Genomic DNA, 57,671 nt, shown 5'->3' with positions numbered 1-57,671 from the left:
GCAGAAGAAGGTTTGGCCTTGGCAGAACCATATTTTCCTAACAATAAGTATACAGAACGTCTTGCTAATGCCCAAGAAAAAGCTAGACTGATGGGACGAGGTATCTGGAATCCAGAACGTCCAATGCGTCAAACTCCCGCACAATTTCGTCGTGAAAATCTTAAAAATAGGTTAAACAATTAATAATTAATAATTAATAATTACCTCTCCTTGAAAGCGGATAGGATTAACGCTTAAAGAAAATTTTTTCTTGTTTCTCCTTTAAAGGAAAGGCTTTAAACCTTAATTATTTAATTATTCGGTAAGAGGTTATCTGAGAAGTCCCATTTGCTACATCCAAGCCCCCGCGCATCCCCCAAAGTTGGGGGACTAGAGCAAGCAAATTGACTCTTGTTCCCCCAAAGTTGGGGGCTAGGGGGCAAAATTCAGTATCAAAAGCTTTTCAGATATCCTCTAAGGAAGTCAGAAGTCAGTAGGGTGATTTCCTACGGAATACTTCCCTACGGGATGCTACGCAAACGTAAACGCGTTTGCGTTTGCGCAGCATTCCGCAAGGAAAGCATTCCGTTAGGAAATCACCCGTACAGAAGTCAGAAGTTATTATTGTCATGGAGATTTTGAACAACCCTCCAATTCCTATTAATTATGTAAGTTAATTATTTTTATGAGTGCAGAACAATTACAAGTTTTCTTAGATATTGCCACTGAAGCTGCTCTTGCTGGTGGTGCAGAGTTGATGTCTTATTGGGGTAATCTTCAAGATATTCAAGAAAAGGGCAGTCCTGGAAATTTGGTGACTGAAGCTGACAAAGCTGCTGAAAAGGCGATCGTCAAGGTTTTACAGCGACATCTACCAGACCATGGCATTCTAGCGGAAGAGTCGGGAGAGTTGGGAGATACAACAAGTAGATATCTATGGGCAATAGACCCTTTGGATGGTACTACTAATTTTGCCCACCAATATCCTTTTTCAGCATCCTCGGTAGGATTATTAATTGATGGGGTACCACAGGTGGGGGCGGTATTTAATCCGATTTTGGATGAACTGTTTCGTGCTGCTAAAGGTTTGGGGGCAACTCGTAACCGCAAACCAATTAGTGTTTCTCAGACTACTACTTTAGAAAGAAGTTTGACGATAACGGGTTTTGCTTACGACCGACGGGAGACTACTGACAATAATTACAAAGAATTTTGTCAAATATGTTATCTAGCTCAAGGGGTACGACGTTCTGGTTGTGCTTCTCTGGATTTGTCTTCTATTGCTTGTGGTCGTGCAGATGGTTATTGGGAAAGAGGTTTATCGCCTTGGGATATCGCTGCAGGTGTAGTGGTGTTGGAAGAAGCGGGGGGTAAAGTTACGGCTTATAATGGTAGTCCTTTTGATATGAGTTCGGGTAAGATTTTAGCTACTAATGGCAAAATTCACGATTTAATGAGCAAAGCGTTGATTGAAACTCCGCCTTTGTCTCATTGGTCTACGGTTAGAATTTAGAATTTAGAATTTAGAATTTAGAATTACCTCTTCATTATAAATTAAGAGGATTGGATCAAAGGATTTTTTTTCTTCTATTAGTCGATTAGATATGGTGCAGGTTTCTTCCCCATCCCACCCTACGGGAAGCTACGCTTTTCATGTCGCGTAGCGAAACGACCACTTTTTTCTCCATGAATGGAGAGACTTTATACCTGAATTTTTCGGTAAATAAAGATTAAGTTTAGATTCAATGCAATTTTGTTAAGGAAAAGTTGTTATTATGTCTTTTAAATTTGAACAAGGATTATTCCAATTTGATTTCACAGACCATCATGCAATTTTAGGGGTTTCTCTAGATGCAGAATTTGGTGAGATTCGTAAACGGTATATGCGAGTGGCGCGTCGTTTGCACCCCGATACTTCATCCTTTGAAAGTGAAACTGATAAAGAATTTGCTAATCAGTTGTTATCTAAGTTGGTGAGTCCTGCTTATAATAAATTTTCTAAGGAAGGCGATCGCGCTGAACTGTTTGTCGTTCTCAAAAATCTTAGTAATACTGTTTCTCAAAAGCGCAGTCAAATTAAGTTTAATACTGATGCAGCAAAAAAAATTGCTAAGGCAGGAGATTACCAAAACGTATATAAGGAAGCTCTCAAGGAATTAAGCGATCGCGAATATGAATCTCTTGAAAAAACTTTAGATATAATCGGAGAAATTAGTGAATTGAATTTAGCTTATTTGCTGCGCAAAACTGGTTCTGGAGTTGTTAAACCCCCACCTCCACCTACTCCGAAACCTCCTAGTGATTCTGTCAAACCCACAACTATAAAACCCACAACTAAAAATCCTTTGGTAGAGCAAGCTTGTAGTAGGGCTAAAACATTAATATCTAATAAAAATTATGTTAAGGCAATTTCAGAGTTAAAAGGAGCTTTGAAGTTTGACCAAAATGATAGTCTTTGTCATGCTTTATTAGGTTTTTGTTACTTCCAGCAAAAGCAAGGCAAAATGGCAAATTTTGAAGTTAAAAGAGCTCTTTCATTAAATCCTCAAGAACCCAAAGCATTGGAGGTAAAAAAATTATTAGAACAAGCTGCAACTGGCAAAAAGAAACCAGGTAAATCAAAAGATCAAAAAGAAACTAAACCTGATAAAAGCGGTGGTTTATTTGGGGGGATTTTTGGTGGAAAGAAAAAGTAATTCAAGAATTTAGAATTTAGAATTTAGAATTTAGAATTTAGAATTTAGAATTTAGAATTTAGAATTTAGAATTACCTCTTTTATAAATTAATGAGAATTGGTTAAAAGGATTTTTTTCTTCATCTTGCTCTCATGGATATGGCGAGGAGACCTGCTCTTATCAGAGCCGCTCCGCAGTCCACCATCTCACCCTTCGGGAAGCTGCGCTTTTCATGTCGCGTAGCGAAACGACAGCTTTTTTCTCCATGAATGGAGAGGCTTTATACCTGAATTTTTCGGTAAGAATTTCCTCCGGAATGCTGCGCAAACAGCGGTCAGCTATCAGCTATCAGCTTCCAAATAACCCTTTTAATAATTATTAGCCAGTAGCTTGTTAATTATTTATATTTTTACCGATAAATTGTGGTCTAAAGCCTCCCCTTTTAAAAAGAGAATTCCGTATTTTCTTGCCTCCTTATTGCAGAGGTACTGATAACTGATAACTCAATACGGTCAGTTAAGACGAAAATTCCTATGATATGGAACTATTAGATAGGCTTTGCAAACTACAAAACTGCCAAAAAAATCCTTAACTAAACCGTATTGACTGATAACTGATAACTGATAACTGATAACTCCCCTACTCTGAATATGAGGTAAAAAATGGCAAAAATAGATAAAATTAATTATAGTTGTCCTAGTGGTTTTCCAGAATTTCTCCCTGGTGAAAAACGATTAGAATCTTATTTAATGGATACAATTCGTCAGGTGTTTGAACGCTACGGATTTACACCTATTGAAACTCCAGCAGTTGAACGTTTAGAAGTTTTACAAGCAAAAGGAAATCAAGGAGATAATATTGTTTATGGTTTATTTCCAATTCTACCTCCAAATCGTCAAGCGGAAAAGGAAAAGGCTGGAGATAGTGGCTCAGAAGAAAGGGCGTTAAAGTTCGACCAAACTGTTCCTTTAGCTGCTTATATTGCTCGGCATTTGAATGATTTAAATTTCCCTTTTGCTCGTTATCAAATGGATGTTGTTTTCCGAGGAGAACGGGCAAAAGATGGTCGTTTTCGCCAGTTTAGACAATGTGATATTGATGTTGTGGGGCGAGGTAAATTAAGTCTATTATATGATGCGCAAATTCCGGCGATTATTGCTGAAATATTTGAAGCGATTAATATTGGAGATTTTCTCATCAGAATTAATAACCGCAAAGTTTTAACTGGTTTTTTTGCATCTGTGGGAGTAGCAGCAGAGAATATTGTTTCTTGTATTAGAATTGTTGATACTGCGGAAAAAGTGGGAGAAGCTAAGGTTAAAAAAGCTTTGTCTGAAATTAGTTTGTCTGAATCTCAAGTGGAAAAAGTTTGGGATTTTACTAAAATCAAAGGTACGGTTGATGATGTTTTGGATAAGCTGAAAAGTATGGCAGAAACTTTGGATAATTCTGAGGTTTTAACTCAGGGAATTTCTGAATTAGAAACAGTAATTTCTGGGGTGCGAAATTTGGGTGTTTCAGACCAACGTTTCTGTATCGATCTATCAATAGCTAGGGGATTAGATTATTATACAGGCACAGTTTATGAAACTACTTTAATCGGACATGAAGCTTTAGGAAGTATTTGTTCTGGGGGTAGATATGAAGAATTAGTGGGAATGTTTATTGGGGAAAAAATGCCGGGAGTTGGTATTTCTATTGGTTTAACTAGATTAATGAGTCGTTTGTTAAAGGCGGGTATTTTAGAATCTTTTGCTCCTACTCCAGCAACAGTTATGGTTGTGAATATGCAAGAAGATTTAATGGCAACTTATTTGGATGTTTCTCAACAGTTGCGCCGAAGTGGGATGAATGTAATAACCAGTTTTGATAGTCGTGGAGTTGGAAAACAATTACAACAAGCAGATAAGCAAAAAATTCCTTTTTGTATAATTATTGGTTCTGAGGAAGCAGCAGCTAATATGTGTAGTTTAAAAGATCTACGAACTGGCGAACAAATGAAAGTGCCAATAGCAGGTTTAGCAGGTGTATTAAAACAAAGATTGATTCAAGAATTTAGAATTTAGAATTTAGAATTTAGAATTACCTCTTCTTATAAATTAAGAGGATTAGTTAAAAGGATTTTTTTTCTTCTCTTGGTCGATTGGATATGGCGAGGAGACCTCGCCATCCCTCGACCGCTTTTTTATCCATGAATGGAGAATAAGCATTTCCTCCGGAATGCTGCACAAACAGCCGTCAGCCAGCCTCCTATGGTCGGAACTGCGGACTTCAGCTATCAGCTATTGCTTTTAGTTTAGGATAAAAGCTTTATTAACTGTCTTACTACAAAAGTTGCCTCCCTTGCTCTTAAAGTCAGTTGTTAATTTAAACACTGTCCTTTACAGCGCTTTTCAGATTGATGAACCACATCTTCATAACCAAAACCCTGTAGGGGCGATTTCCTACCGAATGCTCCGCAAACGCGAATCGCCCCTACTGTGGTCTACTGAAATGAAAACCGCTGTAAGGACATAGCCTTGTTGCTGATAGCTGACAGCTAATAGCTGAATGCTTACAATGGAGAGGCTTTATACCTGAAATTTTCGGTAATTTTTAAAGTAATTAGTTAGTAGTCAGGTATCAGCAATTCGCTTTTTTATCTGGATCTTAATAGACATCTGAATAAGATTAATAAACCTTTTCATAAAAGTTTGTAGAGTTATTAGACGGAACAGCAAGCACTTAATTTTTAAGGAGACTATTGATATGACTACAAACAATTTTTTGCTATGGGAAAAAAGTGGTATAATGTCAAAGATTTAGTTCTCAAACCAGAATAGAAATTTATGCTAGTAAGTGAAAAAATCACAAAAATTGGGTCAATTGCTGAAATTAGGGAGAGTCAGACTACTGGTTACAAATCTTTATATGCCACCGTTGAATTTAAGCCTGGACAAGTTATAAGTACTTTTGGTGGTAAAGAAATTCTCGATCGCCCCAACTATTTAACTGTCCAAATTAGCGACCATCAGCATATTATGCTCGACCCAGAATTTTTGCAATATATCAATCATAGTTGCAGTCCTAATGTTTTTTTCGATACTCAAAAAATGGTAGTAATTGCTCTACGAAATATCGAAATGGGAGAAGAGTTTACATTCTTTTATCCATCAACAGAATGGTCTATGGATCGAGGTTTTGATTGTTTTTGTCAAAGCGAAAATTGTCTGGAATATATTCAAGGAGCTGCTCATTTACCCCTAGATGTGTTGAAACAATATAAACTCTCCCAGTACATCGAAAATAGGTTAAAAGTTGAGTAAAAAAATACTACAAGTTTCCTAAAGAAAAAGACCTCGAAGGTTTTTGCAGATACTGTTAAAGTTATTAACAGTATTTTCTTACCAAATTAACACGGGAGCATGAAAGTCATCGTCTTTGAAGCGATAGATGAAATGCAACTCGATGTATTTTAATCAATCCTATCTTTTCTTTTAATTAAGACTATTATAGTCTGAGGGAGCAGTTTTAACCTATTGCGCAGTATCCTTTTAGAATCCCCGTGAATTTATCGCGGGGAAAAGTCAATAAATCTTATTAAATATGGCACCACAAGAATTGGGAGCGGACATTTTTCAATCCTAAAACCCTTTTACAGTTTGCTATTCCTTGTTCTCTATTCCCTATTCCCGATTCAAGTACCGCTATAGCTACAAAATAAAATGGCTACTAAAAATTTACCGAAAATTTGGGGTATGCGCCTCGCCCTTCTAGGGCGACTTTTTAGTTGATTTTATTTCTATAAATATGTTATCATACTGTTAGTTTAAATAGGAATTATGAAAGCTAGATTTAAGTATCGCATATATCCAACACCGGGACAAAAACACCGATTAGCCAAGCTATTTGGTTGTGTTAGAGTTGTGTGGAATGATAGTCTAGCTTGCTGCCAACAAAAGTATAAATCAGGAGAAAAGAAACCCACTAATTCAGAACTACAAAAACAGTTTATAACTCAATCGAAAAATACTGAAGACAGAGAATGGTTATCAGAAGTTTCTGCTATACCATTGCAGCAATCTTTGAATGATTTAAACCGTAGGGGCAAACGGCCGTTTGCCCCTACAAATTTTTTCAGATCGACTAAAGGTGAGAGAAAAGGCAGACCTATTAAACCTCCTAAATTTAAAAGCAGAAAGTCAAAGCAAACTGCTCGGTTTACAAAGGGAGGGTTTAAAGTTGGTCAACATAAAATCTATTTAGCCAAGATTGGAAAGCTGAAAATTGTATGGTCAAGAGATTTACCTGCTGCTCCATCATCAGTAACAGTAATCAAAGACGTAGGGGCGAACGGCCGTTCGCCCCTACATAGATACTTCTTAAGTTTTGTAGTAGAAATACAACCAGAAATCTTACCTAAAACTGATAATTCAGTAGGTATAGATTTAGGTATCAAAACCTTTGCTACATTTAGTGACGGTACAAAGGTTGATGCTCCTAAACCACTTAAGAAACGAATTAAGAAATTAAGAAAGGTAAAGTTTGTCATTATCTCATAAAACTAAAGGCTCTAAAAGGTATGAAAAAGCACGGATTAGATTAGCTAAATTCTATGGCAAACTGAAAGATACAAGAACAGACTTTCTACATAAATTATCCACTGAAATAATTCGTGAAAACCAAACAATTGTTTTAGAGGACTTGAATGTTTCTGGTATGGTAAAAAACCGTAAATTATCCAGAGCAATTTCTGATTTAGGTTGGAGACAATTCCGGACATTCTTAGAAGGGAAAGCAGAAAAATATGGTCGTGATTTTAGAGTAATTAATCGTTGGAAGCCTACTTCTCAAATTTGCTCAAATTGTGGCTTTAAAGGTGGGAAGCTAGACCTGAAGGTGCGAGAATGGGAGTGTCTAAACTGTGGTGCAAAACATGATAGAGACGAGAATGCAGCGATAAATATATTAGTCGCGGGCGGGCAGTCCGAGACAAAAAACGGACGTGGAGGCAAGTGTAAGACTACCGCAAAAGTAGCAGCAGCCTGTGAGGCGTCAACCCGCCGAGGGGATTCCTACTGAGCCATAACTCCTCGGCGGGTTGACGCTTTGCTTCGCATAGCTGTCGCTAACACAGGGTGCTGCTTCCTTGGCGGTAGTCTAACGCTTCCCTCCACGTCCGTTTAGAGTTTCCGAGTGCCCCCCGGCAACTAATAGCACTATAGCATATATTCAATTGACTTAACATAAAAATAAAAAGTCGCCCTACAAGGGCGAGGCTTTAAACCCAATTTTTCGGTAATTTTTTGAATTTTGTTAGGTTGACATTATAAATACTATGTTAGAAATCAGATTAGCTCGGACTCCTGAAGAAAGAGAAGAAATTTTCAAATTGCGCTATCAAATCTATGTAGAAGAACTAGGATGGTTGGAAAATTGTCCAAACTATGAACCAAACCACGAACAAAAGAAATTAGAAGACCCATTGGACTTATCTGCTAATCTATTTATGGCTCTCGATCGCCATCAATTGGTTGGTACTATTAGATGCAATTATACTAAAGACTTAGATTTGGAAAATTTAGATTTAGACTACTATATAAAACTCTATCAAATGGAAAAAGTAGGAGATATAAATACCTTATATACATCAATTACTGGGAGATTTATGGTTCAAAGTAATTTTAGAGGAAAAGGTATAGGGTTGAAAATAATGGAAGCATTATACAAACAGCAGTTACTAGATGGAATCAAATTTGATTTTGTAGATGCTGAAGCATACTTGGTTCCTTTTTTTGAAAAACTAGGTTATCAAACTATTAGTAAAATTGATTATCAAATGTATGAAAGTAGTGTGCTGATGGTGTTAAACCTGCTTAATTTAAAACATTTAGAGAAAGTTAAATAACCTTTTCAATCTTTGTATAGAAACTTGTTAGAATCTCAGAAAGAATATCTCTAATTATGTTAGAAATCAGATTAGCCCGGACTCCTGAAGAAAGAGAAGAAATTTTCAAATTGCGCTATCAAATCTATGTAGAAGAACTAGGATGGTTGGAAAATTGTCCAAACTATGAACCCAACCACAAGCAAAAAAAAGTAGAAGATCCATTAGACTGATCTGCTAATTTATTTGTAGCTTTTAATAATCATGAATTAGTTGGTACTGCTCGATGCAATTATGCTAAAAATTTATATTCAGACTATTATCCAAAGCTTTATAAAATTAGTGAAACAGTAGGAGATGCACATCCCTTATCTACATCAATTGGTGGGAGATTTATGCTTAAAAGTTATCTGAGAGGAACCCTAATAGGTTTGAGAATAATGCAAGCATACTATAAACAATTGTTGTTAGATGGAATCAAATTTTATTTTATAGATGCTGAAATATACTTGGTTCCTTTTTTGAAAAACTAGGTTATCAAACTATTGGTAAAATTGATTATTCAATTTATGAAAGTAGCACGGTAATGTTATTAGACATACTAAATATTGAACATTTAGAGAAAGTTAAATCACCTTTTAAATCTTTGTATATAAATTTGTTAGAATCTAAGAAAGAATATCTCTAATTATGTTAGAAATAAGATTAGCTAGGACTCCTGGATAAAGAGAATAAATTTTCAAATTGCGCTATCAAAAATCTATGTAGAAGAATGAGGTTATTTAACCGGAGTAGTTTTAGAGGAAAAAGTATAGGTTTGAGAATAATGGAAACATTATATAAACAACAGTTGCTAGATGGAATTAAATTTGATTTTGTAGATGCTGAAATATACTTGATTCCTTTTTTTGAAAAGTTAGGTTATAAAACTATTGATACATCTAATATCATGTTCGGATAATCAGTTATAAATAAAATTTCAGAACTGACAATACCGAATAAATACTGAAATTATCTTGATTTTTCTCCTTTCTTCCCTCCTGACTCCTGACTCCTGAGGACTCGCTAAGTTATTTATAAGTATTCAACCGAACATGATATAAAGAATATAGAGACGTTAAATAAAACGCCTCTACAAAGATTACTGAATTAGCATGAATTGTAATTAATTTTGCTCGATTTTCTGTGGTGGAAATGTCAGAAAATTTCCCACTGCTCCAATAGTCTGATATCTATTACCTTGAAACTCAGTTGTATAAAGACTAAATAATATTAAATTCTGACGTTGAGTGGCATTATCCATTAATTCCTTAATAGTGCTTCTTTGACTCTTAATCAACTTTTCACAACTTTGAACTAAATCTCCTGTAAAATCACTCAAAAAGTCTGGAACTTTTGACTCTTTACAAACAGATTCTCTAATCTCAGTTGCCAGTTTATTAGAAGCATAATTAACATACTCACTTCTAGGAGGATTAGTAAATCCCATGACTGTCGCTGTTACTGTCAGAGCGATCGCTCCTGCTTTACTCAGACCCCAAAATAGAGGTGCTTTGCTATAACCGTTCTTACTTTTATCTTGTAACATAATTATAAATACCTGATTATTTTGTATAGTTTTTAGATACAGAAAATAGTAGACTAATATTTCTCACAAATGGAAAAAATATTTGTACATATTTCATACTATTAACTACATCTAGGTACAAGCTAATTTCCGGATAAATTTAAGGAGTAGAGTATATTTTTAATTCCCCTTAATTCGATTAATTTCCTCTTGCAGTTCCTTAATTTGACGGCGCAACTGTTCAGATTCATTTTTTGGGGACTCTACTTCAACCTCAACAGCACCCTCAGCACCAGCTCTTTTGTAGTTACCAGCACGAATTTGACGATATTCCGAAGAATTTGCCCAATTTTGTAAATACTGTAGCCTTTCCACAGGGAAAGGATGACTCAACATTACACCCTGACCACCATTATAAAGTAAGAATTTATACATTTGATTTAGGCCATCTTGGTCTAGGTCTTGATAATGATCGGACTGACGAATAAACTCTTGTAAACTACACTCATTGGCATACTTACTACTTACCCCAGCCAACTTCATCATAGTTTGCATGACTAAATTTAGGTCATCCATCACTAATAGAGCTGCCCGGTCTGCTGATAACTCAGCTTTGCGTCGCCACTCATAGAAAGCATAAATCAATCCACTACTAACTACATTACCTAAACCAAATGTTACTTCCCCAATCATAGAAGCTATACCCATTGCCCAAATTGCCATCTGGTTTAAAGTTGGGTGGCCACACTTAATATGTCCTAATTCGTGAGCTAGTACAGTCTTTAATTCTGCCTCATTTAATAAGTCTAAAAGACCAGTATTTAGGACAATTAAAGGTTGTTCTTTGCCTAGAGAATAGCTATTTACTTGAGGATTTTGAGATACAAATAAAGTAGGTTCGGGGAGTATATCTAAATCTCTAACGCATCCCCGAAATATCTGATAGATACTAGCATATTGACGAGGCCCAACTTGAATACTATTTCCCATTAAATAAACATATTGTGGGCGTTCATAAACAAATTCTACAAATTTGCTGGCAATTAAGTCAAACCCAGGCACACTGCGTAAAGCATTTTCTGCTTCCCGGTCTAAGGGATGGCGAAAAGCTTCACTAGAAATTCCAGTATAGGTAGGCATGATAAAATTTTTGGTGTTGCTGAATTAGTGTATGATATTAATTTTAATACTTTAGGAGTCAGGATTCAGGAGAGGAGTAGGGGAGTAGGGGAGTAGGGGAGTAGGGGAGTAGGGGAGTAAGGGAGTGTGAGAAGTGTGGAGAGTTCAAAATTTTCTACCTTAATACTGTGACAATTTCCCACAAACAAACAGCACAAAGCCTGCTGAAGTTATTGTCAGTTGAGCTACTCTGAGCGAATAAATATTTTTTGGTGATGATCAGACTGCCTTTGAAACCAGACTAGATGAAAATTTGTTTGCTGGATTGCCTTGCAGTGGCTGGATTCGATTTAGTATCTATAAATTGCACACAATCAAAAGTATTAATCCACAGATGAGCGCCACAACTTGCTGGTTTGTAAGGTCGATAGACTATTTGGCAAGGACCTGAAATATATAACTCATAACCATAATAGTTATGACCGCCGTGCTTAACTGACACTACAGCTTCCAATTCTGTTGGAGGCTTAGTTTTATTACTTTGAATTTTGTTTTGATTGACATGAATCATTTTTGGTGTAGTAGTTTCTCTCTTGCGCCACATACCTTTCGGACCCCGCCGAGCCGGGATTATTACAGGCATTCCACTTTCTGATACTGGTATTTCCCAGAATCTGCCTTTTTTCTGTGCTCCTTTAACTCTTCCTTGAGCTAATAAAACTAATAAACGTTGACGAGACATACCTAATAAAAAAGACGCTTCTCTAGTACCCATAATTTTTTCCCTTAACTGTTGGACAATAGTTAGATGTCCAAAAATAGAACAACATTAAATGAAATTATCTAAATATTTTTTTTGCTAATTTTAGCTATGTTAGTGTTAATTATTCTTACTTTTTACTTCTCCCCCACTCCCTACTCCCCTACTTCACCTCCTGGGAGGGGAGGGGCTAGGGGTGGGTCCCCTGCTCAATAAAGCGTAGAAAAGTTTTTGAGAAATAGTCTAATTTATTAGACATCTGTTCAATAATGGATAATTGATAATTGATAATTGATAATTACCTCTCTAAAAGGAAGAGGATTGAATAAAAGGAAAAAATTTATTCTCTTGGTCGATTAGATATGGCGAGGGGACCTCGCCATCTCTCGACCGCTTTTTTCCCCTTGAAAAGGGAGGCTTTAAACCTGAATTATTGAATTATTGAATTATTAATTATTCGGTAAAAATCAAAAATAAAATCAATTATTATCTATAAATTATCAATTGCTCCTCCCTGTTCCCTCTTTTCTGGACTAACATTACAATCAATATACATGAATTTACCTTCTTTTATCTGGCTATGGAAAATAGCAGCTTGGTCTATGGGTCTTTCCCTATTTGCCTATTCATTATTAGCAGTAACTGGCGGTTGGATGTTTTTTGCTCGCCATAACAAACAAAAACGTCCTCAATGGTTACGACCTTTTCATTATATTATTGGTGGTATAATGGTATTTTTAGTAATTTTGTTACTGGCAATTGGTTTGGTGGGGACTATTGGTTATTATGGTGACTTGGGTCATTCCGCTCATTTACCCGCAGGTTTAACTGTTGTGACATTGGTGTTAGTTTCCGCGTGGAGTGCGACTCAAATTAATCCTAAACAACCTTGGGCGCGATCGCTCCATATCACGACTAATATTATTCTGTTGTTTAGTTTCGCAACAGTATCTTTGACAGGTTGGAGTGTTGTGCAAAAGTATTTGCCTTGAAGCAAAGAACAAGATAGAAATTATAACATACGAAACTCGATCTTAAAAAAATTGGTAAATCCACTGATGCAGAACTAATCAAAAAAAGTTTATGTTGAAATCAAACACACATTTTTCTTGACCCAAACATTAGTGGGTTTCTAGCAATGAGCAAAAACGTATCTGAAAGCCTTCCATATATATCCATAGGTGCAACAACTGGCGCAACCTTTTCTACTACAGTCGGCAATATTGGATTAATAGGTAGTTTTGGAGCATTGACTTAATCAGAGAATAACGATATAATACGCTAATAAGTATACTTTTAGACAGGCTGCACTCACTCAGGAATGAAATCCATTAGAACAAAGCTGAAACTTAATAATAAACAGAAAACTCTGATGGCTCAACACGCAGGCTATTCACGCTGGTGTTATAACTGGGGTTTAAGTCTGTGGAATGCTGCTTACAGAGATGGTTATAAGCCAAATTACCGTAAGCTTAGAGAGGTTTTTACCAATCACACAAAACCCCTCTACCCCTGGATGAAAAACTTATCGTCTAAAGTTTATCAATATGCTTTTATTAACTTGGGTGAAGCATTTAAAAGGTTTTTTCAAGGATTGGGTAAATATCCAAGATTTAAAAAGAAAGGTAGGTCTGATTCATTCACAATAGATAATTGTGGAAAACCAATAGAACTAAACGGATGGAGTCACAAATTACCTTTTATTGGTATTGTAAAAACTTCTGAACCAATTGAAGCTACAACTCAAAAAATAACTATTAGCAGACAAGCAGGTGATTGGTATTTGAGCTGTAGCTATGAATTTCATTCTCACACTACACCCAAAAAAACTGATGTAGTAGGTGTAGACTTAGGTATGAAAACCTTAGCTACACTAAGTGATGGAAAAGTATTTGAAAGTGTCAGAGCCTATCAGAAATTTGAAGCCAAGTTGTCTAGGCTGCAATACCTAAATCGTCATAAACAGGTGGGCTCTGCTAATTGGAGAAAAGCACAACTTAAGATAGCTAGGTTGCTAAGAAAAGTAGCAAACATTCGTCAAGACGCACTTCATAAACTGACAACATACTTAGCCAAAGTGCGACTCGTTCCTGTTAGGAGCCTCTAGAAACTAGAGGGGTATGAACAGGGTTCAAAGAGCAATTAAGCTCAATGAATAACTGAGTCACGGATGTGGGTGAAAGTCCCACCTGCCAAGGGAAGGCAGACTCCCGACCTGGCCACACCGAGCTAGACCTTTCCACTAGCAGAGTGAAGCTGGCAACAGGCCCCAACCAGAGCGTATAGTGGTAGGCACACTGGGGGTAATGGGGAGACGGCATGGGTACCGGGGCGGAATGTCCTGAAAAAGCGCCTCAAAGTACGGCAAGAACCACCTCTTATCTCTTGACCGCACACGAGGAAATCCCGCGTAATATTTTGGCATTAGACGCATCCCTGGGAATCGTGTAGGCGAATTGGACAGCCCTAAACCGTCAAAATAATCTGTAACTCGGAACGAGGAAAAACGGCAAGTGAGTCTGACTAAAATAGGTTATTTAGTTAGTAGGAGGGAAGCTCGGAATTCTCACTTGACGGGTAGGATGGGGAACAGAATTGCCCCCGGCAGTCGAGAAACGGTAGTTGGATAGGTGATGATGCTTAGACACCTAGAGTGAAGCTCGCTGAAACTATGCGTACAGGGCAGAAGCTTTTAACCTGTAATTGCCTTGCTCGTTAGTCGAATGCAAAGCGACCCGGAAGCAGAAGCTCCAAGGCGGTAGGATTAGACACTCCTTGAAAACAATAGTGGAAGATTAGGAATCACTGGACTCTGACCAAGTTTAGTCTTAATCAAAGGATTTTGTATCTCACATGATACGTTGCCATAGACTGCTAGGAGCCTTGTGCGGTGAAAGTCGCACGCAGGGTTTTGAAGTAGAGGTGCGGGCGGTAATACGCCACATCGACTATAACAACCACGGCAGTATTGTCATAGAAGATTTAAACGTCAGAGGAATGTTAGCCGGGCCAAAGCTAGCTAAATCAATAGCCGACCAAGGATTTTCTGAATTTCGCAGACAGCTTAAATACAAGTGCCAATGGTACGGAAGTGAATTAGTAGTAGTAGATAGATTCTTTCCATCATCAAAGACTTGTTCTAATTGTGGTCATGTTCAAGACATGCCCTTGCATCTGAGAACTTATGACTGCCCCGACTGTGGCTTGTCAATCTTATTGAGATTTAAATGCAAGTATAAATTTAAGAAATGCGGTCGGCTCGACCGTGAATGCCTGTGCATGAATGCCTGTGGATGAGTAACCGCCGACGGCCTCACTTGTTTGCGCAGCATTCCGCAGGAAAGCAGGAAGTAAACATCGGGTGGTTACGTTATGTAACGCTTTGTATCAGTTTTATGGAGCAGTACAGATTTTACGGTCAAACTTTGGAATCTCGAAACAGACTCCTTAGTTTGTAGTTTGGTCGGTCATTCAGCACCGATTTTTTCTATTGCTATTAGTGGTAATGGAAAAATGCTTGCTAGTGGTAGTCAGGATGGCACAGTGAAAATTTGGGGTTTGCCTAGTGGAGAACTTTTGCAAACTTTGGCTGGTTGTTATCCAGTAGCTTTTTCCGGTGATGGGTGTTTGGTGAGTGGGGGAGATGGCAAGAATATTAAAATTTGGCATCAGATAATGTGGGATGGTGTCGAATTTTTATCTGGGGAGTGGTGGGAAATATTGGGTGTAACACCAAATGCGGATGGGGAAACTGTGAAATTGGCTTATCATCGTTTGGCTAGACAATATCATCCAGATGTGAATAGGAATAAGGAAGCTATTTCAAAAATGCAAATTATTAATCAAGCTTATCAAGAGTTTCTACTACGGCAAACTAATGTTTAAGTAATTAGGGCTTGCTGATTAAATCTCAAAGCATTAACATATAAAGACTTTAGGCTTTTTTTCCTTTAAAAAGTGCGCTTGTTTCAGTCTAAAATGCTCAAAAAGTTAGTATTTCAAGCGCATAGTTGGGCAGAAAAATTAAGGGACAATTCTTACTTCTGCCTCCTCGCTCATTCCCATTTATCCTGTCTCCTGTCTCCTGTCTCCTGTCTCCTGTCTCCTAACCCTACTAAAAGACTTTTTCAGCAAGCCCTAATTAAACTGAAAAACTCTCACGAATTTGTTGCCTAAACTCTAAAACAGCATCAAAAGGTTCATCAGATTCAACATAACTTGCTAACAATTCTATATCTAACAAAGGTAATAAATTACTCCTAACTGCCTGCTCATATTTTCCCTGATTTAAGTAATAGATAGAAAAACTTCCATTCTGCCAAAACCACACTTCAGAAACTCCTAAACCTTGATAAACTTCTAAAGCATTAATACCACCACTGGTAATTACAACCTCAATAGCTAAATCGGGAATATTTTTATTACTAAAAAGACAGTAACATTCATCCGGCTCAATACCCCTAACTGTTGCTTGAGACCGAAAAGTAGTGGAACCTAAGCCATAAAAACGGATGCGACTTTCCTCAAAATAGACTTCTAATAATCGACCAATATTACTTTTAATAATTTCATGGCGACGACTCGGCGACATAATTTCTAAACACCCCTCTAAAAAAGTAATGCGCCAACAAGAATTATCTTGTAAATTCTCCAATAACTGTTCATAAATCTGCCAACTAATACCGCCAATAACAAAAATTTTATCGGCATCAATGGAGCCGAATTTATCTTCATTTATCAATTTTTCTAACTGTTGTAAACCTTCTACGAAATTCAACATTTCAGCCTCTTATATCAAATCCGGTTGAATACTTATATCGAGTATCATTAATTAGTCATAATAAATCAGTTATTTTTAGCAATCTTTAGATGACTTATGCTATTGCTATGAGCCAAGAAACTTATTTCTTGGCTTGGCTAGAGAGGAAAGTAAACTTCTAGGTTTAAATGTTGGCCTCAATTATTTCTATACTATACTATTTCTATATTTGTGAGTAAAGGAGTAAAATTTTTATGCCCTTACCTGGTGGTGCTGCTGACAAATTAGGAAACCGTTACGAAGTTTTTTGGATGGTCTACTGTATGCTTGATGTTATGACTGAGAAAGCTGAATCTATCCGACTAGAAAAACCTGGTGAGGATGCTTTTGAATTTTTTGTGCGTCAAGGAAGTCGAATGAAATGTTATCAAGTAAAGCGACAAATAACAGGCCGTGGACGATGGACTCTCAGTGCTTTGGAAGACAAAGAAACTCATGTATTATCAGATTTTTGGAAAGCCCTAGAAAATCTAGATATTGATTGTGTTTTTACTTCTACTCAAGCCGCAGATGAACTAGAGGAACTAGCTTACCGGGCAAGAAGCTCAATTTCATTTGAAGAATTTGAGGAAAAATGTTTGAAGAAAGAGGAACATTTTAAGAAAGAATCATCTGGTAAAAATAAAAATAATCAAGACTGGTATAGTAAATTTCAAACACTCTGCAAAAAGTGGAATTCCTCTGAAAAAGAAGCTTACGAAGCACTCAAGAGGGTTTATGTTGAAACAGTTGCTGAAAATTTTCTTGTTGATACTATTGAGAACCGTATAGCTTCTTTAGTAGAAGGCGATCCAAAAACAATCAGGTGTGAACTAGCAGAATTAGCTTTGGAAAAAATCCATCAAGAGTTAACTTCATACGATATCTGGCACTATTTAACAGTAGAACGAAAATATCGGAGGCGAGAATGGCATAAAGATCCTCATGTTTTAGAAGTTGTTAAAAAGGTTAATGAGATATACCTTGATAGATTTGAAGATGAGAATATTGCTGGAGAAATTATTCCCAGAGATGAGGTGAGTATTGTTGTCGATAAGTTAACCTCTCAAGATAGGAAAAAGCGAGGTGTGTTATTAACAGGAGAAGCAGGAGTTGGTAAAAGTGGTGTTATAGCTCAAGTTGTGGAAGGACTAAAAAACAGACCTTTGCCAATACTTGCTTTCCGTATAGATCGCCTACAACCTACACAATTTCCTGATTCTCTTGGCCAACAGTTAGGTTTGCCTGAGTCTCCTAGTATTGTATTAGCAGGAGTTGCTCAGGATCGTGATTGTGTACTGATAATAGATCAAGTTGATGCCGTTAGTCAGGCTTCAGGACGTAATTCTAGTTTCTTTGACTGTATCGATCTAATTATTAAACAGGCCCAAAAATTTCCGAAGATGCGCTTACTTCTGGCTTGCCGAAAATTTGATGTAGATAATGATTCCCGAATCAGACGCTTAACAGATAAGGAGGGAATTGTAGAAACTGTCTCTGTAAACAAGTTGACTCATACAAAGGTCAAGGAGATATGTAGCAAATTAGGTTTGGGTGTAGCAAGATTGAATCAAAAACAGCTAGATTTATTATCAATTCCTCTACATTTAAGTTTGTTAGCAGAAATAATAGAGGATAAGACTATCAACGTTCTTAGTTTTAAAACTGCGAAAGATTTATTCGATGAATTTTGTCAGAGTAAAAGGAATAATTTGAGAGAGCGTCTTGGAGATTCAATTCAAAAAGAATGGAAGCAGGTAATTGATGCTCTTTCTGAATATATGAGTGAAAAGCAAACTTTATCTGCACCTAAAACAACTGTTCGTGGTTTTGAAGACACTGTTAACTTTATGATATCCGAACATATTCTGATTAGAGATAATAAACGTATCTCCTTTTTTCACGAAAGTTTTTTTGACTACGCATTTGCTGATAATTTTTCTGCGAGTGGAACTAATTTACTGTCATTTCTCAGAAGTGACGAACAACATCTATTCCGACGCGCTCAAGTTAGGCAAATTCTTTTGCATGAAAGAGATAGTGACTTTGAGCTTTATCTTAATGACCTGAAAGAATTACTGACCAGTTCAGATATTCGGTTTCATATAAAGGAATTAGCATTAGCTCTACTTATCAACCTAGAAGATCCTCAACAAGAGGAATGGGAAATTATTGCTCCTCTGCTAGATGACTCATATCCCCTCAAAAATAAAGTTTGGCAGATTTTTTATTCTGTAAGTTGGTTTAAATTGCTTGATAGTCTCAATGTTATCCATGACTGGTTGAATAGTGGTGATGAGGAGTTGATAGATCGCCTAAATATTCTGTTATCAAGAATCCAAAGACAACTTCCAGATCGAGTCGCAGAAATAGTGGAGCCATATATAGGTGTATCGGATGCTTGGCAAAAACGTCTGATTATCTTAGTGCATAGAGCTGATATTGGTGCAGGGCGAGGATTTTTTGAACTATTTCTACGGCTAATTGATGAAGGTATTCTTGATGAGGTGAAAGATCCTATTACTTTAAAGAGTGATTTCTGGAATCTAATTTATTCTTTGCCAAAAAAGCATCCAGACTGGAGTTGTGAGGTCATTGGTCATTATCTGAATCGACGCTTGATTATTAGTCTTGCCAATAATCAGCCCGATCCCTTTGACTCCAGAAATGGCACGATTCCCAATAGCCAATTTGCTCAACGAATTTTCATGGATAGTGCCAAAAATTCTCCTGAAGCTTTTGTTGAAAATGTTCTTCCTTTTATGATTCAGGTGATGGAATTAACAGCAGACAAGGAAAACGATGTGCCATGGAAAGATGCAGTTTGGCAACATCGTATTTATGGTAGTAGCTATAGTGCTAGTGATGTAATGCTACTTAACGCTATAGAAATTGCACTCGTGAGTTTAGCAGCTAATCAGCCTGAAAGTTTTGTTCCTATTGTCAAAGAGCAGTTATATTATTCAAAATTTGAAACAATTCAATACTTGTTAATTCGTGCTTATACGGCAAATGGGAAAAGATTTGCTGATGAAGCTATTAATTATCTGTGCGAACTACCCACAAGGTTCAAGACAGGTTATTTAACTCTTAGAAGTAATTTTGGAGAAAGTTTTTGGGCAAGTAGGGAATTGCTGGAGGCAACTACTCCTTATTGTTCGGAGGAATGTTTGAAGAAATTAGAAACAACTCTTCTAAATAAGCATCCTGTATGGGAAAAAGATTACAAATTTGGCGTTGCTGATTCTGGGTATGATTTGTATTTGTTGGTAATTGCTAAACTATTGAATAACAAATATTCGAGATTGTTCAATTTTTACTTTTATACCTTAATTCAGCAACGCGAATTTCTCTATTATAGACGTAAATTTTTATTGCATTCTAGAGGATATGGTCAATATGTATTGCTTAGTGGTATCGCTCTTTCTCGACACAGTGAAACAATTACCCGAAAATTACAGGAGCTAGAATGCAAATTTATATCTATAGGTTGGATAGAAACACCTGGAAAAATTGAGCCGCCGGAAAGTCCAGTAGTTTATACAATAGGTTCTCCAATTCCTGAAGAGGAAGCAGAAAAAATGACTAACCAAGAGTGGCTCGAAGCGATCGCTACCTATAATAATGATGATATTTCAGAATTTAAAAATGGCAAAGGAGGAGCAGGTGAGCTATCAAGAGTTTTGGAAAAACAGGTTAAGCAAGAGCCATTACGTTTTGCTTCTCTAATCAAACAATTTCCCAACGATACCAACTATTCATACTTTAATGCTGTTTTACAAGGAATTGCTGAGACAGAAGAAAGTGTTCATATAGAAGTAGTCCGGAGTGTTTGTCAGCATTGTCATCAATTACCACAACACCCCTGTGGTAAATCAATTAGTTGGTTATTTGAGAAACTACCGGGGTTGCCTTGGACAGTTTCAGATTTTGATATTCTGATTTATTATGCTTTGAATGACCCAGACCCATCAACAGAGTTATGGAAAACTCGAAAGTTATGGAAAACTCAGACTAACAGTAGCAATTTTGATAACCGAGAAGATATTTTAGGGGTGGGGATTAATTCTAACAGAGGTCGTGCTGTATATTCTATAGCTAAGTTAATTTTTGCAGATAAGAGTCGCGCTTTACACTTTTCAACTGCTTTAGAACAAATAGTTAAAGACCCTTCTACTGCTGTCAGGTCATGTGCTGCCACTGTATTAACAGCAATGTTGAATTATGACAGAGATATAGCTGTTAGGCTATTTTTAGAACTTTGTAAAACGGACGACAAAGAACTTTTAGAAACAAGAACAGTTGAAGATTTTTTGTACTACGCTCTACAAACACACTTTCAGGAATTAAAACCATTGTTAGAACAAATGATTACTTCTGAATTACTAGAGGTAGTTAGAGTAGGAGCTAGAAAAGCTTGTTTATTATCATTAGTAAATGAAGAAGCAAATGACTTAGCAAAACGTTGTCTTTCAGGGACAGAAAACCATCGACTTTCAGCAGCAGAAATATTTGTTGCATATTTTCGGTCGGCATATTTTCGTGAATTTTGTGAAAAGAGTCTAATTCAACTTTTCAATGACTCTGATGAAAAAGTCCGCGCTCAAGCAGCAACTTGCTTCTTTAAATTTGAAGGAGAAGAATTAGGTGATTACATTCATCTAGTTGAAGCTTTTGTTGATAGTAAAGCATTTAAAGATAAAGTTGGTGATTTAATTCATGCTATGGAAAAAACAACAGCTAAACTTCCAGAATTAATTACTTTATCAGTATTTGAAAAGTTCATAAAAATTTCAGATACTTATAGTTATGGTATGAAGATTGTAAGTAAATTACTAATTCGTATGTACAGCTACACTACAGACAAAGATTTAAAATCACTATGCCTTGATATTTTTGATGATATGATTTTACATGAAAACTATGGATTTTACGAGGCTATAGAGCAATTTGAAAGATAAATGTTGATTGCTACTGAAGAGCAAATATAGACTATTTTTCTAGCCTCAATTACTACTAGCTAGGCAGTTACCATTTTTTCAAAATAATATAAAACCTCAATTCAAATAACTTGACTTACGGTTAATCAAATATAAAAAGATATAAATCCAAAATGTTAGACTAGGCAACAACCAAGGTAATAAAATTGCTGCTGAAATATAAATTTGTAGACTCGCTAATGCATAAATTATAGTCAATAAAAACAATAACAGAATAATTTCCTGTTTTTGAGTTTTCGTACTATTTCCTAACACCAATACTGTTCCTTTTCCTAACAAAGCAGCTAATAAAATTAACCATAAATTAGGAATAGGTATAACTAATCTTTGATTGAGCAAATGATGAACCATATAAGCATGAATTTCACCCCCGGTGAATACCTTACTTGGGTTTGCAGGATGTTGAGAACGCCAGTAACCAACGGCAGCAGGTAAAGGAAAACTGTCTCCACCTGGAGCAACTAATCCTGCATCCTTATATCCAGCAGCAATAATCACTATTGATGGACGTTTATCCAATGTAGTTAGTGGTAATAATGGGGAGTCATTACTTTCCAAAAGTTGCCAAGCAGGTAAACGTTGAAAAACTGCTTCTGGGGGAACAGAAAAATCTAGAATTGGATGCATCCACATTTGCCCTAATTTATAGGAAAATTTAGTTAAAGGTTGTAAGCGAGATGAATGGGAAAATAAATCTAAAAATTTATATTCACCTGTGGTCTGATTAATATGATTTTTGACTTGAGATACCCAGTTATCTGAGGAATTAATCTGGGGTTGAACCAACTCTCCAGATTGTTCAAAGTTTAACCAGTGAGCAACTGCTAGCCAATAAGAAAAAGGCAATGGTCTCTTGCTAGAATATTGCCTTGGTAACAATGTAAAATGGGTAACGTAACTGTCATAACCGATAACAAAAGTATCTCCCTGTAGTTGCCAATTTGGGGATGCTAACTCTGGTAAGGGTTCAAACCAACCACCAGCTTGATTACGAGATGTTGCTAAAACAAACCAAGTATTTTGTTTTTTTATGGATGAGCGCAGAGTCCGAGATAATTTTTTGTCGTTTTTTGGTTGATGGCGATCGAATAGATAGTCAACACCAATAATTTTGGCATTTATAGATGTAAGTCTATCGATGATTTTGGCTATGTAGCTACGATCCATAGGTCTCGGATCGGATATTTTGGCTTTTTTGATGGACTCTTCGTCGATTTCAACTAATAGCACGGGAGACGAATTTTGGCGATCGAGTTGGTTGGTAAATTGCCGATACATAGCTTGCACTAATACTCGCTTTTCAATTAAAAAACTTTGAGTTGATAATTGCCAACTGCATAAAATTAATGCACCGAGCGCCATCGCTTCTTGTTTGCTAGGTAACCACCGTTTGCATTTGTCTTTAATTCTAGATGGTTGCAGACGAAATAGTGGAGCATCCGGGTGGCAAAACAAAGATGGTATTAAATATGTACTAGGATAAGTGAGATTTTTCTCTAGCTTTAAAAATTGACACGCTGATAATAATGATTCGTGAACATCTTTGTATTCGGCTAGACTTTGTAGAAATCTCACTAAGAATTCTTGGGCGACTTGGTTATGAATAGGTTCTCGCATGACGGCAACTTGACTTAAACCTAAGTCTATCAGAGTGTTAGCGATGCTTAAACCACTACAGGAGTTGAAGATGGCAAATTGTAAACCTCTCTGTTTGGCTATAGTTAAAGATTGAGCAATTTCGATCATCGATATAGATGTGCCTGGAGCGATCGCTAGTTCCCCACCTGTATTCAGATTTTCATTACTGTGTCCGGCGAAAAATAAGATATCCCACCCACGTTCATCTTTTATGGCTTTGACAATTTTGTCTTTTAGCTCTGCTTGACTTTCGTGAGGTTGCCAACCCACAAACTCTACTTCTGCTATTGGGGATAGTGATTTTACTGCTTCTCTATCTACCTGGAAATTTAAACCTGTATCATCCCCAAGTATTGCTAATACCCTAGCTTTACCTCGACAGGGTTTAGATTGATAATTGACTGGTGTATAGTGGATATTGATAGGTTGGCGGACTATTCTAATTTTACTGGATGCAGCAAATTCTGTAATTTCCCATACTTCCCAGGGTAAACGACATAAGTCTTGGGAGTTACAAGTTAGAAATATGTCAATAGTAGGTACATGAGTGTTGTGCTGTGATGGTAATAAATTCTCTGTTTTTTGTTTGGCTGCTTGAGCAATAATTGCTCTAATTTCATATAGTTTTTCGTGTCGTAGCCAACGATGAAATTCACACAGAAGTTTTGCTTCTGCTTGCACCAATTTTTGTTCCCAATCAACTTGTCTGATTATTGTTCCTGTACTTACTACCCTTCCTCGTAAGGCTCTATGATAAAAACTCAGATATTTTGTTTGCCAATCTTGATAAAATATGGTAAGCTCTTCAGGATAAGGAAGAGTGACACTTAATTGTTGCCCTCTACCCCAGGCAAGTTCAAATAGGCAGACTTTTTCAACTTGTTGAATCTTCAGGTAGAATCTATCAGCAGTGTGAGTCATTTTTCTTTGATTTTGAGCGCATACCTTTTTATATAGTATCCGGATAATTAATTATCATATCATTCAGGAGTCAGTAGGGGCGATTTCCGTTTGTCATGCTCCTAATTACGCGAATCTCCCGTACAGGAGTAAGGAGTAATACCAAATTGATAAATGTTTGCTACAAATAGTTAGGGTATTTATTCTAATGCGCGAATGCGCGAATGCGCGAATGCACGCGGGGATAGATTTAATACCATTTTTGATATTGCCAATTACTTTTTTCGTGAAACAGACTTTATCTGAAAGTCTTTTTATGGTGCTTATTATTCGTAACATTCTTTTTTCACGCTTGGTATAAGGAGTCAGGAGGTAATAGACATCTGGTAAAAATCAAAAATAAAATCAATTATTATCCATAAATTATCAATTATTCCCCTCTTTGGAGGGGAGGGGCGAGGGGTTGGTTCCCTGTTGTCAGATGAGCTGTTGCCTCTTTTCTGGAGATGTCTAATATCAAATCCGGTTGAATACTTATTATTATAGTTGGGATAGATAGAGAAATGGGGTTGCACATTATGGAATGATACTACAAAAAATTGGTTTAGATTTTGACTAAAAAAACCTAATATTAATCATTCTAGCAATTCTCAAATCTAAAATCCTGTTCATCAAAAATCTCAAATCATTTGTCACTGTGCAACGCCTGGGAGATTAAATATTGAAGTGTGGATAGAATTATAAACATATACTGTATAACTGGATTCTATATTCTATATTAATTTAGCAGTTATAGCAGAAAAACAGCGATCGCCCTATCTTTTGTTCTAGAAAATCAGCGATCGCCAAAGTATTAAATAGAAAAAGGTAGTTTTAAATTGAATATTGATACCAACTCAAGCCAAACGCATCTTTCTTGCTAACTTGAGGTTATGTATCCAAGGCTGATGAGATAATTCTGTAACTGCTTCTGCTGAAAGCCTAGCTGTAAAGGTACACCGCTGATGATTTAACCCTCTTACCCCTAGTTCTTTTAAGAAACTGGCTTCTTTTTGATTTGGTACTTCCGTTGTGCGAACAAACACTTCAACTGGCTGTTTATGTGATGTAGGCATTTTATTCAGGACATTTACTAAACCTGGATCTAACTTCCGATATTCCATTATGTTTTCCATTTTTCCATAACACTCCTTGAGTTTTTTCAATTAATCTTTTGCCTTATCAATACTATCTAGGACCTATTTTTTGCGATCTACTTAAACTCTGGCCTTATTATATTTGTAGTTTAGCATTTTAATTTTGCTTGTTGACATCCTCCCCGCCCTGAAGGCACGGGGATTCCTACCGAGCCTAAGCTCCTCGGTGGGTTGACGTTTCATTGGCTGCTGCTGCCTTGGCGGTAGTCTTACGCTTGCCTCCACGTCCGTTTAATGTCTCGGACTGCCCGCCCGCGACTAATATATTTATCGCTGCATTCTCGTCTCTATCATGTTTTGCACCACAGTTGAGACACTCCCATTCTCGCACGTGAAGGTCTAGCTTCCCACCTTTAAAGCCACAATTTGAGCAAACTTGGGATGTTGGCTCCCAACGACTAATTACTCTAAAATCACGACTGTATTTTTCTGCTTTTCCTTGTAATAGTGTTCGGAATTGTCGCCAACCTAAATCAGAAATTGCTCTTGATAATTTGCGGTTTCTAACCATTCCAGAAACATTCAAATCTTCTAAAACTATTACTTGGTTTTCGTTAATAATTTCAGTAGACAATTTATGTAGAAAATCTGTCCTTGTATCTTTTAACTTGCCATGAAACTTAGCAACTCTCAATCTGGATTTTTCATATCGTTTAGAACCCTTGGTTTTGTTAGATAATGACTTGCTTAACTTACGATATTTCTTAATCCGTTTTTTTAATGGTTTAGGAGCATCCACTTTTTCACCGTTGCTCAAGGTAGCAAAAGTTTTAATTCCTAAATCTATACCTACAGAGTTATCATTTTTAGGCAATACTTCTGGTGAAATTTCTACCACAAAACTCAGAAAATATCTATTAGCTGAATCTTTTATTACTGTTACGGAGCTAGGCTCACTAGGCAACTCTCTTGACCAAATAATTTTCAGCTTTCCAATCTTAGCTAAATAGACTTTGTGTTGACCAACTTTAAAGCCACCCTTTCTAAACCTTGCAGTCTGTCTTGATTTCCTACTTTTGAATTTAGGAGGTTTTACAGGTTTACCTTTCCTCTTGCCTTTGGTGGAAGTAAAGAAATTTTGATACGCTTGGTTTAAATCATTCAAAGATTGCTGTAGTGGTATATTAGAAACTTCCGATAACCACTCTCTATCTTCAGTCTTTTTTGCTTGGGTAATAAACTGTTTTTGTAGCTTTTCGTTAGTGGGTTTCTTCTCTCCTAATTTATACTTTTCACAGGCAGCAAGCTAGACTATCATTCCAAACAACACGGACACAACCAAATAGCTTTGCTAATCGGTGTTTTTGTCCTTGTGTTGGATATATACGGTATCTAAATCTCGCTTTCATAAAATGGCCTCTTGACTCACAACATGATAACATAATTTGTTGCACAAAATCAACTAAAAAGTCGCCCTAGAAGGGCGAGGCTTGAAACCCAATTTTCTGGTCAATAATTTTAGGCTACTCTTAAAAATAGTTAATCAATGTCAAGTTAGCCTTGACTAAGGTATATAGTACTATCCCAATTCTTACAACAAGGTACTTGAGTTGAAAAGGAACATACACAAAGAGAGAGAATACTAAAATATCCTAACCTGTATTCATAGTGTTATACTTGATTTTTATACTAAATTTACCAAATAATTCCATAATATTAATTTGCTAAATGTAGCAATTCATAGAGGACTTATTTTTGCTTACAATTCCAGATAACAAACAACTATTGCTCTGAAGATTCAAGATATTGATAAGTTTTCTTGGATACATCGCGAATCAAGTTTATGGCAGTTTGCTCCTCATCTGGGCGCTTCACCAGTACAGCTAATAGATAGCGCTTGCCATTGAGTAAGTCAATCATACCCACATCTGCTAATACGGACTTCAGGTTGCCTGTTTTGTGAGCAATAATAGTACCTCTACCTATACCCCGAGGTAACAATGAATCATTTTTAGTCCTCTCCATAATTCTAAACAGGCGATCGCGAGACTTTAGAGATACCAACCCACCTTGATTTACCTGTGAAATTAAATTAATCAAATCCTTGGGAGATGTTGTATTAGTCCCAGAGAGGTCTGGTAAGGAGTCATTAATAATAGTATTCTTCAAACCCCAACTCTGAAACAACTGATTCAAAACTTCAGCTCCACCAAGTGCTTCAATTAACATATTGGTTGCGGTATTATCGCTAATCACGATCATTTTTGTCGCTGTTTGCAAAGCCGTATATTTAGTACCAGGTCTGCGAAACTGCATATCTCCCGAACCCTCAGCTACATGAGATTCCTCCATTGTCAACATATCATCTAGTTTGATGCGACCTTGATCCACAGCTTGAAAGAAAGCCACTAATACTGGCACCTTAATTGTACTAGCCGCTGCAATAGCAACATTTCCATTAATATCTATATAAGCACCAGTATCAACATCAATCAGAAATATTCCTGGAGTGAGACTTGGGTATTCTGCAATGACTGTATCTAGTTCTGTTTTCAAAGCTGTAATTTCTCTAGTTTGTTGTACTGCTAAAGGTACAATGGAGGGAGACTTCCATTCTTGATTTGATTCTACATCTGCTGCTTGAGAAAGGAGACTAGAACTACTTCCAGGTTTCAACATTGATAGCAATGTCCCACTAATTACCGCTACTCCCATACCCAAAATTAACATCCGAGTTGCGTACAACACTACTGAAGAAGATACAGAGCGTTTACGACTTGTGAGTGGGGATTTTTTTGGCAGTGGTGGCTGAGAAAGAAAAGATTCGGCTTTTTCTGGCCGTTTTTGGGGTCGAGTAGATGTTTTGGGTTGTTGTTCTGCTATGGACCTTAATCTAGCCAGTTCGTCTCTTCGGCTACGTTTAGCTCTGTGAGATTGAAATTTAGGAATTTCTGTTTTTAAGGTTCTAGGGGGAACAACTTTCTTTCTTGGGGGGACAGACCTAAGATAAGGTTCCTCAGAAGGTGGTAGAGGAAATTTAGCTACGTTACGCTTTCTTTTGAGGGGTAGCTGCGGTTGCACGGGATGACTTTTTTGTCTACTACTAGATTGCTTCGATTGAGAATCTGGCCTAGTAGGGGATGATACTACTGAAAGAATTGATGGACTAGGAAATCTTTGAACCACTCCAAACACCTTAATTTATAACTATAATTTTGTTTATCAAACAGAAGTAAATCAAAATCAACAAAAATTGACTATTTCTGCATGAAAATTTATTGGACTTTCAGTTTTGAAAGAGGTATATTAGTTTATTCCATTTCACAAAAGTCAAAAGTCACATAAATAATATATCAAGCGAAAAACTTAATACCAAGAGAAAATACAGATAATTATTTGATTTATCACGGGTTGTGACATTATTAATATTTAAGCATTCAGCCGTCAGCTATTAGCTATCAGCTATTAATTTTGGAAAAGGTCATTTCAGTTATCAGTTATCAGTTAGCCTCCTCCGGAGGAACTGCGCCCTTCAGTTATCAGTACCTCCGGCTTTAGTCGGAGGCTACGAAAATACTGAACTGAATATTCTCTTGGTCGATTGGATATGGTTAGGAAACCCATCCATCCCATCCTACGGACTGCTCCGCAAACGACCGCTGTCTTGGTTGATTGGATATGGCGAGGGGACCTCGCCATCCCTCAACCGCTTTTTCATCCCCTTAAAAGGGGAGGCTTTGGACCTCATTTTTTGGTAAAAGTAATCTTTGAAATTGAGGGAAAAATAGATTAATTAGGGTTTGCTGATTAATTATCAAAGCATTGCCAAATCAAGGCTAAAGCATTTTTTTTGTCGAAAAAAGTTCAAGCTTTTAGGTGGCTCAAGTTCAAAAAGGAGGGCATTTTCAGGAAACAAGGGCGAAAAAATTAAGGGGCAATTCTTTCTCCTACCTTCTCTATAGTTCCCCGTTCCTCCTGTCTCCTGTCTCCTGTCTCCTGTCTCCTGCCTCCTGTCTCCTGTCTCCCACCCTCACCCATAAGACTTTTTCAGTAAACCCTAATTATCATTTTCGCAATGCTGAGAAAGTGCCCAATTCGTTTGCCTAATCATTCCGCGTAACATTGCTACTTCTTCAGTAGAGGGATGGGCGCGGTTGAATAGACGACGAATTTTTTCCATCCTGCTAGATGCTGTATGGGGATAAAGATAACCTATTTTTAGTAGCAGGGTTTCTAGATCCTGATAATATGCCTCTATTAAATCTATTGGAGCTTCTAAGTTAGGGGTAGGGGTGGGTGGACTATCCTGACTTTGTTGGTTACTCAGTGCCATAGTTTGCAACTGATATAGTTCATAACAACAGATAGCTACTGCTTGAGCTAGATTTAGTGAAGGATAGATATCATCTGATGGAATACGGACAAATCTTTGGGCATAGTTTAATTCTACATTGGTTAAGCCTCGGTCTTCTCTGCCAAATATTAAGGCTGCTGGATATCCTAATAGCCAAGGTAGGGTATGTCGGGGGTTTTCTAGCTGGGTGGGTAATGAACGGTCTAGGGATGTTGTGGCGATCGCTCTTTGACATCCTTGTAGTGCTTCAGGTAATGTTTTAACTATGGTGGCTGTTTCTAAGATTTCTGGGGCATGAACTGCCATTTTGCGGGCTTCTAGTCCATGGGGGTCGCATTGAGGATTAACTAGGACTAGGTGATGGAAGCCCATGTTTTTCATAATCCGGGCTACAGAACCAACGTTCAGTGGTCCGGCAGGCTCTACTAATACGATTCTTATTTGTTTTGATTGTTGTTTCAGCATTAAGGGAAGAGGGAAGAGGGAAACTCTGGCGTTATCTGAGTTTTACAGTGCAATTCATTGATATTTGGTTTTTGCTCTGATTTCTTGGTTGAATAAAAAGTCATGTACAGGGGCGAACAACACCCAATATATAATTCTATTCTCAGATTATCACGATTTTTTATGAGATACAACCCCTAATTTTTTTGAGCTTCAGAAAATGAATAGCGAAGGAAGAAGATTCCCTTATCTGAGTTTTACAGTGCAATTCACTATATTTGGTTTTTGCTCTGATTTCTTGGTTGAATAAAAAGTCATGTGTATGGGCGAACACACCCCAATATATAATTCTATTCTCAGATTATCACGATTTTTTGTGACATACAACCCCTAATTTTTTTTGAGCTTCAGAAAATGAAATTAATGATTAAATCAAATCAATTCCATTTCTTCTGCACTTCTGAAGGCGAGAGAACTCAAAGGCATATTTTCTCAACTGCTTCATAAAACTGATACAAAGCATCACATAACGTGACAAATTGATAGCGTAGCTCCGACCTAGGAGGCTGTTTACTTCCTGCTGTACGGACGCCCTTATGCAACGTCCCTACCGTCGGCGGTTACTAATCCACAGGCATTGACGGGTCTTGCCCAACCGCATCCCTATAGTCATATACTTACATTTAAGTCTTTGTCAATTAACATAACTAAAAAAGTCCTCAAACCTTTACTGCGCCGTTCCTAGTAGGGAGCGGGATTTCTTCTGAGGTCTATATCTATATAGATAGACTGCCAGAAATGTTTAAGCAGCGATTAGTTGCAGAAGATACAAATTTCATCCTCGTTACTACTTGCGTGTGAGAACTAGCGTATTATGTCGCTAAATTGCGCAAATTGTTAACTAAGTCGAAACTCCAGCTTTTTGAAACCTACAAAATCTGTGACAAAAATTGGCGCGTGCGCTCTTCCTTGGGGTTTTGAAAAAATTCTTCTGGGGTCGCCTCCTCTATCAATAACCCATCAGCCATTAACACGATCCGGTCTGCCACCTCCCTAGCAAACCCTACTTCGTGAGTCACAACCACCATCGTCATTCCCGAATCTGCCAAATTTCGCATAACATCCAAAACTTCTCGCACCATTTCTGGGTCTAATGCAGAAGTCGGTTCGTCAAATAACATAATTCTTGGCTGCATAGCTAAAGCACGGGCGATCGCCACCCTTTGCTGCTGACCGCCAGAAAGTTGACCGGGAAATTTTTTTGCCTGTTCCAAAATACCGACTCTTTCCAAAAGTTGCATTGCCACTTCTTCTGCTTTGACTTTTGGCCATCGACGCACCCATATTGGCGCTAAAGTCACATTTTGCAAAACTGTGAGATGGGGAAATAAATTAAACTGCTGAAATACCATTCCCACATCTCGCCTAATAGCCTCAATATTTTTCAAGTCATGGGATAAACTGATGCCATCAATAATAATGCTACCTTTTTGATATTCTTCTAAAGCATTAAAAGTACGGATAAAGGTGGATTTACCTGAGCCACTTGGCCCCATAATTACTACAACTTCTCCACGTTTTACTGTGAGACTTACTCCACGGAGGACATGAAAATTATTGCTGTACCACTTTTGAACATCTCTAGCAACTATTGCTAAATCAGAATTTATTTGTGCTTCAGTTTGTTTGGTTTTTGTTTCTGTCATTTTCAGCTATAGCAGGGAATAGGGAATAGGGAATAGTAGGAAAAATATTTCCCTGTTTAAAGATCAATTATCAGCATAAGTCCTAATCTATCCGTCTATTGCTGTAATATAGCAGAAGAAAGAAGGAAGAAGGAAGAAGGAAGAAGGAAAAGTATTACGTTGTCTGAGTTTTAAGCTTTTGACCTGTCCTAACCTTTACTTCGACTGCTATATCTTTAAATATCTTTAATTTTATATTAGACGTCTCCAAATAATAAAAAATCAAATTAATTATCGTACTAGATACATTAATTTTTTCTCCCTAGGACCTACGGAGGTTGTATGCAAGGTCCCTACTCCCTACACTCTCTTTTCTGGAGATGTATATTTAACTATTTAGTACTTGCCGATTAACTCTCAAAACATTGACAGATAAAGACAAGTACCTTTTTAGGTTGAAAAAAGTGCTAGCTTTTCGGTCTAAAAAGCTCAAAAATTTAGTATTTTGGGCAGATAAAGGCAGAAAAATCAAGGGACAAATATACCCGACTACCTCCTAATTAATTCCCATTTATCCTGACTCCTGACTACTACCTTTAGCAAAAGATTTTTTCAGCAAACCCTATTTAAATTCTCTATCTAAGTAAGTAGGCACTAAAAAATAAGGTATTTAACAAGAAAAACTAAAGTCGCTCAGAAGTTTCTTTCCTTGTGTCCTCTACCTGCTCTATTTATCTAACGATAAATTTTAACCCCCACCTACTCATATCATGTCCGGTTGAATACTTATAAATAACAACGGAGGAGTCATGAGTCAGGAGGAAAAAAGAAGAAAGATAAGAAGAAAGTTTTTCATCACTAATTCAGCGGACATAATATTACTTATACCAAGGTTCTTAACTAATAGACCAGGGAACAGGGAATAGGGATAGATAATTGATCATTTATGGAGAATAATTGATTTTATTTTTGATTTTTACCAGATGTCTAATATACTTTTTGTTGCAAAGAAATAAAAAAGATTATAATTAGGGCTTACCGATCAAATCTAAAAGTATTGACTGATATTGGTTTTAGCGTTTTAGAGTTGAAAAAAGTACCAGCTTTTCGGTGGAAAGAGCTGCATAAAGCTTAGGAGCCATGTAAGAATAAGTTGTACAAATTTTATCTGGGATAAATTGTGAAATATAGTTTCCATTAAAAAACTGTTCAAGTTATTTTTACACGACTACTTAGTATTTTGGGATGATTATGGCAGAAAAATTGAGAGACAATTCTTACTCCTACCTCCTCGCTCATTGCCCCTTCTTCCTGTCTCCTGTCTCCTACCCTAGCAAAAAGACTTTTTCAGCAAACCCTAATTAGTTTTTCCTCTTAACTTTTGACCAAAAAATAAGGTCTCAAGTGTTCCCTGTTATACGAAGCGTGAAAAAATAATTTCACGAATAGTAAGAGGAATAAAAAGACTTTTCAGAATATTCCCTTTGACAAAAAAGATGACTTCTGACCTGAAAAATGGTATTGAAGCCATTCCCATAGGACTCGTTCCTCCTGACTTCCCCTCCTCCTGGGAGGGGTTAGGGTGGGTTGGGAGGGGTTAGGGGTGGGTTGACTCCTAAGAAATATCCTAGCTATTTGTAGTAAACATTTATCAATTTGGTATTAAGGGGATAAAAAAAGATAATTCCGTATTTTCGTAGCTTCCCTATTACCGAAAAATTGTGGTTTAAACCCACATTCGGAACTTCAAGAGCGTATCATTAAAAGTAGTATATGAATCTGTAGCTTGGTAGGTATTTATCATAAGCAAATCATCTCAATACTTTTTTCGTTCATCAATCTTCCTAGTAAAAAATTTACGCATAAATAATTGCTATATTTGATGACTCAATCACGGCAGCTATAATTTTCTTCTAAAATTCTGTCTCCTGTCTCCTGTCTCCTGTCTCCTGTCTCCTGTCTCCTTCTTCGGTTGCTACATTTTGTGGTGCGGAATGTGGGTTTAAAGCCTCCCCTTGATCGCCGGGGATAATAAATAAAAATTTTCATGATTAGTCAATCCTCTCCTTGAAAAGAAGAGGTAATTATTAATTATTAATTATTAATTGTTGAAAGGAGGTACTGATAACTGATAACTGATAACTGATAACTGAAATTACCCAGTTTTTGGCGTAGCTTTTCAGTAGGAAAAGGAGAGCGACTAATTACGCACTCGAACCATAAATTTTGACTACTGTTAATGATCGGTATTTAATGTTTTTTCTAACTGCCGACTACCAATTGACATGGCATAACAAATAATCCAAAAAAGTATGCCGTTAAATAAATAAACTTCTGCATAATCTCCTAAAAATTGTGGTTGAGCTAAGATTGAGCGACTCATGCGTAATAATTCTGATAATCCGACAATTGATAATAAAGTTGTATCCTGAAATAGACTAATAAACTGACCGACAATTGAGGGAATAGCAACTTTTAATGCTTGGGGTAAAACAATTAATCCTAATGCTAATGGAGTATTAAAACCTAATGCTTTTGCTGCTTCTGTTTGACCTCTTGGTATGGACTGTAAACCTCCTCTAATATTTTCTGCTAGGTAAGCTGAACTAAATAAAGTTAATCCTAATATTGCTCGTAAAATTCTGTCTGGTCGCATTCCATCTGGTAGAAATAGGGGAATCATAATTTGCCCCATAAATAAGATTGAGATTAAAGGTAATCCTCGGATAATTTCAATATAACCAATAGAAAATATTTTGATTACTGGTAATTTACTTTGTCTGCCTAGAGCTAATAATATTCCTAGAGGAAAAGATAGAAAAATGCTAACTATAGCCATTAGTATAGTTAACATTAAACCTCCCCAGTCGTTTGTAGGTACAGATTTTAAACCTAATCCTCCTCCGATTAACCAGATAGTTAAGATAAAAGCTATAAACCAAATAAAAGATATAGATTTACCTAGATTTGGAATTTTTTTGCCTAAATTTTTTCCTGCCCAAGCAGTACTAATAACTAAAATAACTGTTCCTACCAGCAATAGTTTGAATGGGGTTGTTACTGGAATTAATAATAAAATGGCAGGTATAACAGCTAGAAAAATTAATACTGGTTGGGAAAATAATGTGGCTGAGTTTCTGGCAATAATTCCCCAAGAAAAACCAGATAAGCTAGAAATTATGCCAACTATTAACCAGATGCGCCAATATTGGTCTTTAGGATATCTACCTACCATTAATAATGGCAAGTTAACTTTGATGACTTCCCATTCTGCTTGAGTTATTGCCCAAGAGATAAAACCTGTTATTCCCTTGGTAATAATGCTGAGTAAGATGATGGTTAATAAGGTGTTATACCAGGTACTAAAAAAATTTTGTCTGAGCCATTGTATAGGATTATTTTCCTGAAATGGAGGTTCTGATGATTTATAAGTATTAATTGTTTTCATATAAGTAGGGTTTACCGAATAATGAATAATGAATAATGAATAATGAATAATTAAGAGTTGATAGTTAATAATTAGGGTCTGCTGAAAAAGTCTTATGGGTAAGGGTAGGAGACAGGAGACAGAATAAATGGGAATTATAGAAGAGGTAGGAGGAAGAATAATCCCTTGATTATTCTCCGCAACTATGAGCCTAAAATGCTAATTTTTTGAACCATTACGACCATTAAGCTTGGACTATTTTCAACTAAAAAATGTTAAAACCTTTATCTGTCAATGCTTTTAGATTTATTCAGCAAACCCTAATTATTAATTCAACAATTCACGCCTTGAAGCCTCCCCTTGGATAGGGGATAAAATAAAAAAATCATTTTAGTCAATCCTATCCGTTTTAAGAAGAGGTAATTATTAATTGTTAATTGTTAATTGTTAATTGCTGAACTATCGAATCTCAAAGCATTGACTGATATTAGCTAAAACCTTTTTAGGGTTTAAAAAACTGCCTGGTTTTCAGTCCAAAACCCTCAAGGGGGGGTGGAATAGTTAGGGAGATGGGAGGATTTTTCGGTAGTGGTGCATTGCCATTATTTTTGTGACGTAAGGAGAGTTCATTGAATTGATAATAGATAATGGATAATTGATAATTACCTCTGGTTAAAACCGTTACGGAATTGAAAATAAGGAAATATTATTTCTTCTCTTGGTCGATTGGATATGGTTAGGAAACCCATCCATCCCACCCTACGAGAAGTTCCGAAGATCGACTGCTTTTTTCCCCTTGAAAGGGGAGGCTTTAAACCAAAATTATTTAATTAATAATTCTTAATTATTTGGTAATTATTAATTAGGGCTTGCTGATTTCAAGAATTTAGAATTAAGAATTTAGAATTTAGAATTACCTCTACTTGAAAAGAAGAGGATTGACTAAAAGGAAAATTTTTATTTATTATCCCCTTAAAAGGGGAGGCTTTAAACTAAAATATTTCGGTAATATCAAAGCATTGACTGATATTGGTTGTAGCATTTTTTTGTCTAAAAAAGTATGAGTTTTTCGGTGGAAAAAGCTGCATAAAGCTATTGTTTCGGGACGATTATGGCAGAAAAATTAAGGGAAAACTTTTCCGACTACCTCCTTTATAATTCCTATTTTTCCTGATTTCTGACTCCTGATTTCTACCTCTAGCAAAAGACTTTCCATACGCAAACCCTAATTATTCATTATTCATTGTTTTGTTATCTTTCTTTGAGTTGAACACTTTTATTTAAGAAATTCATAGACAATGAAATTATCAAATTTATCAAAAGATAAACTGCCATAATGAGGATAAATACTTCTACTGGACGACCTGTTTGATTATAAGTAGTATTAGCAACGGAATATAAATCTGGATAACCAATAGCTATTGCTAAACTAGAGTTTTTTGCTAAGTTCATATATTGGCTATTTAATGGTGGAATCATTACCCTTAATGCCTGGGGAAAAATTACCAATCTCATTACTAAACTTGATTTTAATCCTAAAGACCTGGCTGCTTCCCATTGTCCTTTTGGCACTGCTTGAATACCGGAACGAACAATCTCAGCAATAAATGCACCTGTATAAAATACTAATCCTGCCAATAAAGCTGACAGTTCTAATGTTAAATTTAATCCTCCTTCTGTTGCTCCTGTTTCTGTTGCTATAGGTGCTTGCCAACCTAGGGCAAATATAATAATTAATAATTCGATAATTCCAATACTAATTACAGCGATAAGTTGAGGTTTACCAGAAGTAGCTTTTTCCGTCATTAACTTATTTCGCCACTGCCAAATAAATATAGTAGCGATCGCTCCTACAATTAAGACTATTAACCATAACCAAACATTGAGAGTATTTTCCGGCCAAGGAATAGATATTCCTCGTTTACTCATAAATATTGGTCCTGGTAATTCTAATTTTTCTTCTGGTTTAGGGAGAGTGAAAAAAACTGCAAAATACCAGAAAAATAACTGTAATAGTAGAGGGGTATTTCTCACCACTTCTACATAAACCCGATTCAAATTTCGTAGTAACCAGTTTTGAGAAAAACTAGAAATTCCAGCTAATATTCCTACTATTGTTGTGAGGAAAATTCCCAAAATCATTACTCGCAGAGAATTAATAAAACCTGCTAATAATACTTGGGTATAGGGGTCTTTTGCTTTGTAGGGAATGAGACTTTCACTAATACTAAATCCAGCTTCGTTTCCTAGAAAACTAAATCCAAATTTTGTACCTTGTTGTACTAAATTACGGTTAAGATTGCTAATCATTATAACTACAACCGCAACAAAAATTACTATAGCAATAACTTGTAAGGCAATGCGCCAAAATCTTTCATCTCGCCATAGCGGAATTTTTTGATTTTCCTGGTCAATCATTTTTATACCAAATTCAAGAAAGATTATTACAGTAAAATATACATGCTTAACCCAATTGAAAAATCTTCACTGTTTATTTCTTATACCTACCACCTACCACCTACCACCTACCACCTAACACCTAATACCTTGAATAGCCAATGTAGCAATATTTTTTGAAAATGGTATTATTGTTTAAAATTTAAAATTTTCAGCGAAAGGGTGGTGAATAAAGTAGACCGCCATTAGTCCACAAATTATTTTGACCGCGAGGTAGTTTAAATGGAGAATTTTTACCTAAGTTTCGGTCATAAACTTCACCATAGTTTCCTACTTGTTTAATTACACGATAGGCAAAATCATTACTTAAACCTAGACCTTCACCAAGATTTCCTTCTACTCCTAAAAAACGTCTGATTGTTGGGTCATCAGAATTTTTTTTCTCTTCTACATTTGCTTGAGTAATACCTAATTCTTCAGCCTCTATCAAAGCATAAATTACCCATTTAATTACATCAAACCAAGCTGAATCATTATTTACTGTTGCTGGACTTAAAGGTTCTTTTGAAAGGGTAGTATTTAAAATAATATGTTGTTCGGGATTAGGTAAAGTTTGACGACGATGTAGCAATTGAGATTTATCGGAAGTCATCCCATCACAACGTCCTTCTGCATAAGCAGCATAAGCAGGGTCTGCTTGTTGAAATGTTAATGTCTCAGCTTCAATGTTTCGTTGACGGAGATTGTCTGCTAAGTTTAGTTCTATTGTTGTACCTGCTTCAACACAAATTGATTTGCCTTGGAGATCCTCTAAAGATGTAATCCCACTATCATCACGGACCATTATGCTCTGACCATCATAAAATGTTGTGGGGGCAAACTCTAGACCTACAATGGTATCTCGGCGAATAGTCCAAGTTGTGTTTCGAGAAAGCATATCTACTTCTCCACCATTGAGAGCTGTGAAACGCTCAGTTGAATCTAGGTTGCGATATTTTACAGCATTTGGGTCATTAAATAAAGCTGCTGCTACTGCCTTGCAGATATCCACATCTATTCCGGAATAGTTGCCATTTTGGTCTACAAAGCTAAATCCTCCCATGTTCCCTTCTACACCACAATGTAGTTTGCCACGATTTTTTACAACATCTAAACGACTTTTTCCTGGTGGGGTTGGTTCAGGTGGGGAATTTTCACAAGATGTCAAGTATGTAGAAAATAGTAAAGTTGTCAATAGCAAATATACCCATTTTTGCATAATTTCTTTTCACTCTCCTGCTAAGAACTTTTCATTTACCGAATAATTAAGGTTTAAAGCCTCTCCTTTAACTTTTGAGGGGGTTTGGGGGAGCTATAAGTCCCGCGCTATATTCGCGGATAATTAGCGCCGGGATACATGGACTCCCCCAAGCTAATTTTATCTGGTCAAACCCGGTAAAATTAGCAGTTACTACAATCTGTTTTTTGTGGTAAGATTCTTTTCATGCTGAATCTAAACTACACCTATCGCATTTACCCCGATCAAAAACAAGTCGAGTTGCTCAACGAATGGCTCGAAACTTGTCGAGTAGCTTACAACTACGCGCTCAGGGAACTGAAAGACTGGATTGCTTCTAGAAAGTGTCCAGTAGATAGGTGTAGCTTGGAGTCAGAGTACATAATGAGCGCCGATTATCCATTCCCTGGGTATCAGCAACAGCAAAACAAACTCCCCAAAGCTAAAAAAGAGTTTCCTCGTTTAGCAGCAGTGCCCTCTCAGGTTCTGCAAACAACCATCAGGAGATTGCACGATGCTTGGGACTTTTTCCAGAATAGAGGTTACGGATTTCCTAGGTACAAAAAGTATGGACAAATGAAGTCGATACTTTTCCCTCAGTTTTCCACCAACCCAATTACAGGGTGGCAAATCAAGTTACCCAAGTTAGGGAGAGTCCAAATCAACTTGCATCGACCAATCCCTGACGGGTTTGTTGTCAAACAAGTCAGAATTCTCAAAAAAGCGATGGGGTGGTTTGCTGTTATTGCCATTCAATCTGATATTTCTATACCAGAACCAGAGCCTCATGGTCATTTCGTGGGAATAGATATCGGACTGAACAGTTATCTGGCAACCAGTGACGGCTTTACAGAACCAGGACGCAAATTCTTTGCAACAGAGCATCGTCGGCTGTAGGCGAAAGCCTTGCCGAAGGCTAAGTGCTACAACGCAGATTGTCGAAGAAGAAAAAACGTTCTGCTAACTATGAAAAAGCCAGGATTAAAGTAGAAAAGCAGCACAATCATATCGGTTTCAAGCGCAAAGACTATCAGTTCAAGTTAGCTCACAAATTGTGTGACATGGCCGGAACAATCTTCGCCCTCGGATATTGATTTCCGAGTTATGGCAAAAGGATTTCTTGGCAAACACACGATTGATGCGGCTTTTGGGCAGTTTCGGAGTATTCTTTCTTATGTGGGAAAAAAGCGAGGGGTATATGTCGCCGAAGTAGACCACAAGGGGACATCTCAAACCTGCCCAAACTGCCGAATTGAAGTGAGGAAAGAACTGTCTGATAGATGGCATAGCTGCCCAGAATGTAAGTATGAGGTCGATCGCGACATAGCCTCAGCTCAGGAAATCTGTAACCGAGGCTACGAAGCACTTAGTACCCAGGGACTCTGGGGGAAAGAAATTGGCTGTCAAGTCGGGCTGTCGGGGGCTTTTTACCTAGACAAGTGGCGTAGGGCAGCAATATCTAACAGTGATGTTGGAAGCCCGCGCTTTATCTATTGATTCAGCGCCGGGAGGATGTCACCGGAATGGAGGAGAATAAAGTAACCCACCATTTGTCCATAAGTTATTTTGACCGCGAGGTAACTTAAATTGAGATTGTGCTCCTAAGTTACGGCCATAAATTTCACCATAGTTACCTACTTGCTTAATTACACGATAAGCAAAATCATTGCTCAAACCCAAACCTTCACCCAGGTCTCCTTCTACTCCTAAAAAGCGTTTGATTGTAGGGTCCTCAGAATTTTCTTTCAGGTCATCTACATTTGCTTGGGTAATACCTAACTCTTCAGCTTCTATCAAAGCGTAAGTTACCCACTTAACTACGTCAAACCAGGCTGAATCATTATTTTTCGTCACAGGACCCAAAGGTTCCTTGGACATAGTAACAGCTAGGATGGTATGAGTATCTGGATTAGGTAGAGTACTACGACGACCCAATAACTGAGATTTATCAGAAGTCATCCCATCACAACGTCCTTCTGCATAAGCGGCATAAGCTGGGTCTGCTTGTTGAAATGTTAAAGTCTCAGCTTCGATGTTTCGTTGACGGAGATTGTCTGTTAGGTTCAGTTCTGTTGTTGTACCTGCTTCCACACAAATTGATTTGCCTTCCAAACCCTCTAAAGATGTAATCCCACTATCAGCACGGACCATCATCCCTTGACCATCATAAAATGTTGTGGGGGCAAATTCTAGACCTACGGTGGTATCTCGGCTAATGGTCCAAGTAGTGTTTCGAGAAAGCATATCTACTTCTCCACCATTAAGAGCGGTGAAACGCTCAGTTGAATCTAAGTTACGATATTCTACAGCATTTGGATCATTAAATAAAGCTGCTGCTACTGCCTTGCAAATATCCACATCTATTCCTGAGTAGTTGCCATTTTGGTCTACAAAGCTAAATCCTGGTATGGCTCCTTCTACCCCACAGTTTAATGTACCACGCTCTTTTACTATATCTAGACGACTGGTGGTTTGTTGACTTTCTTCTTCACAAGCTGTTAATGGTAGTACCACCAACACAGTTGCTACTAGCAGAGATAACCATTTTTGCATAGTTGATTACGATTTTTTTAATCTGGGAAAAATAACCTCTTCAAAACTACCATAACGTTTAACTTAGCGATCGCTTCTAGGATATTTCCAGCAAATACTTTCCACATTTAGCAGGGAACAGGCAACAGCTCCGGAAGGCAACAGGCAAAAGTTGGAAAACATTTTCTAGTCTAAGATTTGTCATTAGCATAAGTCAAACACCAATTCTTTCTTAGCTATATTTATTTGAATAGTTTCTATTTATATTTGACTATATACGACTCTATTTCTATAGAACTTTTACTATACTGATGGTGAAGGTTCTCTGCCCAAACGTTCTTCAGCTAAATCTCTAATTAAAGACAACCGAGACTGAATATATTCGTTAATCAAATCTGCTTCCTTGCCATTGAGGGAATTTCTAGTTTTCAACTGTTTGATTAACCATTGAACTAGGGTAGCATCATCTAGAGATATTAGGGTTGTAGCTTGGGAGTTTTCGATTAAAGACCAAAGCTGACGCAACATTGTGGGAGTCATAGAATCTCCATATAAGTATAGATAATCATCTTTTGGCAGATTGGTAAAGGCTGGTTAGTCACCAGAATGTAGCTTACAGCACATATATTTCCAATCTTATGTTTTTTAACTATTCTTTTATATTTAGTTAATAGTAACCGAAATTTACTCATATCAGAAGTGGTTAAACACAATAAGTTACAATTGTTACCAATATCTTTACAAACCGATGTTGTTCTTTACTTATTTTTGATGGGATTCAAAAAGTTTCATGGTTATTTGCTCAGACCGAAGATTAAAGTTAAGTGAATGTACATATTTTTTAGCGACACACATTATACTTTTTTTTATCTAAAAACAGTATTCTTATATACAAATATCTAAGAATTAATTTCTTGATAAACTTTTTGTATTCTGTCTAATTCAAGGTCGGATAGATAATCTACACACCAGTTGGCCAAACGCTGGAGCATATGAAAAGGATAAGTATGGGCGACGCCAACCACAGACATTCCTGCTAATTTAGCTGCTTCAATTCCGGCAAAAGTATCTTCTATAACTAGACATTCTGAAGGTTGTAGATTTATGTCTGTATATTGTTGATTGAGAATATTCACTGCCAATAAATAAGCATCTGGTTTTGGCTTACTAACTTCGACATCATCTCCAGAAATAATTGTCTTAAAAAATCATCTAAATTAGCTTTGTTTAAGACTAATTCTATTTCGGATCGAAGAGCACCACTAACCACAGCCATTTTCAGATTTGCTTTAGCGACCTGAGAAATAAAATCTATCGTATCTGAATAAATTGGTAACTCTTCAAGACTTTCTAATTGTTGTTGATAAGCTAGAGCTTTACGTTTAATTAACTGGTCTAAATATCCTTCATTAATATATCTACTTCTTTCAGTAAGTATGTTTTCTAAACAAGCACGGTCGCTTCTTCCTAAACAGAATTGGTTGTATTCTCCTGGTCTAAGGAGTAAATTTTCATCAATTAACACTTGCTCTATTAATTTTTCATGGAGAAATTCATCATTAATAATTACACCATTAAAATCGAACAAAACAGCTTTGAGAGTCATTTCAGTTAGCCTCCTCCGGAGGAACTTCGTTAACAGTTAACAGTTATCAGTTATCAGTTATCAGTTAGCCTCCTATGGTCAGAACTTTCCTAGGCCATGCTACGCAAACGTTATCAGTACCGACTGCTGTTTGGGCCGCATTCTGTAGGAAAGCATGAGGGACCGAAATACTGAAGTTTACTTTCTCTTGGTCCATTAGATATGGCAAGGTTTCCTCGCCATTTCTCGACCGCTTTTCATTCCCTTGTAAGCGACACTAGGGACGCAGCCAAAGGAAGGCTATTGACCCTATTTTTTTGTCATAAATTCTAGGGATTTATAATTCAATTAATTACAATAACAAAAGTGGTCAGGACTTATAATTTTAGTGGTCTAGGTTGACAATTATAAAGAATACCAAATCTTAAAAAGTTTGCTATACATCTTTTTAATAATGACCTCTTCTTAAAAAAGAAGAGGATTTACTAAAAAATAATATTAATGAAATTTATCCTTAATTAAAGAGAAACTTCAAACCTGAAATTATCAATTATTCAGTGAGGCGATCGCTTTGCGCCTCCAGACATAATACTATTTCGGAATAGTTCTATAGCTTCTTGGTCAATTAAAAAGTTGCTGACCAATGGCACAAGAAATTTTTCGTATATTGGATTTTTCTTAACGGCCATCAAATTTTTCCTTGCACTATGGAACCAAAAAATTAGGAAATTTTCTTGTGTAAAGCTTTTCTAGCAATTTTTGTCACATAAACGGTTACAGCAATTGTGGCTATTAAACCTACTCCATAAAGAATCCATTCTGCTGTGGTCCGCGTCCCTCCTTCTGTGCCCAAAGTTGCCAAACTACCAGCCAGAGAACCAAGATATACATACATTATTGTTCCTGGCATCATCCCAATCCAAGAAGCGAAAAAATAGTCTGGTAAAGATACTTGGGTTAAGCCAAAAGCATAGTTGAGTAGGTTAAAAGGAAAAAATAGGAGATAAACGAGTTAGTCCAACAATTTTCCATCCTTCGTCGGCTACTGCTTCATCAATGGCCTTAAAGTTTTCATTTCCTTCTATCTGTTTGGACACCCAACCTCGCGCCAGATAGCGACCGACGAGGAAGGCACAAGTTGCACCTATAGTGGAACTGATGGAAACATAGATGGAACCGAAAATCGGGCCGAATAACAGACCTGCACCTAGAGTTAGTAGTGAGCCTGGAAGGAATAAAACTGTGGCCAAGATATAAATAATTATAAAAGCTATAGGACCCCAAGGGCCAAGGGTTTTTATCCAATCTAGGGCATTTATCAAGAGTTGTTGAGCGTTAAATTTATGAGCAATAACTAGGAGAGTTGCAACTACAAAAACGATTAATAGTGGTTTGAGTAGCTTGTTTAATTTTTGCTTTTTTTTGTTTCTTGTTCTAGGTTATTCATCTATATACAGAATTTACAATAATGGTTGGTATTAATGTATATGATACTGTATATAGAGGTACAAACCTTGATTTTAATTGTAGTCTTATCAGATTTTTATCTAATTTTCATTTAACATCGATTATGACTATGGAGTGTTTGGGGATAATTTTTTGAGTTTTTTTTAGACATCTCTGATACTCATGTTTAACTTATTAACTTAGCTGTTTTATTCATAGAGGTGTTTGGTAAATATTTAAAATTGAATGACTGTTAGAAACAGGTTTTAGTTAAAGTTAGAGATTTTAGACCTAGTTTTCTAACAGATATTTTTCTAGTAATTCCAAAATAGTTATCCTTATACATACCTTATTTGTTAGGCATTCGGGTTATATGACTAATTCGAGTCTTCAAATTAACTTGCTAATTAGCTGAATTTAATGGCTCTTTAGCTACATCATTTAAACCTACTGAATTAAGCAGATTTTGCCATTCTGATTTAAGTTTGTTATCGTTCGGATTCAAACTAATTTTTTCTGCTAAGGCATCCAGTTTTTCATGCCATATACCTGCGTTTGAATAAATTAACCAGCGATCGCTTTCTGATGTTTGCTGTAGTTCTCTTGTCAAATTTGGGTTGGGATTAACTCTTTTAATTGAGCTTTGGACAACAGTTCCATAACCACTTCCTTCGCAGCTCAAAGAGAATGTCCAGCTATAATCTTCACCTACTTTTAATTCTGGTTGATTGCTGGGAATTTTAATGCGTATAATGCCCTGACTATTTGATACTGGTAGTAGCTTTTCATAAACTATTTTTTGACTAGAGTCTTTCAAGATAAATTCTCCAGCTATAGCTGTGTTTTCTGGCACATACATATAAATTGTTGGATGTGAGGCTAGGGTTACTAGGGTTAATTCTTGTCTTTGATTTATCTTGGGAATTAGAGGAGTTAGAGGTTTTTGATTCTCATCTACACAATTATCTTGTCCTCGCGATCCTCCACCATAAGTACCTGTTGAACCGCCTTGTACTCTAGGAGTAACAGAGTTTGCTAAGGTATTTTGAGAAATACCTAGAGTAGTATTTGCTTTCCTATTAGTTGAACTAGCAGAATGAGTAGATTTTGCTGATGTACTGTTGGGAAAAGAAGTAGTAAATAATCCTAAAACTAATGTGAAAATCATAGTTTTGAGAGTAATAGAAAAACGGAAATTTTGTAGATACATATTCTTAGTTCCTTTTTTGGCTAAATGTTTTAATTACTTATTACTATTATAGTTTATTCATTTACGAATTGTGTCAGTAGCTAGTGCAAGAAGGCATAAGACAGGAAGCAGAAGGGAAAAAAGCTTGCAGAAGTAACTTTTTAACCTGATTTTAACTAATTAGTCAAGTAGGTGCTGAAATTAAGTCTAAAATGTCCGAAGCGAGGTACGTTTGCACAGTGACCTAGGAAAACAATCCCATAGTTAAGATTGTTTTTCTGACAATTTATACCATTTTGATAAATGTTTGTTACAAATGCTAGGGATGTTATATATAACTTCTCTAGGTCATTTCAGTTATCAGTTAGCCTCCTCCGGAAGAACTGCGCCCTTCAGTTATCAATTAGCCTCCTCCGGAGGAACTGCGCCCTTCAGTACCTCTGTAATAAGGAGGCTTGACATAAGGAATATTCTCTTCTCTTGGTAGATTAGATATGGCGAGGAGACCCGCTCTTATCAGAGCCGCTCCGAATTGCGCCATCTCTCGACCGCTTTTTTATCCCCTTAAAAGGCTATGCTTTATAAACATCTTTCTTAACATAAAACGCGGACATTAGTGAGAAGTTATGTGTAAGTCATTTGAGAGGCTTTTTCCTCAGAAAAGTGTATTGAATTAGACGTTTTTTTGAATATTCTTACTCCTCACGCTCCCCACACCTCCCCATCCTCCCATCAAGGTTTCAGGAGTTCCTTATCAGGGATAGCTTAAAAGGGGAGGCTTGAGACTAAAAATTTTCGGTTAGAAGAAAGAAGCAAGAAGGAAGAAGGCTAGGACTTACGCAGATACGCTATATAGTACTTGTAACTATTGTCCAATAGTTACTGTACTCTATACATAGTGTCTTTGCGTAAGTCCTGAAGGGGTTAATATTGAAAAAAAGGGAAAAACAAACTATAGAGATAACTATCTAAAATGAACTGGAGCAGCTATTTTTAAGCCTATCCGATCGAGAAATAACTTTTTGTAGCATTCTTTTTTCAAAGTGGTATTACTCCCAAATTTTCCTAGTTCTGATGCAGTACATTACATTTATTTCTAACCATATACTTACTTATGCAATCCTGCACTAGAGTGTTGATAAATAGTTGAATATATTTTTGTGCTTGTAGAAAAATAGCCAAATTGATCGGGAGTCAAAATTTCAAATTATTTGTTGTTTATGGTTAATTTAAAAATAGTTTTTCCCAGTAACTAAGTATACATTTACTGGTATTTTTTCCTTTTAAATTTAAATTACCCCAGGGTTCTACTGAAAATCTTTTATCTAAATATTCCAAAGTTTCTTGAGCAATCAAAACTCGACAAATTCCTGGATGACGGTCTTTATCAAAACTTTCTAAGCGAGAAGCAATATTGACTCCGTCGCCAATTACTCCATATTCTAAGCGATTTTTTCCACCTAAACTACCAACTGTAACAGTTCCGGTATAAATTCCTACACGCATTTTTAATTCTGGAGAATTTTGTTGTTGCCATTTTTGATTTAATTGTGATAGATGTTTACCCATTGCTAAAGCACAATTAACTGCATTTTGTGCATCTATAGCAATCTCTTTAACACTGGTACGAGGTACTGGTATTCCAAATACTGCTATAACTCCATCTCCAGTAAATTTGTTGACTATTCCGTGATGATTTATGACAATATCTGTCATGGCACTCAGATATTCATTCAACCAATTCATCAAAGCTTCTGAAGTTTTTTTTTCGGAGATACTGCTAAAGTTTTTTAGGTCAGTAAATAAAATTGTTGCTGTAACTGTTTTTGGAGGTAAAATCCCACTATTAATCAGATATGAACGTTCCTGCCAAAGAGCTTGAGCAATCTCTGGAGAAGTTTGTTGACCTAATAATTTCATCACCATATTTTGTTGTTGCCATGATTCCTGAATTTTGTAGACTATTACTACCCCACTTGTCATAACTATTCCTAATGTTGGTGCTGCTACAGGTATCCATCCCATCTTGATAAAAATTCCATAACTAATAACTATTAAAACTCCTAAAGCTAGAACATTAATTAACAGTAAAGTTAAAGGTCGTCTGGTATACCAAGCAATACTACCACCGACTATTGACCAACTGAAAATCCATAGTATTTCCGTTGATTCATCCCAGTACCAAAATAGCTTTTGACCGTCAAGAACTGCACTAAGAATTTGACTGGTAGCTTGGGCATGAATCTCTAGTCCTGACATCTTTGAATTTAAGAAATTTAACTGAGCAAAACTGTAAGGAGTAAGAAAAAAGTCGTTGCTACTAGAAGCTGTATTACCAATCAAAACAACTTTATTTTTAACTAATTCGGGGTCAAAATTACCTAACAAAACATCTTTGATTGTAATTTTTGGAGCTATAGATTGAGAATTACGATAATTAATTAAAATTGGATATCCCTGAGCATCAATTTGTTGATATCCTCCAGAGTTTGGTTGTAATTTTTTAAATAATGCGTCACCTAATTGATATTCGTTATTTTCAGTTATCTGAGGAAATATTTCATATTCTTGGAGATAAGCGAGGGCTAAATGTAAGGCAAATGCCACCATTGTTTCCTCATCATTATTAATAAAAAATGAATAGCGACGAACTACACCATCTGGGTCAAGAGGAATATTATTAAAGCCAATTCTTTCCTTTGGGATACTAGGAGGTGGCAATATTGTACTCATAGATTGATTGGCAATAAAAGTAATCCCAAAAACATTCGGTTTCTGTAGTTGTTCTACTAATTCTGTATAACCGGAATCTTTAGGGACATTTCGGTATATATCTACACCTATTACTGAAGGTTCATGCTCTTGTAGAGAAGCTAAAACATCTGCTAAATTTCTGTCGGATATTGGCCACTGTCCCAAATACTGTATATCTTCTTCAGTAAGTTCCACTATTAATAATCTAGAGTCAGAGATTCGCTCGGGCCTCAGACGTACCATTCCATCAAATATAACTAGCTCTAGTCGCTGCAATGCTCCTAAGTACCTGAAAAATAATAAACTCAGAATTGCTGCACCAGAAGCTAAAATTGCTGATGTTGGGATTCCGTAAGAATGGACTTTTTTATATATCCACTTAACAAAACGTATAGGATGCATAATTTTGATGGCCATTCATCCTGATTAGATTTAGCTAGAGCGTCGAGAAGCCTCACACCATAATTGAAAATTTGGTGTGAGATGAATCGACGGTAAATTAATGGGACTCGATGTCCCATTAATTTACAAATTTTATGTTATGATAGACTCAAGCTGGTTTGAGTTAACAACCGCCAGTGATGAACCATGAAAATAAAATAAGATATGGGGTTATATCCCAGAAATCCTAGTAATCCGTTGGGAATGTAAAATCTGATTGCGGCGCTAGGTGAGCAGCTTTTTTATTGGCAAAAAGGGCGGCGGGGCATCCCGTCCTTAAAGCTCGTAGCGTCCCACGCAATGGCAGGACTATGAAGCGAGAAGCCCACGCTATACCTTCGTGGTTAGTGTGGGAGTATGTCACGATGAAGCAAGTATTCTCCACACCCTTGCTCAACTTAAACAGAAAAAAGCGTGGGAATTACTAAACTTCACCTAATTTCACTTACTTATGTCTTGTGCCATCTGGCATAATTGCACCGCTAAGGAGCGCCCCTTCTATACTAGCTCCTTCAAGGCTGGCTCCTCCTAAATTTGCACCTTCTAAATTTGCTCCTGCTAAATTTGCTCCTTCCAAGTAAGCTCCTCCTAAGTTAGCTCCTGCTAGATAAGCACCTTCTAAATTTGCACCTTCCAAGTAAGCTCCTCCTAAGTTAGCTCCTCCCAGATAAGCTCCTCCTAAGTAAGCTCCTGCTAGGTTAGCTCCTCCCAGATTAGCTCCTCCTAACTTTGCCCCTGCTAGATTAGCTACTGGTAATTTTGCTTCTACCAGGTTAACTCCACCTAAATTTACGCCTCCGAGTCTGGCTCCTTCTAAGTAACAATTTGGACATTCGCGAGTTTCGAGCAACAGTCTAATGTTTCGTTCTATTTGTTGGTTAGTCATTATTTGGAATAATAAAATATAGTCTAGATATCTATTTTAGGTGTTGGTGAAGTGCATGTATGATATTAATCTTAATTATTTAGAGTCAACCCACCCGCGCACCCTTCCCAGGAGGCAGGGTCAATTTATTGTCACGCTTAGAAAAATTGACGGGGAGATGGGGAGATGGGGAGATGGGGAGATGGGGAGATGGGGAGATGGGGAGATGGGGAAATGGGGAGATGGGGAGATGGGGAGATGGGGAAATGGGGGACCAACCCCTAACCCTTCCCAGGAGGGGAATGTGGGGAGATGGAGAGATTTGTATATTTGCACAATTAAATGTATTTCTGATGAATATTCTCTGAGGACAAAGAATTAGCCTTGCCTCCCAGGAGGGGGAGGACCTCCTCAGGAGGAAAGGAAACAAAGAAGAAGAAATAGTAGTAGAAGGGGAAAGTTTTTTGTTCGCGCTCTTATACGGACAAGATATCATACCTCTTTTCACCAACGCCCTATTTTATAAACTATAGTGCTATAGAGTGAATTATTCGGTAATACTAAATTTGATTTACTTAAGATTATTGTTTATGAAAGGAGGAAGTAGAGCAAAATCATCAATTTTTTTTAATGTATGATACTTAGTATAGATATTGGGAAACAAGGAAAACAGAGAAGGTAAAATGAGGAGAGGATAGAGTTTTTTGGATTGTTAATTAAGGGGAGATGATATTAGTATTACCCTGATTTTTAGATTGGCTGCTAGATATCTTTACCGAGAAATTGGGGGTTGCACATTATGGAATGATAATGCAAAAATTGCTTTATATTTTGACTAAAAACCATTAATTAATCATTCTACCAATTCTCAAATCCAAAATCCTGTTCATCAAAAATCTCAAATCATTTGTCACTGTGCAACGCCAGAAATTGTGGTATATGAGCCTCCTGTTTTAAGAGGATAAAAAAAGAGAATATTCCTTATGTCAAGCCTCCTTATTGCAGAGGTACTGTTAGCGTAGCTCCTCCGGAGGAGGCTAACTGATAACTGAAATGCCTGATCATTTCAGTTAATCATTATCGACACAAAGGTTAGCTGGTAAGGGGCTAATTTTTTGATATTCTGATAGGTACTTTTCTAAACTTTCAAATTGAGATAAATTAAGACTGTAATATATCCAACGACCATCCTGGCGACTTTTAACTAAAGAAGCTTCTTTAAGATTTTTGAGATGAAAAGACAGTTTGGACTGAGAAACTTGAAGGCGATCGCATATATCACATACACATAGTTCTTGTGTACGCAACAGTTCTAATATTTTAATTCGTAATGGGTCAGAAAGTGCCTGAAAGCTTGCTGCCATAGAAGTAGGGGATAAGTTTAGTGATGTTTCTAGCATTTGTTTTAGTAATAATTTACGAGCTTTGTATGTCAGTTAGTAATGTATAGTGTTGCTAACTATATATTATCATAGATTTGGGATATCTGGAAATTAAACACCTTTAAATTAATCCTTTAGTAGTAGCTTGGGGATGAATTTCAACTATATTAGACATCTGGCGGTCATAAGAAATAAAATAAATTATCGCACAGAAATTATCAATTTTTTCCCCTAGTCCCTAGTCACTACTCGCTCTTTTCCGGAGATATATATTTTTTACGAAAGATGGACGATAGTTTGAAAACCACGTCTTTTTAAAGCGTGGATGAAAAACGAATGGGGGATTTTAATCGCCTTAAAAATTTGTCATTTTCTATTCTTTAATTTTATCCTATTAAAGGAGGTGATAAAGATGTATGGATGTCAGCAATAGTTAATTAAAATTTCGGGAATTATACCGTTTTTAGAATACTTATGTAATACAGCAAATAAACTCATTAATTGTGGGATTTATTTGGCTAGGCAATGGTATTTTAAGTTGGGTAATATTCCGGGAAAATATAACTTAGAAAAGAAGTGAAAGTCCAATAGTAATTATCAGTTTTTGTATTCTCAAGCAGCACAACAAACTCTTAGAGGTGTAGCAGAATAATTTAAGTCTTATCAAGCACTTTCTCAGAAGTATTTCAAAGGAGAATTAATATCATGTCCGCTGGGGCGCGTTTGTGTAAACCCAAAGGTGAATATCTACAAGAAATTTAAGTTTTTTTCTTGCTCTTAGGTATTCCTGACTGTTCCCTGTTCCCAGCTCCGGTGTTCCCTACTCTTGCTATACAATACCGATGCTACCGGACATGATATAACTGATAAACCTCAACTACGAAAATATCGCAAAAAGGGAGGAATGGGGGTAATAACTTATCCGTGCGCAAGCTTTAAAGCTGGAAAATGGTCAAGTTAAAGTACCTCTGGGAAGAAAGGTTAAAGCAGCATTTAAAGTTGATAGTTTTCTCTTAGATTTCCTAAGTAATTTTGAGTTTAAAGAAATTAGAGAAATTAGAATTTTACCTCGTAACTTCTGTTTTTATGTTGAATGGGTTTATAAGTTAAAAGCCGATCGACCTCAGCTAGATCGAGCCAAAGTTATAGGGATAGACCACGGAGTTGATAATTGCAGGACTTACGCAAATTGACTGTCAAACCACCATCTGTAGGGGCGAATGGCATTCGCCCTCTCTATATATAGAGTCTCTGCGTAAGTCCTGAATTGGTTAAGTTGTGTCTCTAATGTAGGTACAAGTTTGATCATTGATGGTAAACACCCACCCCTTTAGTTCCCCTCCCACCCACCCCTTTAGTTCCCCTCCCACCCACCCCTTTAGTTCCCCTCCCAGGAGGGATAGGGGAGGGTTGGTACAACAAACAAATAGCTACAATTAAAGATAATAAACCCCAAGGATTTTGGTCAAATAAATTAGCGCACATAACTGAAAAACGTAATAGACAAGTGCGTGATGCTATTAACAAAGCAGCAAGATTGGTGATTAATCATTGCCTTAAATATGGAATTGGTCGAATAGTTTTTGGTTGGAATAAACGACAAAAAGATAGTATTAATATCGGTGCAAAAAACAACCAAAAGTTTGTACAAATCCCCACGACTAAACTCAAAGAACGAATTATTCAGTTATGCGAATTATACGGCATAGAGTTTATTGAAACTGAAGAATCGTATACCTCACAAGCTAGCTTTTTAGATGATGACTTCTTGCCAAACAAGGCGTGAAAAACCCGGAAGCAGGAAGCCATCAGGCAAGCGAATTAAGCGATGCAGCGCCGCAAAAGGGGGTTTCCCCATGAGCGACTGCATCAAGACAACGAGGACTCTATCAAACTCAAAAGGGTTTGTTAGTTAATGCCGATTGTAATGGCGCAGCTAATATCCTCAAAAAAGTAGTGGCAACTTTAGGGTTTTCCCTTAAAGAAGTCAGTAGAGGCAGTTTGATCGTGCCTTTGAGAATCCTGTTTTGGATTGCTTAAGAATCCCCTGTGCTTGAGCCAGGAGAATATCAATAGCTCTAAGTTATCAGGACTTACGCAAAAAAGGAAATTATACACCATCTGTAGGAACGCCATTCGTCAGCTATGCGTCAGCAAACGGCCGAAAGCTTGCGCATAACTATCGTTAACGCCCCTACTATATGTGGTGGTTTTGCGTAAGTCCTGTTATATTAATGACCCACTGCAACTAGAGCCACAACCTGCGGTACAACCGTAACAATAATTTGCTGTTTGCACTTGTTCAATTATGTCTAAACTATTAGCTTCTAATAACTTAGCTACTGTGATTTTTTCAATTTTGTTAGTTTGAGCTGGGATATTTTCCATCTGATTAAAGTCACAGTCATAGACATTACCTAAATAATCAATTGATAACTCATTTCGACACATTAAATTTTCTACAGTCTCAGAGTTAAAATTTGACTCTAAAAATCTAGATAAGGCTGATATATTTTTCTATTTTGAAGATATAGTTTAGTTCTACCTATGGGTAAGTTGGTAATTGTAAACAGTTGGTTGAAGTTGATATTAAAATGTTCTTTAAATATTTTTTATAATCTTCTTCTAGATTTTTTGATTAGGAGGAAGGGTAAATTGATTTTGATTTGGAACGGGAGGATTATAAACTAAATCTAAGACCAGGTTTTGATCTTTTCCATATCCTAATTTGTTTAACCATTGCAATGCTTTAATTGATTCACTATACACGCCATAACCTCGAATTTTATCGACATTATCTTCTAAATAACAAGGCAATGATGCAACAATTCTCAGTTGATTTTCAGCGCAATATTCTGGAATATCTGTAAATCCTTTAACAAAATAAATCGTTAAATTAGAACGAACAATCACTTCTTTTTTCTTTGCTCTAGCAGCTTCAACTAATTGTTTAAATCCATAGTTCATTTCCGGGCACCGCCGGTCAAGTCAACTGTTTGAATTTGAGGAAATTTATTAATTAGTTCAATTAATTGTTCGCATATTTCTGGGGAAAGTTCTTCTGTTCGTTTCGGACTTGCTTCGACATGGCAATGGGTACAGGCAAGATTACAACGTTTGCCAAGATTAATTTGTAAAACAGTAATTTTTTTCTTGGTTAGGGTTTTATTAAGTTTGACTTTGAAAGGTTCAAAAGCTGTATTAACCATTTTTATAACTTGATAATAATAATTTTACTTTTACTGAAAAATTGTGGGTATGCGCCTCCCTTTTAAGGGGATAAAAGCGGTCGTTTTGCTGGCGCATAACTATGTTAACGCTACGCGACATGTTTGCGGAGCATGACAAACGGAAAAAGCGGAGCGCACCCGTTGGGTGGGATGGATGGGTTTCCTAACCATATCCAATCGACTAAAAGAAAGAGAATAGTCTTTATGTCAAGCCTCCTTATTGCAAGAGGTACTGAAGTCCGCAGTTCCTCCGGAGGAGGCTAACTGTTAGCGTAGCTCCGACCACAGGAGGCTAACTGAAATGACCAGTACAGAAATTTTTACTAGGGTAAGAATTTTGGGCGATCGCTCCACTTGTATTAGTATTTTATTTAATAGTTGAATTAGAGTTGAGGAAACAACCAGTAGTTATTTCTACACTTAGATATAGCAGTAATGGCAAATTTATGAAAATAGTGATGTTTGGTAAGCATTCAGCTAGCTCGCATTTCCGTTTGTCATGCTCCGCAAACAGCAATCAGATGCATGAAAATATTCAAACAATAACTGAGGTTAGGTTATGGGCAATTTAATTAATGAACTTTAATTCTCCTTGGTGGATAATTCCCTTCTAGTATGATAATGAGTTTATACCACATAGCTTATGGCTGACTGCTGGATGCTTAGGATGTTTGACAAAAATCAATACATTTAGACATTTATAATTAAATCTAAGTAAACTGAATCTAACCTGAGAAATAATTAAGAAATAGGGGAGGAGCTATAAGTACCTGTATTTTAAGTTAGGAAGTCAGGAGTTGACAAAAAAGCAAATTATGAGACGAATATTATACAACTGATAACTGAGTCAAAATATCAAAAATTATTTTATAGAAAGGATAGTATTTTTCATTAATTGATAATTGATAATGGATAATTGATAATTACCTCTGGTTAAAACCGCTACGGAATTGAATATAAGGAAATATTATTTCTTCTCTTGGTCGATTGGATATGGTTAGGAAACCCATCCATCCCTCGACCGCTTTTTCCCGATCAAGGGGAGGCTTCAAGGCGCGAATTATTTAATTATTAGTTATTAATAATTAATAATTCGGTAATTAACAGGATTTCGTTTTGGTTGAGTATAAAATTCAATTTAATTCTAGTATTGATAGCAGTCTAAGAAAAAGGCGGGGACAGATAGAAAGCTTAAAGCTCAGAGAAAGTAAAAATATTACTTCTTCCTTCTTCCTTCTTCCTTCTTCCTTCTTCCTTCTTCCTTCTTCCTTATGCAACATGAAGATTATTATATATAGCTGTCCTAAATAGATTTTGAACAAATTTTAGTTATCTAAATACTGAGGATTACTTCTCTTGATATGTAGCTAATGTTCATATTCTATCTAGGATAACTATAGTAGTGCTGAAAATCCCAAAAAAGATTTTCTATTCCTTCTTTATTCCTCCTTGCCTAAAAAATTAGGCACTAAAAAACCTAGTTATGTTAAAGAGCAGAAAAAATATTAATTTCCTAAGCTTCGTTCCACATAACCTTAACTTTATCTGGCATAAAACTAGCTATTTCTTGAATTCTTTCTGGAGATAGTTCTTCCTTTGTTGCAGAAAAAACAGCTTTAATTACAGTTTCCGGTGCTACTCCTTTAGGAACACCTGATTCTTGATTAATTCGGAAAATAAAAGTATCACCATCAAATGTAAGTGGTGGTCGAATTTTACTCAGAAAAGCAACAAGTGGATTATTATCTTTCCAAAGTTCTGCTATTTCATCTGGGTCTGGTTTTTCACTACCGGAACTTAAATCTGAAGCTACCTGATTAGATGCTTCTGTTGTCATTAAATCGCGCATTGTACGAAAGACAATAACACTAATATCTCTAGCATCATAAATATCTGGTAATCCTGCTTGAGTTTGAACTTTCTGAAGAAAAGGCACAAATTTTTCATCTACAGGGAATTGTTGAGAATCTGTCATAATTAAATCCTTAAATATTATTAGGTAATTAGATATTATCACATAGTTCAACAATTAATAATTAGGGTTTGCGTATGGAAAGTATTTTGATAGGGGTAGGAGTCAGGAGTCAGGAGTCAGGAGTCAGGATAAATGGGAATTATAGAGAAGGTAGTCGAAAAAATTTTCCCTTAATTTTTCTGCCATAATTTTCCCAAAATACTAGCTTTATGTAGCTATTTTCACCTAAAAGCTGACACTTTTTTAGATCAAAAAATTATACAACCAATATCAGTCAATGCTTTGATATTTAATCAGCAAGCCCTAATTATTAATTATTAATTATTAATTATTAATTATTAATTATTAATTACCTCAGAGCAGTCCCTTTTTAGTTTCCTAAATCTATTTGTTGTTGACTGGGGGGAGTTGTAAATCCAGTTTTATCAAGAATATAAACAACTCCAACCGATAAAATTGCTCCTGCGATTAATCCAATTGCTACTAATACTAAAATAAACCGCTCCAGCATTACCTTAGTTTCAGGATTATAAGATTCTATGACTTCCATTTCATCATTTTGGTCGTTTTTATTTTCTTCTGACTCAACTGAATAATTATCTAAAGGTTGAAAATTTGATTTAGGCATTTTATTAATTGATGGGTAATTGGTAATTGGTAATAGCTCACAGCCTCAAAATTTATGGAATTGTAGGTTTGTAGAACTGGATATAGCTATGACATCTTATCATAACTGATTAGAAGAAGGAAGAGGGAAGAGAGAAGAAGGAAGAGAGAAGAAGGAAGAGGGAAGAAGGAAGAAGGAAGAGAGAAGAAGGAAGAGAGAAGAAGGAAGAAGGAAGAGAGAAGAGAGAAGAAGTAATACCATTTCTCAAAAATTTTTCTACATTTTATTGAGTGGGAGACCCACCCCTACTGCTCCTGGGAGGGGAAGTGGGTAGGGACGTTCCATGGAACGTCCCTACAGATAAATAAACATAAGAATAATTAATACTAAATAGCTAAACAATTATCAAAAAAGTGAGTCGAATGTAGGTTTAATAGTAATCCTAAATGATTATTTATAGCAGTCGAAAAAAAGGTGAAGGTATATCAAAAGCTGAAAACTCATACCATTTTCAAAAAATACTGTTACAGTGCTTTATTCTGTTGGTAGGAGTTTTGAGATTAATACTGTAGCGACCTTTTTTGAATTTGGTATCAGACAATGCCAGATTTTTCCTTCTTCCTTCTTCCTTCTTCTTTCCTCC

Annotated in this window: 43 protein-coding genes and 4 pseudogenes (1 of these 47 only partly in view); 20 read left to right on the top strand and 27 right to left on the bottom strand. The window is 36.6% G+C overall.

Translation table 11 applies throughout. From position 1 onward, the window contains the following. The 10 genes from SAGCYANO_RS12530 to SAGCYANO_RS12490 form a co-directional block, all read left to right on the top strand. A protein-coding gene (locus SAGCYANO_RS12530; RefSeq protein WP_237396107.1) for a thermonuclease family protein crosses the window boundary here: on the top strand, window positions 1-183 show its final stretch. 249 nt of this gene lie to the left of the window's left edge; 183 of the gene's 432 nt are visible here — the last part of the coding sequence; the start codon falls outside the window, past its left edge; it ends in the stop codon at window positions 181-183. Window positions 184-664: 481 nt separating this feature from the next. Then, a complete protein-coding gene (locus SAGCYANO_RS12525) occupies window positions 665-1,492 on the top strand; it encodes an inositol monophosphatase family protein (RefSeq protein ID WP_202220383.1) in 828 nt (275 codons plus the stop codon). Between the two features lie 262 nt (window positions 1,493-1,754). After that, window positions 1,755-2,675 (top strand): J domain-containing protein, encoded by a 921-nt coding sequence (locus SAGCYANO_RS12520; protein ID WP_202220382.1) that lies wholly within the window; start codon window positions 1,755-1,757, stop codon window positions 2,673-2,675. Window positions 2,676-3,317: 642 nt separating this feature from the next. Further along, window positions 3,318-4,721 carry a histidine--tRNA ligase gene (gene hisS / locus SAGCYANO_RS12515; protein WP_202220381.1) on the top strand — a complete coding sequence of 468 codons (1,404 nt, stop codon included), beginning with the start codon at window positions 3,318-3,320 and terminating at the stop codon, window positions 4,719-4,721. Window positions 4,722-5,483: 762 nt separating this feature from the next. Further along, on the top strand, window positions 5,484-5,960 hold the full coding sequence (locus SAGCYANO_RS12510) for an SET domain-containing methyltransferase (RefSeq protein ID WP_202220380.1): 477 nt from the start codon (window positions 5,484-5,486) through the stop codon (window positions 5,958-5,960). A 516-nt stretch (window positions 5,961-6,476) separates the two neighbouring features. Then, entirely contained in the window at window positions 6,477-7,196 is a 720-nt protein-coding gene (locus tag SAGCYANO_RS49200; protein ID WP_307785875.1) for an RNA-guided endonuclease TnpB family protein, read from the top strand. Further along, the gene (locus SAGCYANO_RS49195; protein WP_307785874.1) at window positions 7,180-7,716 is read left to right on the top strand and encodes an RNA-guided endonuclease TnpB family protein; all 537 of its coding nucleotides are present in this window, start codon (window positions 7,180-7,182) and stop codon (window positions 7,714-7,716) included. Before SAGCYANO_RS49200 ends, SAGCYANO_RS49195 begins: the two co-directional genes overlap by 17 nt. 256 nt (window positions 7,717-7,972) lie before the next feature. After that, complete coding sequence (locus SAGCYANO_RS12500) at window positions 7,973-8,542, top strand: GNAT family N-acetyltransferase (protein ID WP_202220379.1); 570 nt, start codon at window positions 7,973-7,975, stop codon at window positions 8,540-8,542. 56 nt (window positions 8,543-8,598) lie between these two features. Continuing rightward, entirely contained in the window at window positions 8,599-8,754 is a 156-nt protein-coding gene (locus tag SAGCYANO_RS12495) for a hypothetical protein (RefSeq protein WP_202220378.1), read from the top strand. Window positions 8,755-9,293: 539 nt separating this feature from the next. After that, a complete protein-coding gene (locus SAGCYANO_RS12490) occupies window positions 9,294-9,482 on the top strand; it encodes a GNAT family N-acetyltransferase (protein WP_202220377.1) in 189 nt (62 codons plus the stop codon). Between the two features lie 204 nt (window positions 9,483-9,686). Here the strand turns inward: SAGCYANO_RS12490 and SAGCYANO_RS12485 are convergent, their stop codons facing one another. The 3 genes from SAGCYANO_RS12485 to SAGCYANO_RS12475 all read right to left on the bottom strand — a co-directional run bounded on the left by SAGCYANO_RS12485 (window position 9,687) and on the right by SAGCYANO_RS12475 (window position 11,982). Beyond that, the gene (locus tag SAGCYANO_RS12485; protein WP_202220376.1) at window positions 9,687-10,109 is read right to left on the bottom strand and encodes a DUF4359 domain-containing protein; all 423 of its coding nucleotides are present in this window, start codon (window positions 10,107-10,109) and stop codon (window positions 9,687-9,689) included. Between the two features lie 159 nt (window positions 10,110-10,268). Then, the gene (locus tag SAGCYANO_RS12480; protein WP_202220375.1) at window positions 10,269-11,228 is read right to left on the bottom strand and encodes a M48 family metalloprotease; all 960 of its coding nucleotides are present in this window, start codon (window positions 11,226-11,228) and stop codon (window positions 10,269-10,271) included. 280 nt (window positions 11,229-11,508) lie between these two features. Next, window positions 11,509-11,982 carry a hypothetical protein gene (locus SAGCYANO_RS12475; protein ID WP_202220374.1) on the bottom strand — a complete coding sequence of 158 codons (474 nt, stop codon included), beginning with the start codon at window positions 11,980-11,982 and terminating at the stop codon, window positions 11,509-11,511. Window positions 11,983-12,521: 539 nt separating this feature from the next. Here SAGCYANO_RS12475 and SAGCYANO_RS12470 point away from each other — a divergent pair. The 4 genes and pseudogenes from SAGCYANO_RS12470 (at window position 12,522) to SAGCYANO_RS12455 (ending at window position 15,852) form a co-directional block, all read left to right on the top strand. Next, on the top strand, window positions 12,522-12,959 hold the full coding sequence (locus tag SAGCYANO_RS12470) for a DUF4079 domain-containing protein (RefSeq protein WP_202220373.1): 438 nt from the start codon (window positions 12,522-12,524) through the stop codon (window positions 12,957-12,959). Window positions 12,960-13,288: 329 nt separating this feature from the next. Next, window positions 13,289-14,074 carry an RNA-guided endonuclease TnpB family protein gene (locus tag SAGCYANO_RS12465; protein WP_202220372.1) on the top strand — a complete coding sequence of 262 codons (786 nt, stop codon included), beginning with the start codon at window positions 13,289-13,291 and terminating at the stop codon, window positions 14,072-14,074. A gap of 848 nt (window positions 14,075-14,922) precedes the next feature. After that, a pseudogene (locus tag SAGCYANO_RS12460) lies at window positions 14,923-15,250 on the top strand (RNA-guided endonuclease InsQ/TnpB family protein); the annotation flags it as partial. Window positions 15,251-15,426: 176 nt separating this feature from the next. After that, the gene (locus SAGCYANO_RS12455) at window positions 15,427-15,852 is read left to right on the top strand and encodes a J domain-containing protein (RefSeq protein ID WP_202220370.1); all 426 of its coding nucleotides are present in this window, start codon (window positions 15,427-15,429) and stop codon (window positions 15,850-15,852) included. Between the two features lie 256 nt (window positions 15,853-16,108). Here SAGCYANO_RS12455 and SAGCYANO_RS12450 read toward each other — a convergent pair whose 3' ends face one another. After that, window positions 16,109-16,747: a Uma2 family endonuclease gene (locus SAGCYANO_RS12450; RefSeq protein WP_202220369.1), complete on the bottom strand. Its 639-nt coding sequence runs from the start codon at window positions 16,745-16,747 to the stop codon at window positions 16,109-16,111. A gap of 233 nt (window positions 16,748-16,980) precedes the next feature. On the opposite strand from SAGCYANO_RS12450, the gene SAGCYANO_RS12445 reads away from it, so the two are divergent. Beyond that, window positions 16,981-21,726 (top strand): NACHT domain-containing NTPase, encoded by a 4,746-nt coding sequence (locus SAGCYANO_RS12445; RefSeq protein ID WP_202220368.1) that lies wholly within the window; start codon window positions 16,981-16,983, stop codon window positions 21,724-21,726. A 96-nt stretch (window positions 21,727-21,822) separates the two neighbouring features. Here SAGCYANO_RS12445 and SAGCYANO_RS12440 read toward each other — a convergent pair whose 3' ends face one another. The 10 genes from SAGCYANO_RS12440 to SAGCYANO_RS12400 all read right to left on the bottom strand — a co-directional run bounded on the left by SAGCYANO_RS12440 (window position 21,823) and on the right by SAGCYANO_RS12400 (window position 39,004). Continuing rightward, on the bottom strand, window positions 21,823-24,324 hold the full coding sequence (locus tag SAGCYANO_RS12440; protein WP_202220367.1) for a CHASE2 domain-containing protein: 2,502 nt from the start codon (window positions 24,322-24,324) through the stop codon (window positions 21,823-21,825). Between the two features lie 875 nt (window positions 24,325-25,199). Then, window positions 25,200-25,478 carry a hypothetical protein gene (locus SAGCYANO_RS12435; protein ID WP_202220366.1) on the bottom strand — a complete coding sequence of 93 codons (279 nt, stop codon included), beginning with the start codon at window positions 25,476-25,478 and terminating at the stop codon, window positions 25,200-25,202. Between the two features lie 175 nt (window positions 25,479-25,653). Then, window positions 25,654-26,676 (bottom strand): RNA-guided endonuclease TnpB family protein, encoded by a 1,023-nt coding sequence (locus SAGCYANO_RS12430; protein WP_307785876.1) that lies wholly within the window; start codon window positions 26,674-26,676, stop codon window positions 25,654-25,656. Window positions 26,677-26,731: 55 nt separating this feature from the next. After that, window positions 26,732-26,848 carry a helix-turn-helix domain-containing protein gene (locus SAGCYANO_RS49190; protein ID WP_307785873.1) on the bottom strand — a complete coding sequence of 39 codons (117 nt, stop codon included), beginning with the start codon at window positions 26,846-26,848 and terminating at the stop codon, window positions 26,732-26,734. A gap of 373 nt (window positions 26,849-27,221) precedes the next feature. Then, window positions 27,222-28,625: a serine hydrolase gene (locus SAGCYANO_RS12425; RefSeq protein WP_202220365.1), complete on the bottom strand. Its 1,404-nt coding sequence runs from the start codon at window positions 28,623-28,625 to the stop codon at window positions 27,222-27,224. 871 nt (window positions 28,626-29,496) lie between these two features. Beyond that, a complete protein-coding gene (locus SAGCYANO_RS12420) occupies window positions 29,497-30,258 on the bottom strand; it encodes an RNA methyltransferase (RefSeq protein ID WP_202220364.1) in 762 nt (253 codons plus the stop codon). A gap of 908 nt (window positions 30,259-31,166) precedes the next feature. After that, a complete protein-coding gene (locus SAGCYANO_RS12415; protein ID WP_202220363.1) occupies window positions 31,167-31,943 on the bottom strand; it encodes an amino acid ABC transporter ATP-binding protein in 777 nt (258 codons plus the stop codon). Window positions 31,944-34,158: 2,215 nt separating this feature from the next. After that, a complete protein-coding gene (locus SAGCYANO_RS12410; RefSeq protein ID WP_202220362.1) occupies window positions 34,159-35,370 on the bottom strand; it encodes an amino acid ABC transporter permease in 1,212 nt (403 codons plus the stop codon). A gap of 1,230 nt (window positions 35,371-36,600) precedes the next feature. Continuing rightward, window positions 36,601-37,767 (bottom strand): amino acid ABC transporter permease, encoded by a 1,167-nt coding sequence (locus tag SAGCYANO_RS12405; protein WP_202220361.1) that lies wholly within the window; start codon window positions 37,765-37,767, stop codon window positions 36,601-36,603. A 190-nt stretch (window positions 37,768-37,957) separates the two neighbouring features. Next, window positions 37,958-39,004: an amino acid ABC transporter substrate-binding protein gene (locus SAGCYANO_RS12400; protein ID WP_202220360.1), complete on the bottom strand. Its 1,047-nt coding sequence runs from the start codon at window positions 39,002-39,004 to the stop codon at window positions 37,958-37,960. Window positions 39,005-39,229: 225 nt separating this feature from the next. Here SAGCYANO_RS12400 and SAGCYANO_RS44625 point away from each other — a divergent pair, with 225 nt between their 5' ends. From SAGCYANO_RS44625 to SAGCYANO_RS44615, 3 genes are read left to right on the top strand one after another with little or no spacing between them, the layout of a single operon-like run. Next, window positions 39,230-39,919 carry a transposase gene (locus SAGCYANO_RS44625; RefSeq protein WP_237396106.1) on the top strand — a complete coding sequence of 230 codons (690 nt, stop codon included), beginning with the start codon at window positions 39,230-39,232 and terminating at the stop codon, window positions 39,917-39,919. A gap of 23 nt (window positions 39,920-39,942) precedes the next feature. Continuing rightward, entirely contained in the window at window positions 39,943-40,116 is a 174-nt protein-coding gene (locus tag SAGCYANO_RS44620) for a transposase (protein ID WP_237396104.1), read from the top strand. Continuing rightward, window positions 40,079-40,519, top strand: coding sequence for a transposase (locus SAGCYANO_RS44615; protein ID WP_237396102.1), 441 nt, complete (start codon window positions 40,079-40,081; stop codon window positions 40,517-40,519). The genes SAGCYANO_RS44620 and SAGCYANO_RS44615 overlap by 38 nt, the downstream gene beginning before the upstream one ends. Before the next feature lie 18 nt (window positions 40,520-40,537). Here SAGCYANO_RS44615 and SAGCYANO_RS12390 read toward each other — a convergent pair whose 3' ends face one another. From SAGCYANO_RS12390 to SAGCYANO_RS12360, 8 genes and pseudogenes are all read right to left on the bottom strand, one after another. Then, window positions 40,538-41,575 carry an amino acid ABC transporter substrate-binding protein gene (locus SAGCYANO_RS12390; RefSeq protein WP_202220359.1) on the bottom strand — a complete coding sequence of 346 codons (1,038 nt, stop codon included), beginning with the start codon at window positions 41,573-41,575 and terminating at the stop codon, window positions 40,538-40,540. A 282-nt stretch (window positions 41,576-41,857) separates the two neighbouring features. Continuing rightward, window positions 41,858-42,094 (bottom strand): hypothetical protein, encoded by a 237-nt coding sequence (locus tag SAGCYANO_RS12385; protein ID WP_202220358.1) that lies wholly within the window; start codon window positions 42,092-42,094, stop codon window positions 41,858-41,860. 359 nt (window positions 42,095-42,453) lie between these two features. Then, window positions 42,454-43,160, bottom strand: a pseudogene (locus tag SAGCYANO_RS12380) (HAD family hydrolase). 533 nt (window positions 43,161-43,693) lie between these two features. Then, window positions 43,694-43,828, bottom strand: a complete 135-nt coding sequence (locus tag SAGCYANO_RS47520) for a hypothetical protein (RefSeq protein ID WP_255502550.1) — start codon at window positions 43,826-43,828, stop codon at window positions 43,694-43,696. 32 nt (window positions 43,829-43,860) lie between these two features. After that, window positions 43,861-44,521: pseudogene (locus tag SAGCYANO_RS12375) on the bottom strand (TVP38/TMEM64 family protein). Window positions 44,522-44,988: 467 nt separating this feature from the next. Then, window positions 44,989-45,795, bottom strand: coding sequence for a DUF928 domain-containing protein (locus SAGCYANO_RS12370; RefSeq protein WP_202220357.1), 807 nt, complete (start codon window positions 45,793-45,795; stop codon window positions 44,989-44,991). A gap of 1,203 nt (window positions 45,796-46,998) precedes the next feature. Continuing rightward, window positions 46,999-48,945: a CHASE2 domain-containing protein gene (locus SAGCYANO_RS12365; protein ID WP_237396100.1), complete on the bottom strand. Its 1,947-nt coding sequence runs from the start codon at window positions 48,943-48,945 to the stop codon at window positions 46,999-47,001. A 469-nt stretch (window positions 48,946-49,414) separates the two neighbouring features. Further along, entirely contained in the window at window positions 49,415-49,855 is a 441-nt protein-coding gene (locus SAGCYANO_RS12360) for a pentapeptide repeat-containing protein (protein WP_202220356.1), read from the bottom strand. Between the two features lie 128 nt (window positions 49,856-49,983). On the opposite strand from SAGCYANO_RS12360, the gene SAGCYANO_RS12355 reads away from it, so the two are divergent. Continuing rightward, complete coding sequence (locus SAGCYANO_RS12355; RefSeq protein ID WP_202220399.1) at window positions 49,984-50,202, top strand: hypothetical protein; 219 nt, start codon at window positions 49,984-49,986, stop codon at window positions 50,200-50,202. Window positions 50,203-50,904: 702 nt separating this feature from the next. Here SAGCYANO_RS12355 and SAGCYANO_RS12350 read toward each other — a convergent pair. Beyond that, the gene (locus SAGCYANO_RS12350; protein WP_202220355.1) at window positions 50,905-51,234 is read right to left on the bottom strand and encodes a helix-turn-helix transcriptional regulator; all 330 of its coding nucleotides are present in this window, start codon (window positions 51,232-51,234) and stop codon (window positions 50,905-50,907) included. Window positions 51,235-52,723: 1,489 nt separating this feature from the next. Here SAGCYANO_RS12350 and SAGCYANO_RS12345 point away from each other — a divergent pair. Then, entirely contained in the window at window positions 52,724-53,002 is a 279-nt protein-coding gene (locus SAGCYANO_RS12345; protein ID WP_202220354.1) for an IS200/IS605 family accessory protein TnpB-related protein, read from the top strand. Between the two features lie 440 nt (window positions 53,003-53,442). Here SAGCYANO_RS12345 and arsS read toward each other — a convergent pair. The 4 genes and pseudogenes from arsS to SAGCYANO_RS12325 all read right to left on the bottom strand — a co-directional run bounded on the left by arsS (window position 53,443) and on the right by SAGCYANO_RS12325 (window position 57,049). Next, window positions 53,443-54,425: pseudogene (gene arsS / locus SAGCYANO_RS12340) on the bottom strand (arsenosugar biosynthesis radical SAM (seleno)protein ArsS). 1,154 nt (window positions 54,426-55,579) lie between these two features. Beyond that, entirely contained in the window at window positions 55,580-55,726 is a 147-nt protein-coding gene (locus SAGCYANO_RS12335; protein ID WP_237396098.1) for a hypothetical protein, read from the bottom strand. 233 nt (window positions 55,727-55,959) lie between these two features. After that, window positions 55,960-56,421 carry a DUF2267 domain-containing protein gene (locus SAGCYANO_RS12330; protein ID WP_202220352.1) on the bottom strand — a complete coding sequence of 154 codons (462 nt, stop codon included), beginning with the start codon at window positions 56,419-56,421 and terminating at the stop codon, window positions 55,960-55,962. 370 nt (window positions 56,422-56,791) lie between these two features. Continuing rightward, entirely contained in the window at window positions 56,792-57,049 is a 258-nt protein-coding gene (locus SAGCYANO_RS12325; protein ID WP_202220351.1) for a hypothetical protein, read from the bottom strand. Between the last annotated feature and the right edge of the window lie 622 nt (window positions 57,050-57,671).

This window comes from Okeania sp. KiyG1, from assembly GCF_014132355.1.
GTDB lineage: Bacteria > Cyanobacteriota > Cyanobacteriia > Cyanobacteriales > Microcoleaceae > Okeania.
Note: the sequence above shows the minus strand (reverse complement) of the source record. Positions and strands in the feature narration are given on the sequence as shown.

Bases quoted from the DNA above. Each gene is read 5' to 3' on its own strand.
- SAGCYANO_RS12465 (WP_202220372.1), top strand. From the start codon at position 13,289: ATGAAATCCATTAGAACAAAGCTGAAACTTAATAATAAACAGAAAACT.
- SAGCYANO_RS12525 (WP_202220383.1), top strand. From the start codon at position 665: ATGAGTGCAGAACAATTACAAGTTTTCTTAGATATTGCCACTGAAGCT.
- SAGCYANO_RS12360 (WP_202220356.1), bottom strand. From the start codon at position 49,855: ATGACTAACCAACAAATAGAACGAAACATTAGACTGTTGCTCGAAACT.
- SAGCYANO_RS12500 (WP_202220379.1), top strand. From the start codon at position 7,973: ATGTTAGAAATCAGATTAGCTCGGACTCCTGAAGAAAGAGAAGAAATT.
- SAGCYANO_RS44625 (WP_237396106.1), top strand. From the start codon at position 39,230: ATGCTGAATCTAAACTACACCTATCGCATTTACCCCGATCAAAAACAA.
- SAGCYANO_RS12495 (WP_202220378.1), top strand. From the start codon at position 8,599: ATGTTAGAAATCAGATTAGCCCGGACTCCTGAAGAAAGAGAAGAAATT.
- SAGCYANO_RS12325 (WP_202220351.1), bottom strand. From the start codon at position 57,049: ATGCCTAAATCAAATTTTCAACCTTTAGATAATTATTCAGTTGAGTCA.
- SAGCYANO_RS12520 (WP_202220382.1), top strand. From the start codon at position 1,755: ATGTCTTTTAAATTTGAACAAGGATTATTCCAATTTGATTTCACAGAC.
- SAGCYANO_RS12485 (WP_202220376.1), bottom strand. From the start codon at position 10,109: ATGTTACAAGATAAAAGTAAGAACGGTTATAGCAAAGCACCTCTATTT.
- SAGCYANO_RS12420 (WP_202220364.1), bottom strand. From the start codon at position 30,258: ATGCTGAAACAACAATCAAAACAAATAAGAATCGTATTAGTAGAGCCT.
- SAGCYANO_RS12510 (WP_202220380.1), top strand. From the start codon at position 5,484: ATGCTAGTAAGTGAAAAAATCACAAAAATTGGGTCAATTGCTGAAATT.
- SAGCYANO_RS12470 (WP_202220373.1), top strand. From the start codon at position 12,522: ATGAATTTACCTTCTTTTATCTGGCTATGGAAAATAGCAGCTTGGTCT.
- SAGCYANO_RS12490 (WP_202220377.1), top strand. From the start codon at position 9,294: ATGAGGTTATTTAACCGGAGTAGTTTTAGAGGAAAAAGTATAGGTTTG.
- SAGCYANO_RS49200 (WP_307785875.1), top strand. From the start codon at position 6,477: ATGAAAGCTAGATTTAAGTATCGCATATATCCAACACCGGGACAAAAA.
- SAGCYANO_RS12350 (WP_202220355.1), bottom strand. From the start codon at position 51,234: ATGCTAGAAACATCACTAAACTTATCCCCTACTTCTATGGCAGCAAGC.
- SAGCYANO_RS49190 (WP_307785873.1), bottom strand. From the start codon at position 26,848: ATGAAAGCGAGATTTAGATACCGTATATATCCAACACAAGGACAAAAA.
- hisS (WP_202220381.1), top strand. From the start codon at position 3,318: ATGGCAAAAATAGATAAAATTAATTATAGTTGTCCTAGTGGTTTTCCA.
- SAGCYANO_RS12405 (WP_202220361.1), bottom strand. From the start codon at position 37,767: ATGATTGACCAGGAAAATCAAAAAATTCCGCTATGGCGAGATGAAAGA.
- SAGCYANO_RS12435 (WP_202220366.1), bottom strand. From the start codon at position 25,478: ATGGAAAACATAATGGAATATCGGAAGTTAGATCCAGGTTTAGTAAAT.
- SAGCYANO_RS12390 (WP_202220359.1), bottom strand. From the start codon at position 41,575: ATGCAAAAATGGTTATCTCTGCTAGTAGCAACTGTGTTGGTGGTACTA.
- SAGCYANO_RS12365 (WP_237396100.1), bottom strand. From the start codon at position 48,945: ATGGCCATCAAAATTATGCATCCTATACGTTTTGTTAAGTGGATATAT.
- SAGCYANO_RS12450 (WP_202220369.1), bottom strand. From the start codon at position 16,747: ATGTTGAATTTCGTAGAAGGTTTACAACAGTTAGAAAAATTGATAAAT.
- SAGCYANO_RS12400 (WP_202220360.1), bottom strand. From the start codon at position 39,004: ATGCAAAAATGGGTATATTTGCTATTGACAACTTTACTATTTTCTACA.
- SAGCYANO_RS12440 (WP_202220367.1), bottom strand. From the start codon at position 24,324: ATGACTCACACTGCTGATAGATTCTACCTGAAGATTCAACAAGTTGAA.
- SAGCYANO_RS12370 (WP_202220357.1), bottom strand. From the start codon at position 45,795: ATGTATCTACAAAATTTCCGTTTTTCTATTACTCTCAAAACTATGATT.
- SAGCYANO_RS12410 (WP_202220362.1), bottom strand. From the start codon at position 35,370: ATGAAAACAATTAATACTTATAAATCATCAGAACCTCCATTTCAGGAA.
- SAGCYANO_RS12415 (WP_202220363.1), bottom strand. From the start codon at position 31,943: ATGACAGAAACAAAAACCAAACAAACTGAAGCACAAATAAATTCTGAT.
- SAGCYANO_RS12475 (WP_202220374.1), bottom strand. From the start codon at position 11,982: ATGGGTACTAGAGAAGCGTCTTTTTTATTAGGTATGTCTCGTCAACGT.
- SAGCYANO_RS47520 (WP_255502550.1), bottom strand. From the start codon at position 43,828: ATGGCCGTTAAGAAAAATCCAATATACGAAAAATTTCTTGTGCCATTG.
- SAGCYANO_RS12445 (WP_202220368.1), top strand. From the start codon at position 16,981: ATGCCCTTACCTGGTGGTGCTGCTGACAAATTAGGAAACCGTTACGAA.
- SAGCYANO_RS12335 (WP_237396098.1), bottom strand. From the start codon at position 55,726: ATGTTGCATAAGGAAGAAGGAAGAAGGAAGAAGGAAGAAGGAAGAAGG.
- SAGCYANO_RS12330 (WP_202220352.1), bottom strand. From the start codon at position 56,421: ATGACAGATTCTCAACAATTCCCTGTAGATGAAAAATTTGTGCCTTTT.
- SAGCYANO_RS12480 (WP_202220375.1), bottom strand. From the start codon at position 11,228: ATGCCTACCTATACTGGAATTTCTAGTGAAGCTTTTCGCCATCCCTTA.
- SAGCYANO_RS12385 (WP_202220358.1), bottom strand. From the start codon at position 42,094: ATGACTCCCACAATGTTGCGTCAGCTTTGGTCTTTAATCGAAAACTCC.